Origin of the sequence: Daejeonella sp. JGW-45 (assembly GCF_029360805.1) — a bacterium.
GTDB lineage: Bacteria > Bacteroidota > Bacteroidia > Sphingobacteriales > Sphingobacteriaceae > Daejeonella.
Genome location: NZ_JARKNC010000010.1, coordinates 299,287 through 356,957 on the forward strand (window position 1 = coordinate 299,287; position 57,671 = coordinate 356,957).

Sequence of the window (57,671 nt, forward strand, 5' to 3'; positions counted from 1 at the left end):
ACATATGCTGCGCATGCCCATGAGGAGACCCCTGATCAAGTCAGGGGAGAATACCCCCGCCACCTACGATTAAACGTTGTGAGTGCAGCGCGGTGAGGCTCTTCCCCGATTTAGTCGGGGATCTCGTCAACGACACGCGGCTGCCGCCGCAGTGTTGGCTGGGACATTAAGCTCTACAAACAAAAATTACAGCTATGCCGGAGCTTTGATTCCGGATACATTGAAATACCTCGGCGGGCATATGCTGCGCATGCCCATGAGGAGACCCCTGATCAAGTCAGGGGAGAATACCACGATTAGACTTATAAATATTACTTAAAACTCAAAAAAATGGCACACTTACACTCAGGAATTATGGGACCCGTTTCCGGTAAGATCGGAAACCTGGTCTACTATACTTATCGCGGAAAATGTTATGTCCGCCAGGCGCCGAAGAAAACGAAGAAGCGCCCTACATTAAAGCAAAAGATCCAGCGGGTCAAATTCGGGATAGCGGCCCGGTTCGTTTCGCCGGTAGCGAAGCTGGTGAACTACAGCTACAAACAGTTCAACCGTCGCAAGACAGGGGTAAATGTCCTTATTCGCGATATACTTAACGACGCGCTCATAGGAAAATACCCCAACTTCGGAATTGATTATTCCCGCGTGGAGTTATTACGGGGCAGCCTGCCCTGGTCTAAAGGCGTCTTATTTCACACAGAGGGCTCCCGCGATCTCGATATCAGCTGGGAGCTATGGGCCGACGGGGCGCACCTGGAAGACGAACTGATCGTTATGACCTACTGGTGCAATGCCCGCAAATGGCTGTTCGCTGAAGGCGTCGCACAGAGACTTCAAGGATCCTGCACTCTGCACATTGAAGCGCCTATAGACGAAGGTCCTGTCCAGGTCTGGATGGCTTTCCGGTCGCCCGATCGCAGGACTTTCTCGAACAGCGAATTTTTAGGAGAAGTGATCATGCACAAATCGCCATCCTATGAAAACTGATCGTTTGCAAAATGGGGCCGTATGGTTTTACGGTCCCATATTTTTAATTGTCTTTACAGCTACGGTGTATTTGTCACTCGTTACGGAGGCGGCTGGTCTCCAGGAGTCTCCGGCCAGATTTAAAATCAGGGTAAAGGCGAAAGAGGTGCAGCGGATTTACACTTCCCAGCTGGGAGTACGGGAAAAGGCTTCTAATTCGGGTCCGGCAGTTGAGCAATACCTGCGCTATGTTAATCTCCCGAAAGGAAATCCATGGTGCGCAGCCTTTGTATGCTGGGTGCTGGGGAAGGCGGGGGTTGATAACCCGCGGACGGGGTGGTCGCCGGCGTTGTTCCCGGCTAAGAGGGTGATTTGGGAGAGGGCGAAAAGGGAGTTGAAACCCGATAGCTATCGGGAGGGCGATGGTACCCGGGGTATGGCGGGGCCACGAATGGGTGACGTGTTCGGGATCTATTTCCCTGAAAAGGGGCGTATTGCCCATGTAGGCTTCGTGGATGAATGGGATGGCACCTGGGTGCTTACCGTGGAAGGGAATACGAATGGGGAGGGGGAAGGATCCCTCGCTTCGCCCGGGATGACGACGGACGGAGTGTACAGGAAGAGGCGGTTGGTGAGGTCAGTTTTTAGGGTGGCGAGGTACGTCGAGTAGTATCATGTAGCAAGACATTACTCAGCACCGTTACGGGGGCCGCCATCAAAAGGTGAAAACTGAAAACTGAAAGTGGCTGGGCGGAGATTTGACGTCAAACTTTTGCTTCCTCTGCGCTTAAGGAGCCTTTGCAACCTCCACGTTTACCCGCCGCACCATGTTAATCAAAAACACTATGAAAAAATTAAAGATCGTTATCAGAACAGTATCTTTTAGCCTCGTTATGCTAAGCTTTGGTTCCTGTCGTATCAAAAATCTCGACAAGCAATCCCTCCGGGTTATAGACCGCCAATCAACAGATCTCAGCATCCGGCACATGCAAGATGAAAATTACGAAGGCCAGAGGTTCGTTTCCATTAGGGATTCCGGAGATTATCAATATCGCGTAAACATCTTTCCTGCCAGTACATTTAGCTTTTCCATACAAGATGGTTTTAAAGGAAATGCTTCCCGGATAGAGGTTCTTGGAAGGAACCGGCAGACAAAGATTGTGTCTGACAGCAACTCATTTTACATAGGGCGGCAAACTGAAATGCTATACGACCGGGAAAGTGAAAGCAAGACGACGGCGGTATCGCGGGCGAAGAATTTGGAAAAGAGGAAGAGTAGTATACTGCCTTATCTTTTAGGTCTTGTCCTAGGGGTTGTGGCAGTATGGTTGGGCTGGAGGGTGTGGAAGAGGGACTTCCAAGAGTAGAACGCAGATTTCTAAAAAGGAAGGAATGTAGCTATACGATGGAAACCATTTATCTCAAATTCCATACCTTTACTTCTCAAACAGCCCAATGAAAGGAATTATCCTCGCCGGCGGATCCGGCACACGTTTGCACCCGTTAACCCTGGCCGTTAGTAAGCAATTGATGCCGGTTTACGATAAGCCGATGATCTATTACCCCTTGTCTACTTTCATGCAAGCAGGCATCAATGAGGTATTGATCATTTCCACGCCGCATGATCTTCCTCATTTTGAGAAACTCCTGGGAGACGGCAGCCGGATCGGCTGTAAATTCTCCTATGCAGAGCAGGCGGTACCTAACGGACTTGCCCAGGCTTTCGTTATAGGCGAAGAATTTATCGGTGATGATGATGTCGCCCTGATCCTGGGTGACAACATCTTTCACGGCGATTCTATAAGTAACCTTCTGCCCACCATTAAGAACCCCGAAGGAGGGGTGGTATTTGCTTACCAGGTTTCCGACCCGGAGCGGTATGGGGTGGTTGAGTTTGATAACGATTTTAACGCCCTTTCCATAGAAGAGAAGCCGGCTAAACCGAAATCTAATTACGCAGTGCCAGGATTATATTTTTATAATAACTCGGTGGTTGAGGTGGCAAAAAACATCCAGCCATCGGCAAGGGGCGAATATGAGATAACCGATGTAAACAAGCATTACCTGGAACAGGGTAAGCTGAAAGTCGGCGTTTTGAGCCGCGGAACCGCCTGGCTGGATACCGGAACTTTTAATTCATTGATGCAGGCCGGTCAGTTTGTGCAGGTTATTGAGGAGAGGCAGGGTCTGAAGATCGGGTGTATCGAGGAGGTGGCGTATGAGATGGGGTTTATTGATGCACAAGAGTTGAGGAAATTGGCGGAGCCACTGAGAAAGAGTGGGTATGGGGAGTATTTGGTGGGGTTGATAGATGGAAATCATTGAGTCATGGTCAGTGATAAGTATTTAGTGACCGGGATTCAGGGATCAGCTTCCGCGGTCTTTAACGGGACGAAGGTACTAAGCTTAAATCAGGACTTTTATGTTCTTTATCCTTTCTAAAGTTCTCGATTTTTTATTGTCCCCGCTAGTGTGGATCATGCTTCTTTTCCTGGGAAGCTTCATAATTCGAAAATCTGTTCTTAAAGATCGATTGGTCTATTCCGGGATTGCTCTTCTAATACTATTTAGCAATCCTTTCCTGGCTGGAGAAGCTTTCCGGGCATGGGAAGGAGAACCGCAGCCTTTAAAGAATATTGGCAGTTACGACACTGGGATAGTATTGACCGGTGTGGCCTTCAATAGATCTTCCGCACCGGATAGAGTGTTCTTTTCGAAAGGTGCGGACCGCGTTTTACACGCCATACAATTATATAAGATTGGGAAAATCACGCGAATCCTGATTACCGGAGGTTCGAGCTCGCTCACAAAGAAAAATATCCCTGAATCGGTTAGATTGAAAGAGGTGATGTTATATAGCGGAGTGCCCGACTCGGTCATTTATATTGAAAGTAAGTCTCGTAATACACGTGAGAGTGCCGCATATACTAAGCAGTTAGTCGATAGCATACAAATCGCATCGAAATCACTGTTGATCACTTCTGCTTTTCATATACCTCGCTCGCTTGGCTGCTTCAGGAAAGTTGGCTTGAAAGTGGATGGTTATGGTGTAGATTATTATACAAGAGATCGGTCTTTTAATCTAATTCCCAGTGTAAATGCGTTACACTTATGGACGGTATTGATTCATGAATTGGTGGGGTATGGAACTTACAAAGCTGTAGGTTATCTCTGAGGGGGTAAAATGGGAATAAATTTCACCCTGCCACAGCCTAATTTATTTTTGAGACATTCGTATATCCCAAATAATGTATATTAATCAAAGAACCGAAAGACACTTTAACCTTTTTTTGATATTATTGCCCTGCTAAAACCCTTTTAAGTAGAACGCCGTGAACGTTGATGAACGATAGTCTGAGCATTTTTATGCCATTTTATAATGATGCCGGCACGGTGAAGAAAATGATCAGCGAAGCCTATTATTATGGTGGTAAGCTTACTAATGATCTCGAAGTGGTTGCTGTCAATGATGGCAGCACGGATCATACATTAAAAGAGCTTAAGCAAATGCGAAAACAGTTCCCGGCTCTCAAGATTGTCTTTCATAAAAAAAACCGGGGATATGGGGGGGCATTGAGATCGGGCATCTCCAATACCACAAAAAAATGGGTCTTTTATACAGATGGCGATGCCCAGTATCACTTTGATGAGCTTGAAAAGCTTTGGTTAATGCGGAATGACTGCGATGTCGTGAACGGATATAAACTGCACCGTTCTGATAACCTTGTGCGAAAGGTTGTCGGCTCTTTATATAGCCGGGTAGTTAAAAGTATCTTCAAAACCCCGATCACAGATGTCGACTGTGATTTCCGGTTAATAAACGGCAGCGTTCTCCGATCGCTTGACCTTAAATGCAGCAGCGGCGCTATTACCGTAGAGCTGGTCAAAAAGCTTTACTCGAAAACAAAGAAATTCAAGGAAATTGGGGTCAATCATTATTCACGCGAGTATGGCCGTTCAACATTTTTTACACCGGTTAATATTTTCAGCACGGTGAAAGAGGAGATTAGTTTGTTGAAGGAATTTCGGAGAAAGGGGTGATGCAGCAATGAGAACCATATTGACGATAAATAGAAGTCATTTTTTTCAGATCTGCCTTGTTTTTGTTATTACGAGATTGCTTATTATGATTATGGGAGCCCTCAGTTATTCGATGTTTCCGGAGAACGGGGAAGTCCACAAAAAAAAGACAATTACCGAAGCACTGGATATCCGAAATACCTGGGACCGGTTTGATTCAGGCTGGTATGAAAAATTAGCCCGGGAAGGTTACCCGCAACGGCAGTTTACCGATAAGGACCAGGAGACCTGGGGGTTTATGCCCCTGTATCCGGCGGTAATGAGTATAGTTTCAGGGATTACTGGCCTGAGTTTATTCACAAGTGGCCTGCTTATATCGAACTTTTGCACCTTTCTTGCGATGCTTTTTCTTTATAAACTCTCTGAGGAGAAATTTGGAAAAGGTATTCGAACGGTCACCTTGCTCATGATATCGGCGGGAGGCTTTTACCTGAATATTGTGTATCCATCGGGCCTGTTCGTGCTGCTTACAACAATAGTATTTTATTTTTCGTACAAAGAAAAGTTTGCCTGGGCTCTGATCATTGCTGGTTTGGCTTCGGTTACCAGGATCCAGGGCTGTCTGCTGCTCATAATTCCTGGTATAGAAATTTTGTTGAAATACCGTCAAAGCAGTTACAAGTTCCTTCCGGCCGTTCTGTTGGGCTTGCTGCCCATGATTTCTCTAATGTTCTACCTCTACCTTACATCCGGCGAGCCACTCGCTTTTATAAAGATACAGCATGCCTGGGGAAGTTCAGACCTTTTTCCATTACAGGGATTTTTGAGTGTCTTTAGCGGTGTACGGCCCGGCGGTTCGTTAACCAATGCTTGCTTCTGGGTTATTATACTCGGCTCAGTACTTTATTGTTATAAACGGCTACCTCTCTCTTATATTATTTTTACCGTATTGTATGTCCTGATATCAACCAGTAACGAATTGCTGTATGGTTCTGCACGGTATATGTTAGGAATGTTGCCGGTGTTTATCGCGATTAGTATAAGTCCTTATTATATAAGGCAGATATTTATTCTGATCAATATACTTTTCCTCTCCCTCATGATCAGCGCCTTCGTCACTAATACCATGACCTTCCTATGAGCAGCCTGATGCACTCCTCAGAGTATAGCCTGATGCACCGTTCAGAAGAGAAGCTATGGTGGTATATCGGAATGAGGGATGTTTTAAAGCATTACATCAAAAGATACTCATTTCAGCAGGCTCGGATCCTTGATGCGGGTTGCGGTACCGGGAAAAATATGGAATTTCTGATCTCGCTTGGTTATGATAATATCGTGGGGATTGACTATTCAGAAGAGGCGATTGACTTTTGCCATAAAAGGAACCTGCAACAGGCACAGTATGGTTCCATTACCGAAATAGCTTTTTCCGGCGACTCTTTTGATGTGGTTTATTGCATGGATGTATTAGGCAGCCTTGATGAGGATGAAAGGATGATCGCGGTAACCGAAATGCTGAGGGTGTTAAAGCCTGGAGGGCTATTGATAGCTAACTCCGCTTCACTGGAAATTTTCCGTTCGCAGCATGATGAGGTTGCAAATATTAAAAAGCGTTTCAAAAAAGCGGAGTTTCGGAGTTTGTTTAAGCAATACGACTCAGGCTTGAAAAAACTTACTTACAGGGTATTCCTGCTTTCTCCTTTGGTCTTGTTATTCAAAGCCGGAAAAAATCTTTTAAGGACATTAGGGCCGGCCACAGGGCCACAGTCCGATCAGGTGATATTTCCATTGGGGATTAATTGGTGTTTGACACAGATCCAGTTATTAGAAAATCGCCTCTTGAAATATTTTAATTTTCCATTCGGCTCGTCAGTATTCATTGTTCTCATTAAATCTGAGGGTTCACGTGAATCCTGACGATATTTTTCTCAGCCCTCTGATCTATAACTATTCAGAGCTTCAGCTATATATTCTGCATCCCTTTTTGTATGAATAATCGAAACAGGTAAACTTAAGGTGGTCCGGTGGATCTCGTCCGCTATCGGGAAGTGCAAGCCCCCGAATAATCCGTTGCAGGCAGTTTGCCTGTGAGGAGCCAGTGGATAATGAACCTCTGTCTTTATACCGTTTGCCAGTAGATATTGCCTGAGACCATCTCTTTTGTCATGCCTGATATTGAATATATGCCAAACATCGGCTATGTTTTTCTGAACTATAGGCAGGATAATGGATTTATTACTGATGGTGCTAAGATAAATGTTAGCGAGGCTCACTTTGTGGCTGTTAAGATCGTCGAGGTGACGGAGTTTAATCCGGAGGAATGCGGCTTGTAGTTCGTCCAGTCTTGAATTAATACCAGTATATTTGTTATAATATTTCTTATCAGAGCCATAATTGCGAAGGGCTCTGAGCTTCTCTGCCAATTCTTCATTATCGGTGATAATAGCGCCGGCGTCACCAAGTGCTCCAAGGTTTTTAGTCGGATAAAAGCTAAATGCTCCCATGATACCGAACGTCCCAACCTTCTTGCCTTGAAAGGTTGCCCCGTGAGCCTGGGCGCAGTCTTCGATCAGATGAAGATCATGTAGATCGGTTATAGCTTTGATAGCATCCATTTCACAAGGCTTACCATACAGATGCACGACTATTATTGCTTTAGTTGCAGAACTTAAGTGTCGTTTAATCTGATGGGGATCTATGTTGTATGTAGTGATCCGCGGCTCTACCAAGACCGGTTTTAGACCTGCTTGTAATATGCTGAATATTGTAGCGATATAGGTATTTGAGGGTACCAATACTTCTGATCCTTTAGGCAAGTCCAGCGCTATGAGGGAGAGATATAAGGCATCCAAACCCGAAGCTACTCCAATGCAAAATTTGCTCCCGCAGTATTTCGCAAATTCATTTTCAAAATGTTCTACTTCACTGTCAAGTATGTACCGGCCCTTTTTGATAAATTCTTTAAAGACCTCGCCGAAGCTTTCCTCAAAACGTGAATTTACCTTATTTAGATTTTCGTACTCGATCATTTATCGGGAATATGGCGTAAAGATATAGTCTTCCGGATCGTATTCGGTAGAAGCCAGTACCATAAGGATGGCATCTTCTGAAAATTGATCCATGGTGTGCCAGTCTTCGGGTTTAAGAATTAGACATTTAGATGGCTTGTCAAGAATATATTCTTCTACCGACAATCCATTGTCATTGGTGATGCGGCAAGAGCCCTTAATGCAGATGGCAGCCTGAATGCTTGTTTTATGCCTGTGACCGCCACGTGTTGAATCGTCGACTCCATAGATATAGAAAATGCGATTGATATTAAATGGGATTACCTTTTCGATCACTGTCAGATTGCCCTTTTTGTCCGTGAAAGTAATAAGGTCGATTATTTGAGCCATGTAATTTTGAAGAGCATGTATATACTAAAGAATATTGTTTGGAAAAATACAGATTTGGATCTTATGTCAACCACTAATATTGAAAAGAAGAGTTCTTTGCCAACAGAATGAGTCCTTAAAATTGGCTAGAACGCTTAACATGTTGTTTGGCCATCCATATAGGATTTGCAGAAAAGATAACTCCTTTGAGATGGGCTGGAAACAATTAAAATGATGTACCACTAACGGCCTAGACGATCAATAAAAAACAGGTTTCGGAAAGAAAAAATAAGGCGCCTTTCCGGTCAATTTAATGAGATAGAGACTTCATAATTTTATCATTGCAGTTCCAACGCTGATTGACAATAAGCAACTGAATCTCTAAGTAATTATCGTGATTTACGAATCGATTTTTTATCCCGGTGTACGAAGAAAAGTTCCAAATTTAGAAGGTGGGATAGTTTCTAGTCTTCAAAAAAAATGTTTTGAAAATGAAAAATATCAGTATGTTTGATCTAGAATGAGTACTAATTATACTCAAAGTATGCTAGAAAGCCTTATCACTTCTAAAACCAGAATCAAGCTACTGCTTAAGTTCTTCTTGAACATTAATAATCAAGGGTATTTACGAAGCCTCGAGTCGGAGTTTAACGAAAGTACTAACGGTATCAGGCAGGAACTTAACCGTTTTGAAAGTGCCGGCCTTCTTCTAGCCGAAAATGAGGGTAATAAAAAGCTCTATCGTGCAAATACCAGTCACCCCCTCTTTAAAGACCTCAATAGTATCATACGAAAATTTATAGGCGTCGAGGAGCTGCTTGAAAAAGTAATTGACAGGGTGGGGAATGTTCAACAAGTTTACCTGGAAGGGCGGATTGCGCAGGGGTTGGATTCGGATGTAATTGATCTGCTGATCATCGGGAATGAAATTAACCGGGCCTACCTAAGTAACCTGGTTGAGAAGGCAGAGCCTTTAATAAAAAAGCATATCCGTTATGTAGTATGTGAAGAAGGCAAAGGAAAACAGTACGTAGAGAAGCATGATAAGGAACTGGTATTAATTTTTGACTATACGGCATGAATTGGTATGTATTATATACCAAATCACGCTGCGAAAAGGCAGTAGCTGCGAAGCTGGCCTCCTCGGGAATCGAAGTTTATTGTCCGCTGTTAAAACGGAAGAAGCTTTGGAGCGACCGCTGGAAGTGGGTTGAAGAGCCTTTGTTTCGATCGTACTGTTTTGTGCGTTTAGAGGATAATGAAAGGGACAGGGTTTTTACAGCGAACGGGGTAGTGCGTTATTTATATCATTGCGGTAAACCGGCCGTGGTTCGTGATGAGGAGTTGGAGCTTTTAAAGAATTGGCTGAATGAGTATAGTCACGACAGCATCCAAAGCTCAGCGTTCCGGGTGCATGATAAAGTGCTTCTTAAGTCGGGTGCTTTAATGGATCAAAAGGCTGAAGTTTTAAGCAAAAGCGGAAATTACCTGACGCTGTTCCTTGAAACGCTTGGAATGCAGATCAAAGTGGATCTGCGAAAGAATATTATAGAAAAAATACCTTCCTGCTAGGAAAAAACAATGAAGATCAGCCCGCCTGGTCAGTCATGAAATGTGACTGAAGGGGCGAAGCCATATCCGGACTGAATCAAAAATTGATTTACTTTAGCCGTTTTGTATTACGTATCTTACAGAATCATTGATGAAAGCAGCATTTTTCAGGTTTAGCGGATCCTGTCTCAATACTCAATACTCAATACTCAATACTAACTACTCAATACTTTCTTCATGAAAACAGCACTAATTACCGGGATAACGGGCCAGGATGGGGCTTATCTGGCGGAATTTCTTCTTAAGAGGGGATATTTTGTGCATGGGATAAAGCGGAGGAGCTCTTTGTTTAACACCGACCGGATCGATCATCTTTACCAGGACCCTCATGAAAGTAATTTGAGACTGAAACTTCATTACGGGGACCTTACCGACTCTACCAACCTGATTCGCATCATCCAGGAGGTTCAGCCTGATGAAATATATAATCTTGCGGCGATGAGTCATGTCCAGGTAAGCTTTGAAACCCCGGAATATACCGCTAACGCAGACGGACTGGGTACCTTAAGGCTCCTGGAAGCTATCCGTATCCTGGGCCTGGAGAAAAAAACAAAAATATACCAGGCTTCCACTTCTGAGCTTTATGGACTGGTGCAGGAAGTTCCTCAATCAGAAAAGACACCTTTTTACCCGCGGTCGCCCTATGCTGTGGCGAAGATGTATGCCTACTGGATCACGGTGAATTACCGGGAGGCCTACAATATGTTTGCATGTAACGGGATCCTGTTCAATCATGAGAGCCCGGTAAGGGGTGAAACATTTGTGACGAGAAAAATTACCCGCGCTGCTGCAAAAATATCATTGGGCCTGCAGAGCTGCTTGTACCTGGGAAATTTGTCTGCGCAGCGCGACTGGGGCCACGCAAAAGACTATGTTGAAGCTATGTGGCTGATGCTGCAGCAAGAAAAGCCCGAAGATTTCGTTATTGCAACTGGTGTGACTACCTCGGTGCGGGATTTTGTAAGAATGAGTTTTGCTGAATTAGGCATCGAAGTGGAATTCAGCGGAAAAGATGAGCAGGAAAAAGGGGTCGTTATTGACGTGGACGTCGAACGCTGTGGTTCATTAGGTATAGATCCATCCACAATAAAGTTTGGTCAGACAGTGGTTAAAGTCGATCCTAAATATTTCAGGCCAACGGAAGTTGATCTGCTCGTCGGGGATCCGGGGAAAGCAAAAACGCAGTTGGGATGGGCACCGAAATACGATCTGCCGGCACTTATTAAAGAGATGGTACTATCAGACCTTCAATTGATGAAAAAGGACGAATACCTTAGAGTTGGCGGTTTTGATACCCTTAATTATTTCGAGTAAGTTGCTATCTTCAACTGTTTTCAATATTGAATAACTGGTTAAAATACCCTGAAACAGGTAAACATATAAGCAGAAGATTATTTAGCTTTGCGCAATTACATAGTATGAAGATTAAAAAAATATGCAGCCTGCTTGCTATATTATTTCTGGTGGGTCTGACGATACCAGTTATGGCACAGGTGAACCCGCAAAACCTGGGTAATATACGTGTCGATGAATTAAACGACGATCAGATCAGGGCGATGATGCGGCAGGCGGAAGCCTCGGGCCTGGGCGACACCCAAATGGAGCAGATGGCAAAAGCGAGAGGGATGCGCGACGAAGAGGCTGTGAAACTGAGGGCCAGGGTCGAAGAAATAAAAAAAGCCGACAAAAAGCAGAAAAATCAGGCCGATCCCAATAAGGTCCAACCTAAAAAACCCACAGGCGAACGGGAGCTCAATTTTGAAACGGACACTCTTGAAAAGCAAAAAGACCCTGAGACAGAAGCGGAAAAAGCTTTCCTGGAACTTCGTTCAAAGATCTTCGGCGCCGATCTTTTCAAAAACTCCAACCTGACCTTTGAGCCAAATCTCAATATGGCCACTCCCAGGAACTATGTTATCGGGCCTGGTGATGAACTGCTGATTGACATTTACGGGAATTCTGAGGCTTCTTATAATTTAAAGGTGAGCCCGGAAGGGAATATTAACATCGAGTATGTCGGGATTGTTCCTGTAGGCGGACTGACCATTGAGGCAGCGACGTCCAGGATCAGGTCGAGGATGTCATCTGTTTATTCCGGCCTTCGTAATGGCAGCGTTAATTTAAATATAGCAGTTGGAAATATCCGTAGTATCAAGGTCATTCTTACCGGCGAGGTTGTTAAGCCGGGAACTTATACCTTGCCTTCCCTCGCTAATGTTTTCAATGCACTCTATTCTTCGGGCGGCCCCAATGAAAATGGCTCCTTCAGGGCTATCGAACTGATTCGTGGTGGTAAAAAAATTGCTACGCTGGATATTTACGATTTCCTGATGCGCGGCGAAATGGCAAATAACCTGAGGCTCCAGGATCAGGACATTATCCGCATACCGGTATACCGGTCGCGCATCGAGATCGTCGGAGAAGTAAAACGCCCCGGCATTTTCGAATTATTGGAAAATGAATCATTCGCCGATCTCTTACGTTTTTCTGGTGATTTTACCGAAAGTGCATTTAAGGCGAGGGTTAAGGTGTTAAAGAATACCGACACCGAGCGTAAAATTGCTGATATTACGAGCGGGCAATTCGAAATCTATAAGCCCTCAAGCGGAGATAAATATTTTGTCGACCGGGTTTTGGAACGCTTCGCGAACCGCGTTACCATTGAGGGAGCTGTATTCAGGCCCGGGCAGTTTGAACTCGAACCGGGTATGAAACTTTCACAGCTGATCCGTAAAGCGGAGGGAGTGAAGGAAGACGCTTTTATGGAACGGGGTTATATTACGAGATTGAAGCCCGATAACCAGACCGAGGTAATCTCTTTCAATGTATCTGGTATTTTAAAGGGAACCTCCGCGGACATTAGCTTGCTTAGGGAGGATATCATATCCATAGCGTCCATATTTGACCTGAAAGAGGAGTTCAAGGTTTCGATCGATGGCGAGGTTCGTGAGCCCGGTGTATTTGATTACGCTGAGAATATGACCCTCGAGGAACTTATCCTGAAAGCTGGCGGTTTTACTCAGGCAGCTACCGCGCAGCGTGTAGAGGTTTCCAGGCGGGTAAAAAACAGTAATATAACTTCTGCTTCTGCAGTTATTGCAGAAGTATTTCAAATTAATATAGATCCCAATCTGAATTTTTCTTCTCCTAAGTTTGTATTACAGCCTTTTGATATTGTTTCGGTAAGGAGCTCCATGGGTTACGAGGTGCAAAGGCAGGTGAAAGTGGAGGGCGAAGTATTGTATCCGGGCATGTATACCATTGCTAACAAAGACGAACGTGTATCGGATCTGCTTAAGCGTGCGGGAGGCTTGACAGCTCTTGCCTATACTAAGGGTGCGTCTTTGAAACGGGAAGGCAAGGATAAAGATGCGGATTTGCTCGGCGGGGCCAGGAACAAAAAGAATGAGATCAATGAGGAAGATCTGGAGAATGACCGCTTAGCTAAACTTTCCAGGCTTCAGGGCAATGTCAAGGATTCTGCGGATGTTTTGAAACAGGAGGAAATACTTAAGAATGTTTATGTAGGTATCGAATTGGATAAGATTCTTCAGAATCCTCACACAAATGTTGATTTGATCCTGGAAGAAGGTGATGTTTTGCGCGTTCCCAAGCAGCTGCAGACTGTAAAAGTAAACGGGGAGATATTGTATCCGGTTACGACGATATATAATCTAGGTCGAGGGTTCAAGTATTATATATCCCAGGGCGGCGGGTTTTCCAACAAATCTTTAAAAAGACGGTCATATGTGATTTATGCAAATGGTGCTGTTAAGAGCACGTCCAAGATACTATTCTTTAACAATTATCCTTCGGTCGAGCCTGGCGCGGAATTGTTTGTGCCTAAAAAGGATGCCAATCAAAAAATATCTGCGCAAGAGTTACTTGGTATAACCACTGGTATCGCGTCTCTTGGAGCTATTATTTTGGGTATTATGAACCTCAGTAAATAGAAGCAAAAAGCCTTAATTGATTAACGAAACCAGAAAGATGATGGAGGAACCAATTTCTTTGAGAGAGGTATTGCTTAAGTTAAAACTCATTGCATTCAAGGTAGGGAAAAAATGGGTTCTGATTTTAATTTTTAGCTTATTTGGGGCTGGCATAGGCTATTTTTATTCAAGAACGCAAAAGCCAGTCTATCGCGCTGTGACTAGCTTTGTTTTGGAGGAGAACACAGAGGGCGCCGGAGGTATGGCTCAATACGCTGGCATGGCCTCAATGATGGGATTGAATCTAGGAGGTGGAGTAGGTGGTATTTTTCAAGGCGATAATCTTCTCGAGCTGTATAAATCTAATGCCATATTACGGAAAGCTTTACTTTCTAAAGTAGAATTTCGGGATAGTGAGCAGCTTCTTATTGATTCATATTTGAAAGTCACTAACTTAAGAGATAGTTGGAAGGGCTCACATCTAGAAAATATTAAGTTTTATTTGAGTGAGGATTCTCTTCGGGATCGTACTAGAGACAGTTTATTAATAAGTGCAGTAGAAGACATTCGAGAAAATTTTATCATTGTTGATAAAATGGATAAAAAGCTCAGCATAATTCAAGTTACAACTTTAAGTTCAGATGAAGAGTTCGCAAAATTGCTGAATGAACAGATTGTTGAAACCGTTAATAAATTTTATATAAGTACCAAGTCAAAAAAAGCGCTGGACAACATAATTATATTACAACGCCAAACAGACTCCGTGAGGAACGTTCTTAACGGTGCCATTTACGCAACTGCTGTATCTGCTGACGCGACGCCCAATTTGAATCCAACCAGACAAGTCCTTAGAACGTCTGGTCAGCGATCTCAATTTACTGCTGAAGCTAATAAGGCAATTCTTACTCAGCTAGTTCAGAATCTGGAGTTGGCGAAAATTTCCCTAAGACGAGAAACTCCATTAATCCAAATTATTGATGCACCAATATACCCATTGACCAAACAGCAGTTAGGGCCTAGGAAAGCAGCAGCTGTCGGATTCATATTATGTGCATTTTTAATAACCAGTTTCTTTATTATAAAATATATTCTAAAAGATATCTTAAAAAGTGAATAGAACAAAAATTTGTGTATTAGGTCTTGGCTACGTGGGCCTTCCACTTGCGGTGGAATTTGGGAAAAAATATCATTGTGTTGGCTTTGATATAAATGGTAAGCGTATTGATGAGCTCAGATCAGGGGTTGATTTTACATTAGAGGTAAATAATTCGGATCTTAACTCCGTTCTCAAACAAGACTTGAACAAAGAACGTAATGGGTTATTTGTTTCGAAGGACATCGCAGACATTCAGGACTGCAATGTGTATATTATCACTGTCCCTACTCCCACAGATAAAAATAATAGGCCCGTGTTAACCCCGCTCTACAAAGCCAGCGAATCGGTGGCTAAAGTTATAAAGAAGGGTGACGTTGTCATTTATGAATCGACTGTTTATCCAGGGGTGACAGAAGACGAGTGTATTCCTGTTATTGAAAGGATTTCCGGATTAAAATTTAATGTTGATTTTTATGCAGGTTATTCTCCCGAAAGGATTAACCCAGGAGATAAAGAGCATACAGTAAGTAAAATATTGAAAGTTACCTCTGGCTCGACGGAAGAGACTGCTGAATTTGTTGATCAACTGTATAAAAGTATCATAACAGCCGGAACACATAAAGCTCCTAGCATTCGTGTAGCAGAAGCAGCTAAAGTTATCGAGAACTCCCAAAGAGATATTAATATAGCTTTTGTGAATGAACTTGCAAAGATTTTTAATCTTTTAGGTATAAATACAAACGACGTTCTGGAAGCAGCAGGTACGAAATGGAACTTCCTGAAGTTTAAACCCGGGCTGGTTGGCGGTCATTGTATCGGAGTAGATCCATATTACCTTGCACAGAAAGCTCAGGAAGTAGGTTACCATCCTGAGATTATTCTTGCCGGACGAAGGTTAAATGATGGGATGGGCGAGTACATTGCACATGAGTTCATTAAATTGATGGTAAAAAAAGATGTGCCGGTAAAGTCTGCGAATATCCTGGTTATGGGAATCACATTTAAAGAAAATTGCCCGGATGTCAGAAATACAAAAGTGGTAGATATCGTACGGGTACTTAAGGAGTACAGCTTGAATTTGACAATACTGGATCCCTGGGCTAATTGCGATGAAGTACGACATGAATATGGACTTGTTTCTATTAAAGAGCTTCCTTCCGACAAGAAATTCGATGGTGCTATATTGGCTGTATCCCATGATGAATTTCTTGAGCTTGATCTTCCCAGTCTCCTAAAACCCAATTCCGTAGTCTTTGATGTAAAAGGAATTTTGCCTAATGATAAAGTAGATGGGAGATTATAATTTCAATAAAGATATGGTTCAACAGAAAGACTTATCTGAGCACTCTTTCCTTGTAACCGGTGGTGCAGGTTTTATAGGTTCTAATATAGTTGAGTACTTGCTTAATCAGAATGCTAAGCTCGTGCGGGTATTAGACAACTTTGCTACGGGAAGAAGATCCAATATAGAAAATTTCCTAGGGAGAGATAATTTCGAGTTAATTGAAGGAGATATCCGTGATCTTGAAACATGTAAACAAGCTGTTGTCAATATTGATTATGTTTCACATCAGGCAGCTCTGGGATCTGTCCCCCGATCGATTAATGATCCCATAGCTACAAATCAGGTGAATGTAGATGGCTTTATGAATATGCTGATAGCATCAAGGGATGAAAGAGTAAAAAAGGTGGTGTATGCGGCCTCTTCGTCAACTTACGGCGACAGTAAATCCATGCCGAAAGTCGAAGCAGTTATTGGCCGACCTCTGTCTCCTTATGCTGTTACGAAGTTTGTTAATGAACTATACGCCGAAGTTTTTGCAGACTTATATAAGATTGATATCATCGGACTTAGATATTTTAATGTCTTCGGACCAAAGCAAGATCCTCACGGTGCATATGCGGCGGTGATACCACTGTTCATGAAATCTGCAATTGATAATGTCCCGCCATTTATCAATGGAGATGGTGAACAAACACGGGACTTTACTTATGTAACAAACGCTGTTGAGGCAAATATCAAATCATTGTTTTCAGATGTATCCGGCCACGAGGTTATTAATATTGCCTTTGGTCAAAAAACATCATTAAATGAACTGTGGAATTATATTAAAGAACTAGCAAATTCTTCAGTGGAACCCAATCATCGTGAGAATCGTGCCGGAGATGTACGAGACAGCTTGGCTGATATTTCTAAAGCCCAGAAATTGATCGGGTATGATCCCACTTATTCGGTTAAGGATGGTTTGGATCTTGCATTTAAGTGGTATAAGGAAAATGAATAGATCTTTACAAATGGTAGATTTAAGATCGCAGTATCTTAAAATAAAGCCGGAGGTAGATGAAGCCATTCAAAGGGTAATTGATGAATCCTCATTTATAAATGGACCAGCTGTCGAGGTATTCGCCACAAATCTAGCGGAGTATTTAGGGGCGAAATATGTAATCCCATGTGCTAACGGCACAGACGCTTTGCAAATCGCATTGATGGCATTGGGACTTCAGCCTGGAGATGAAGTTATTGTTCCATGCTTTACATATGTGGCCACTGCAGAAGTCATAGCTCTTTTACAACTTAAACCCGTTCTTACTGACGTAGATCCTAAGACATTTAATATTACGGCAGAGCTAATTGAAAAAGTTATAACTTCTAAAACGCGTGCTATCGTACCCGTGCATCTGTTTGGACAAAGCGCAGATATAGAGCCTATCATGGCCCTTGCTAAAAAGTATAATCTTTACGTTGTAGAAGATACTGCTCAAGCTATTGGTGCAGACTACTCATTTTCAACTGGAGAGGTCAGGAAGTGTGGTACCATAGGGCACATTGGAACTACCTCCTTTTTTCCTTCTAAAAATTTAGGTTGCTATGGGGACGGTGGAGCATTAGTCACAGATGATGCTGATTTCGCAGGAAAAATCAAAATGATTGCTAACCACGGTCAGTCCCGAAAATATTATCACGAAGTTATTGGGGTCAATTCCAGATTAGATACTATCCAGGCGGCAATTTTAAATGTGAAGCTTCGTGAACTGGATAAGTATGCCGCAAGCCGTAGTGACGTTGCAGCCTTTTATGATACACAGTTGGGTGGTATAGATTGGCTGGAGATTCCAGAACGGGAGAAAAAATCCACACATGTTTTTCACCAATATACTCTTAAGTTAAAGCAACAGACTGATCGCAATCAACTTAAAAATTATCTTGAATCAAAGGGCATTCCTAGTATGGTCTACTACCCGGTGCCACTTCATTTGCAGGAAGCATTTAAAACACCAGCAAAAGGTGTCGGAGATTATCCGATCACTGAATCATTATGCACTAGAGTTCTCTCTCTACCAATTCATACCGAAATGGGTGAGGAAGAAAAGGAATACATTACATCCTCAATAAAATCCTTTAAATAATATGGATGAATTTTTTGTTCATGAGACCGCTATCGTAGATGATGGTTGTGAAATAGGGCGAGGCACTAAGATCTGGCATTTCTCACATATTATGAGTGGTTGTAAGGTCGGCAGCAACTGTAATTTAGGGCAAAATGTGGTAGTCTCTCCCGAAGTTATTTTGGGGAATAATGTAAAAGTCCAGAACAATGTTTCCATCTATACCGGGGTTATTTGTGAAGATGATGTATTTTTGGGCCCATCTATGGTGTTTACGAATGTTATAAACCCCAGGAGCTTTATAAACAGACGTGACCAATACGCTAAAACAAATGTGGGAAGAGGGGCGTCGATTGGGGCAAATGCTACAATTGTTTGCGGTCACGATATTGGGCGATATGCATTTATTGGTGCGGGGGCGGTAGTAACGAAGAATGTCCCTCCCTACGCTTTAATGGTCGGCAATCCTGCGAGACAAATGGGATGGGTGAGTAAGTATGGTCATCGATTAGTTTTCGATAGACAGGGATTCTCGACTTGTTTTGAAAGTAAGCAACGATATCAATTGGTTAACGGTACAGTTACAGAAATTTCTGAGGTATGAATACGGGACAGGGGTGCGAAATAAAAGCAATTGAATTTGTTTTTCCACAGAAAGTGGTTACCAACTCAGACCTTTCAAAGGAATTTCCTGACTATAACTTTAGTCTTTTTGAAGCCAAGGTTGGTATAAAGAACAGATATGTTGTGAGTGGTGGAGAAACAGCGTTGGATTTAGCGAAACAAGCTTGTGATCAGTTATTCAAAAATATAGACCAGAGTAATATTGATTACATTATTTACTGCACTCAGAGCCCTGAATATATTTTACCGACGTCTGCTTGTATACTACAGGATTTATTATCTCTGAAAACCAATATTGGTGCATTAGATATTAATCTTGGATGTTCTGGATATACTTATGGCTTAACGGTTGCGAAAGGGCTTATTTTAAGCGGTCAGGCAACAAATGTTCTATTAGTTACTGCAGAGACTTATTCAAAATATTTGCATCCAGGCGACCGGTCGAATAGAGCCATTTTCGGTGATGCTGCGTCAGCAACTTTAGTGGGAGAATGTAGTAATGAGGGGATAGGAAAATTCGTTTTTGGAACTGATGGGTCAGGATATAACAAATTGATCATTAAAAATGGAGGGGGCAGGAATTCTTACCAAACGAACGCGGACCTTTTAAGTTATGGAACTGACAATTTGTATACTGACAATCACCTATACATGGACGGTCCTGAAATTTTTAACTTTACTTCGGAGAAAGTACCTCGGATTGTAAATGATCTGGCGGAAATTAACAATCTTAAAATGCCGCAGATTAATCAGACCATCTGTCATCAAGCAAACGCTGTAATGTTGGAACTTATTAGAAAAAAATGCAAGATTTCTAAAGATTCATTTTATATAGACCTAGCGGATGGTGGAAATACAGTGTCTAACACGATACCAATTGCTTTAAAAAGATATTCTCAGGGTCTCGACCAAAGCGAGACAGTCGCTTTGGTCGGATTTGGTGTCGGATTGTCTTGGTGTGGAGGCATTATTAATCTTAAACATAAATTATAATAAATGGATCGATCAGCATTTCTTACAAAGTTTACAGAAACATTGGAACTCGAGGACGGGCTTATGGAGGATACCAATTTAAAGAATTTAGATGACTGGGATTCAATGACAGAGATGATCACAATAGCATTTGTGAATGAACACTTTAAAACGAATCTTAAAGTAACTGATCTCTCTGTCGTAACTACGGTTGGGTCGCTAATGGAGTTAATAGGAATTGAAAATTTCGACAATTAGTTATAACTGAAATGTCGTTTATAGCTGCGGGATCTAGATATCTAGTAACAGGTGCGACCTCGGGCATAGGTAAAGCAGTTGTAGAAGCACTGCTCGAAAATGGTGCGACCGTCCTGGGAATTGGAAGGGAAGCTGATAAAGTAGCCGCCATTACCGAATCTTATCATCAAACTTTTGAATTTCATAGTTTAGATTTGTGCCAACTACACCTTATCGAAGACGCAATTTCAAAATATATCGGAACTGGCAAATTTGACGGGTTTATTCATTGTGCTGGTAGAGATGAAACAACTCCATTACCCATGTGCAACGAGGAAAACATATCAAACCTTTTTAAAATCAATGTTTTTAGTGGAATAGAACTATTAAGGGTTTTCTCAAAGAAGCGATTTAGCAATGATGGTTCTAGTATAGTATTCATTTCATCGGTTATGGCTGAGTTAGGACATCAGGGAAAAATAGGTTATTGCGCAACTAAGGCAGCCATTACGGGTGTTGTTAGAGCTGCGGCACTGGAATTGAGCAAGCGGAGGATTCGAGTAAACGCCATTTCACCAGCAATAGTTGTAAGTCCCATGTCGGATATGCTCTTAGCTGGGACCTCACATGATGAATATAAGGAGATAAACAAAATGCATCCAACCGGATTTGGTACCACCATGGACGTTGTGCCAATGATTTTGTTTTTGCTGTCGGCAAACTCGAAATGGATTACAGGTCAAAATATTAAAATAGATGGAGGTTACTCTATTAAGTAAATATGGGGGAAATTAAGTTTGCCGTGATCGGCTATGGACATATCGGTAGAAGACATGCTGAGATGATTGAACGCACTCCTGAAGCCGAGCTTGTTGCGATCGTTGATGTTAAGCCGCTCAAGGAGCTCGGAGCTATACCTGACGGAATCCCGGTGCTTTCGTCTCTTAACGAATTGCTGAGCTCCGGTTTAGAAGTAGATGTTGTTAATATTTGTACTCCAAACGGATTCCATGCTGAACAGTCGCTAAAAGTTCTTGAAGCGCGAAAGCATTTAGTTGTCGAAAAGCCGATGGCATTGACGAAATCAGATGCGGAAAAGGTAATCTTTAAGGCACTGCATGTCCATAAGCACCTGTTTGCAGTGATGCAGAATCGTTATTCTCCTCCCTCTGTTTGGATAAAAGAACTTATCTCATCCGGCAAATTAGGGAAAATATTTATGGTACAGTTGAACTGCTACTGGAACAGAGATGATAGATATTATAAAGCAGGGGGGTGGCATGGAACCGCGGATTTAGACGGGGGTACATTATACACTCAATTCAGTCACTTTATTGACATCCTATACTGGCTTTTTGGGGATATACAGAACATCCAGGGTAAATTCAATGATTTTAGCCATCAGCATCTAACCGCCTTCGAAGACTCTGGGTTTGTTAGTTTTGATTTTGTCAATGGCGGAATGGGTTGTTTGAACTACTCAACTTCCATATGGGACCAAAATCTCGAAAGTAGTATGACTATAATTGGAGAGAATGGAGCCGTAAAGATAGGTGGTCAATATATGGATAAAGTCGAATACTGTCATATCAAAGATTATGAGATGCCCGACTTAGCACCTACAAATCCAGGAAATGATTATGGAGCATATAAAGGTTCTGCCCAAAATCATAATTATGTTATTAACAATGTTGTGGACGTGTTGAAAGGCAGGGCTGCCATTACAACTAATGCTTTGGAAGGGTTAAAAGTTGTAGACATTATTGAACGTATTTATAGTTGTAAAATATGAAGTTTATTCCGCTGAGCTCTCCTGACATACGCCAGGCCGATATTGATGCAGTAACGGAAGTGTTGATGAGTGGAATGTTGGTCCAGGGCATAAACGTAAATAAGTTTGAGGATTCATTCTGCAGGGTAACTGGGTCGAAAAGCGCTATTGCGGTTTCAAATGGAACCGCGACTATGCATTTAGCTTTGATAGCACTAGGAATTGGTAAGGGGGATGAAGTTATCGTACCCGCTTTCTCATATATTGCAACTGCTAACGTTGTTGAATTGGTTGGAGCTACACCAGTATTTGTAGATATCGATTTGGCAACTTTCAATATCGATGTGAGTAAGATTGAGCATAATATAAGCAAAAAAACAAAAGCAATTATCCCTGTTCACGAATTTGGCCTAGCGTGTGATATCGAGAAAGTAATGCATATTGCCAACAAATATAATTTGCATGTGATAGAAGATGCTGCATGTGCTCTCGGGGCAACTCAGAATAATAAAAGTGTTGGAACATTCGGAACATTTGGATCTTTTTCCTTTCATCCCAGAAAGGCGATCTCTTCTGGAGAGGGTGGAATAGTTTCTGTGCAGGATTCTATATTGGATAGAAAGATAAGAATTCTTCGAAATCACGGTATAGAGTATGTTGACGGTTCTATGGAATTCGTCGAAGCCGGCTTTAATTATAGGATGACTGATTTTCAAGCGGCATTAGTGGCTAGTCAAATGACGCGGTTCAACGAGATTTTAACTACTAAGCGTTCTTTGGTTGACGGATATTATTCATTAATCAATTGTAATAGAGTCTCTTTACCGACGGTGCCCTATGATCGTCCACATACTTGGCAAACATTTCACGTATTGATTAATGAATCGATAAATAGAGATAAACTGATTCAAGCAATGAAGGATAATGGCATAGGTACAAATTATGGTGCGCAGTGTATTCCGGCCCAAAAGTATTACTATAAAAAGTATCGTTTAAATTCTGGTGAAGACTATCCAAATGCTTGGAAGGCATACAAAACCGGCCTCGCTCTTCCAATATATGAAAAGTTAAACTCTGGCCAAATTGAATACATTTCTGAGATTATTAATAAACTTACTAAATAAACTAACATGTTGACAAATAAAACAATCTTCATAACAGGCGGTGCCGGCTTTATTGCTAACACACTCATTAAGCACTACGTAGAAAATAATACAATTGTTGTATACGACAATTTCCATCGAGACACATTGACTGGTAGTGGCCTAAGCAATCATCCTAATGTCAAGATCATAAAAGGAGATGTGCTTGATTATGAATTGCTTGAATCGAGCATGAAAGGTGTGGATATTGTTGTTCATGCGGCCGGTATTGCTGGAATTGATACTGTTGTTAAAAACCCGGTGACTACAATGCGGGTGAATATGATAGGAACAGCAAACGCTCTAGAAGCCGCAAGAGTGAATGGCATTTCAGATAGGTTTGTTGATTTTTCCACTTCAGAGGTTTTTGGATCAATGGCATTTAGATCGACCGAGGCTGATGCTACAGTATCAGGCTCAGCAGGCGAGGCGCGATGGACTTACGCTGTATCTAAGCTAGCTGGGGAACATCTAGCGCATGCGTATTATAGCCAGTTCAAGCTACCAGTTGTTACTGTCAGGCCATTTAATGTATATGGACCAGGTCAGACAGGAGAAGGTGCGATCCAGATTTTTATTAAAAGAGCGCTAAGTAATGAAGATATTAAGATAGATGGAGATGGTAATCAGATCAGAGCGTGGTGTTATGTGGATGATTTTGTAGATTGTTTAATACGTTGCATCGAAGATCCGAAAGCAATTGGGGAAAGTTTCAATCTTGGTAATGCACGCGCAGTAATAACAATACTTGGTTTAGCCCAAACCGTTTGTCGCGTACTGAATTCAAAGTCAAGAATTTTATTTGAGGCCCCCTTGTCTGCGGATATTGCCATAAGGATTCCTAGTGTGGAAAAAACATTCGAAATCCTGGGCTTCAAAGCAAAAGTTGATCTGGAGGAGGGTATTTTAAACACTGCTGAATGGATCAAGAAACTGGATAAATGATAACCCATTCGAGGCCAACTATTACAGATGAAGACCGGTTGGCTGTCGACAGACAACTTTCATCTGGTAATATTGCGAAGGGAACCTTAGTTAATGACTTTCAGAATGTTTTTGAGCAATATACGTCTGTACAAAAATGTCGATTTGTCGATAGTGGTTCAAAAGCCATTTTTATGGCGCTGCAAATCCTGAAGATCGGTAACGGAGATGAAGTCATTTTACCAACTTATTTGTGTCATAATGTTCTTGATGCCGTAATTGAATCAGGAGCGGTTCCTGTATTATGTGACATATCAGATGGATGGAACGCAGATGTGAATGATGTTGAAAAGGTATTCACAGGTAGAACCAAGTGTATTATTTTAGTACACACAATGGGGATAGCAGTCGATGTAAATAACTTTAAAAAGTTTAATGTACCTATTATTGAAGACTGTTGCCAAGCTTTAGGCTCAAAAAACAGCAAAGGAGAAATGGTAGGTGGAATAGGCGATTTTTCGGTTTTTTCTTTCCATGCAATTAAATGTCTAACAACAGGTGAGGGGGGAATGTTATGCACGAACAATGAAAAATTCCTTGATTTTGTGAATAACAAAAACCAAATAAAAGCCATAGGAAGTTCGATGACAGATATTCAAGCCGCACTTGGAATTTCTCAATTGAATCAATACCAAAGGTTTTTGGAGAGGAGAGCAAAGATTGCAAACGACTATATAGATAGGATCGAATTGCAGAGCTTAATCGCTGATTTTAAAAGAGTCTCACCGACAACCAATTTTTACAGATTTTTAATTGTCTCTGATGGTGCATTTGACGATATAAGAAGTTATTTCTCTAATAAAGGAATTGCCGTTCGAAAGGGGGTAGATGAATTACTTCATTTATCTTACCCGCAATTCTCCAGGTCAGAATATAGCAACGCGGAGTACATCCTTAAAAGAACCATTTCTATACCAATTTATCCATCATTGACTTCTATTCAGCAAAATAAAATTGTTGACGCAATAAACACTTATGAAAAGTTCAGATAAAGAAAGAATTATTCGCCGTTATGATGAAAGGCTTGAAAAATTTGGTGCGACTATAGAAGCTTTGGCTTCGGGAAATATTGAAAGGCATAATTTAAGATTTAAGATCTCTACTGAAGTCGGAATACAGAATGGGGACACCATTCTTGATTTGGGATGCGGGTTTGCTGACTATTATCAATATTTGGCTGAACAGGGCTTCAATATTACATATTCTGGCTATGATATAAATCCATCTTTGATTGAAAAAGCCATAGAAAAATTTCCTCAATTGGATCTTCAAACCAAAGATATACTTCAGGACGATTTCCCAACTTTCGATTATATTGTTTCGTCATCATGCTTCAATCTACCATTGACGGAACAGGATAATTATGAATTTATTGCAGAGATTCTTCAGAAATGTTACGAACACGCAGAAAAAGGCGTTGCAATTGATTTTAATAGCTCATATGTAGATTTCAAAAGTGCGGATGGATTTCATTACGAACCGGAACGGGTATTTAGTATTGCAAAAAAAATCACCAAGAGAGTCTCATTAAGGCATGATTACCCACTATTTGAGTTTGCGATTTATATGTATAAGGATTTTAAAGGTTGGCGTTAATGAAGAAGTTTTGTGTCACTTTCGATGTTGATTTAACAGACTACCTTTCTGGAAATAATAGTGATGAGATGGATGAATGCTTTGATACTATCAAAGAGAAACTATCAGAATATCCCGAGGTAAAAACCACATGGTTTATTAGAATTGATAAGCAAATCGAAAGTATTTATGGCACCGGAGATTATATATTTACAAGACACAGAGAAAAACTCCGGTGGCTAACGGACAACGGTCATGAACTTGGCTGGCATTATCATGGATATAAGCTTGAAGGAGGAAGCTGGGTCCAAAATGTGGATGAGGATGAAATCGCCATAGAACTAGAAAAATATGCCGGGGTTGCAATAGGTTATAATCTTAGGATATCGAGGATGGGGTGGGGATTCCATACGGGCAAAACGTTAAAAAGAATATATTCTTTGGGATTCGAAACAGATAGCAGTGCCATTCCTCGACCAGTGTATAGCTGGGAAAAAAATATAAGAGATTGGTCTATAACACCTAATAGCCCCTACTATCCTGGGGAGAATGATTATCGAACAGAAATGGGAAAAAAAATTGGAATTCTTGAGGTACCGATTAATACGGCCTACCTGAAACTTGATACAGATACGGAAAACGTGAAGAGATACATCAATGTTGGTTATAAACACAAACATTTTAAGAAAGCCATTGAAACACTGAGTCATTTGCCGTTAATAGTTTCCGTAACCCATCCATATGAACTAGTAGTTAACGAAATATCTCATCCACTGCTGTCTTTTGATATCTCCGAGTTCGGTTTAAATCTACAGTTTCTTTTGGAGAGCCAATTTGCATTTATAACAATGTCAAATATTAATAATGAAAACTTTAACTAATATGGAAATCTTAGATACCACTTTAAGAGATGGAAGCTATGTGATAGATTTTAAGTTCAATAGCATACAAACCTATGAAATCGCAAAGCGACTAGATAATGCCGGATTTCCATATATAGAGATAGGACACGGCTTGGGACTAGGTGCCACTAAGCGCCCTGGAATGATAGGGGGTAGTAGTGATGAGGGATGGTTAGAATCCGCATCTTCTGCAGTTCAAAAAGGAAAGTGGGGAATGTTCTTTATACCGGGTATAGGAGATTTTAATGATATCGATATTGCCTGTAAGTATAAAATGAACTTTATCAGAATTGGCGCAAATGTCGATTCCTTTGAAAAAGCGGAACCTTATATTAGATATGCCAAAGAAAAAGGCTTGTTTGTATGCGCCAATTTTATGAAAACGTATGCATTAGGATATGAGGAAGTCGGCAGGGTTGCAGCAAGGGCTAGTTCATATGGCGCAGATTTAAATTGTATTGTTGATTCTGCGGGGGCAATGCTGCCATCTGATGTGGAGGGATATATTACTGCCATCCGAAATGAAACAGATAAGAAAATTGGTTTTCATGGCCACAATAATTTAGGGATGGCTAATATTAACAGTATCCGGGCTTATGAAATGGGTTTGGATATCCTGGATACGAGTCTCAGGGGGATGGCCAGAAGTGCAGGAAATACGGTTACAGAAATATTTTTGTTGACTATGAAGCGAATGGGAGTCGACTTTGGTTATGATATTTTTAGTATAATGGATATAGCAGAGCAATTTATTGATCCATTAATGGCTGGTTACAGACAAGTGGACTCCGAAAGTATTCTATCTGGCTTCGCGAAATTCCATTCGTCATTTGCGCCTATTATTCACCGAATTAGTGAATTGTATGAAGTAGATCCACGGGCGGTGATAGTGGAACTTTGTAAAGTTGATTGTATTAATGCCGAAGAAAAATTGGTTGAACAAATTGCAAAGGGATTAATTAAGTAGTTGAAAAAGAAGGTAATTATTCTTGGTGCGTCCCGCTTTCAGACGAAAGGGATAATAGAGGCAAAAAGGGCAGGTTTCTATATTGTGGCCTTAGATAGAAATCCGAAATCGCCAGGCTTTGATTGGGCTGATGAAGGAATTGTATGTGATATTGCTGATAAAGAGAAGGTCTTGCAAATTGCTGTGGAAAAGAACATAGATGGAATCGTTGCAATAAATGATACTGGGGTTCCTGTTGCTGCTTATGTTTCCTCAGTTCTTGGATTACCAGGAATCTCAGAGGAAGTTGCCGAGCTGGCGTCAAATAAGGAACTGATGCGCAAAGTATGGATTGAGAAGGGTGTGCCATGCCCCAAGGTCTTTGTTGCTACGACTATGAACGAATTTAAAACCGGATTTGAGTATATTGGTTTTCCTTGTATTCTTAAACCCGCACATGGACTGGGTGGAGCAAGCAGAGGAGTAATCGTAGTTAACAATATTGAGGAGGCTCCTTTGGCTATTGAATTTTCACAAAGTTTTTACCCAGATAAGTCAACTCTAATTGAAACATTTATTGATGCAGAATATGAGCATAGTGCTGAGGTGCTTATTTATCAAGGTGAAGCTCACGTGATTGCAATATCAGATAAAATTAAGACACCTCTTCCTTACAGGGTAGATAAGAATGTTCTATATCCGTCAATTGTTAAAGGGCGTAAATTAGCAGAACTTAAAAAGGTAATAATTGAATCTGTATTGAGTTTAAATATTACCAACGGTGCTGCTCATGTCGAGATTGCTAGTACGAAGAAAGGATTTGTATTATTTGAACTTGGAGCGAGATGTGGGGGAGGAGGTACGGCAGAACCGATAGTACATTATTCGACAGGAATTAACTTGTTTGTCGAGATTTTACGAATTGCGGTAGGCAATCCTCCCAGTCAGGTTGCGCCATTTAAAAGTAAAGGAGCGAATTATCATTTTTTAACCCCTGAGCCGGGAACTATAGAAGATGTGATTGGTCTTGATACTATTTTGCAATTGGATGGCATTTTGGATGCCGAGTTTTTCAAAGGCCCTGGTGACGTAATCACGCGGGTTAAAGACGGCACCGAAAGATCGGGATTCATTATTGCTGTCGGCGAAACACGCGAAGAGGCATTTATAAAGGGAGAAAAAGCGGAGAACCTACTACAGGTTACATTTAGGAAATAATCTGCATTGGAAAATGAATATTGATTACATTAAACCTACTGCCGCGGTTGCACTCGCAGACGAAGCTAGAAAGCTGGAAGGGATAGGGATACCGATTATTAAATTGCAGACAGGAGATCCTGATTTTAGCACACACCATAAAATATGTGATTCCGCAAACGCAGCGTTGAAGAGCGGGATGACCCACTATAGTTTGTCACAAGGGCTACCTGTTTTAAGACAGAAGATATCTGAAGAGCTTAATAAGGAGTTGTCAAGTAATTTTTTGGATCAAAATTGGATTTTGATTACAAATGGGGCTGCTGAGGGAATCTATTCTGTTATGGCCTCTTTATTGGAACAAGCAGACGAGATAATTATTCTTGAACCCAACTGGCCAACAGTTGATTCTTTAGGTACTCTACTAGGTGGAAAAACATTGAAAATTAATACGCTGAATAGCGTAGAAAGCATATTGAACCAGCTGGAAAAGTCATATACAGACAAAACTAAAATGCTATGTTTTAACTCCCCTAATAATCCAACGGGCTTAGTCTATGACCAGTTTACAATTGACTCCATTTGCAATTGGGCAATAGAAAAGGATTTGTACATTTTAGCAGATGAAGTATACAGGTATCTTCAATTTTCGTCATTAGAAAGTACGTCGCTATCAAATTTACTCAATTACAATAAATATATCTTTGTAGATAGCTTTTCTAAAAAGTTTGCTATGACGGGATGGAGAATAGGTTATGTAGCTGCACATCCGTCCACCTTAAATAAGATTTCCAAAGCATCGCAACTCACGATTACTCATGTTGCACCTTTCGTTCAAATGGCTGCATTAACGGCAATGGTCGACGATGATTCACTTGAATATTGTGTTGAGATGAAAAGCATCTATAATCAGAGACGTTTGGCATTAATTAATATTTGCCGGGAACTGGGCTTGGATTTATTAACTCCGACTGGTGGATTTTATTTATTCATTCGTCTTGGAAAGGGAATCGATGATGTAGCGTTTTGTCAACGGATGTTGAAAGAAAAGCAAACTTGCATTGTACCTGGGTCCGCATTTGGAGCTTCAGGGAGAAATTGCATCAGAATCTCTTTCGCAACTGAGTTAGAAACAACGATAGAAGGAGTAAATCGTATTGCCGAAATGATATCAACACAAAATTATGAGTAAGGAATTGAAAATTTGTAGTCGTTGTATCTACGACAGCTTAATAAAAGGGATAACCTTCGACAATGAGGGTGTATGTAATTACTGTCATCAAGTAGAAAAGCTTAAATTGGAGTACAAGACGGGAAGTCCTCAAGGTGCACAAGATCTTGAAATAATAATTGAGGAGATCAAAAGAGCAGGGAAAGGAAAAAAATATGACTGTGTAGTAGGGGTAAGCGGAGGTACCGACAGTAGTTTTCTTTTAGCGAAAGCCGTTGAATGGGGTCTACGGCCATTGGCAGCTCACTATGACAATACTTGGAATACATCGATTTCAACGGAGAACATAAGAAAAGTAACGAGTAAATTAGGTGTAGATTTGTTTACTATTGTTGTTGATAATAAGGAATCGGATGACATTTTTCGCTCCTTTTTACATGCCGGAGTACCAGAATTCGATTGTCCTACAGATATTGCCTTGGCTGAAACGTTATATCGTGCGGCTTCCAAGCATAAAATATCATACTTGCTGGAAGGTCATAGTTTTATTACTGAAGGGGTTTCACCTATGAGCAATAATTATTTTGATGGAAAATATATAGAAGACATTCACAATAAGTACGGCAAGCTTACGATGAAGACTTTTCCGAATATGACATTTTTTAACTTTTTAAAATGGACTCTTTTCAAAAGAATTAGAAAAATTCGGCCATTGTGGTATATAGATTATAATAAGGAAGCGGCTAGGAAATATCTGGAGGAAACATTCGATTGGAAATATTACGGCGGCCATCACATGGAGAATAGATCCTCTGCTTTCGGGCTAAGTGTGTATTTACCGACAAAATTTAAAATTGATAATAGAAAATGGGCGTTGGCTGCCTCAGCCCGGGGAGGGTTTTTAAGTCGTGAAGAAGCTCTTGCAATTTATAATTCTCCTATAGAAGAGAACCCTGAGCTTATCGAGTATGTAAAAAAACGCTTATCGTTGTCTGATGAGGAATATGATCAAATCATAACAGGCCAAAAAAGAAGTTTTCGAGATTTTAAAACATATAAAAAGAGGTTTGAGCTTCTAAGACCATTGTTTCATATTCTTGCGAAAGCTAATCTAGTACCTATGAGCTTTTATATAAAATATTGTTTTCCACTTGACGAAAGATGATAGCAATAATTGACTACGGAATGGGGAATCTAGGCTCTGTTTTGAATATGTTTAAGTATATAGGAGTTAACGCGAAGGTGACTAGTGATTTCAATGAAATCAAAAAAGCGCAAAAAATTCTCTTGCCTGGGGTAGGCTCATTTGACAAAGCGATGGAACGAATCAATAACTATGGGCTTCGTGAAATTTTAGATGAACAAGCTCTCCTTCAAAAAAAGCCAGTGTTGGGAATTTGTTTAGGAATGCAGCTCTTAACGCGAGGCAGTGAAGAAGGTTCGCTTCCAGGATTGGGATGGATTGATGCTTCGGCATCACGTTTCCCACTTATTCCGAAATTGAGAATTCCTCATATGGGCTGGAATTCCGTTACGCCACTAACTCCTAGCCCTCTCACCGAAAATCTTCCGTACGACAGCCGATTTTACTTTGTACATTCGTTTAGCGTTCACGTGGATAAGGCTGAGAACAGCATTTTAAAATGTTCGTATGGGATCGACTTCGATGCAGCAATTCAAAAAGAAAATATCTATGGTGCTCAATTTCACCCGGAAAAAAGCCACAAATATGGAATGCAGTTGCTGAAAAACTTTGCTCACCTAACATGATCAAGGCAAGAGTAATTCCCGCCCTTCTATTGAAAGATGAAGGATTGGTCAAAACACGAAAATTTAACAGACCACAATATATTGGAGATCCAATAAACACGGTCAGAATATTTAACGAGTTAGAAGTTGATGAATTAATCTTCCTTGATATCGGTGCAAGCCCTCAGGCTAGATCGCCAGATTTAAAAATCCTGAGAGAAATAGCTAACGAATGTTTTATGCCCCTAGGTTATGGAGGTGGTTTGTTCAATTTTGAAGTTGTAAAGTCAATTTTCGACATTGGGTTCGAAAAAGTCGTTCTAAATACGGTTTTACATACAAATCCTCATTTCATATCTGAGATCGCAGAGCATTATGGCAACCAGGCTATCGTTGCAGCTATTGATGTGAAAAAGAATTTTTGGGGACATTATGAAGTTTGGACTCTGAGTGGAAAAAACAACACAAAAAAAAACCCGGTGGAATGGGCTGCGGAATTAGAGCAAAACGGAGCCGGTGAAATATTATTGACTTCTATTGACAGGGAAGGAACGTGGGAGGGATTTGATATAAATTTGACACGAAAAATATCCGACGCAGTAAACGTTCCCGTGATCGCTCATGGCGGCTGCGGCAAAATAAGCCATATTAAACAAGTAGTCGAGGACGGGCATGCGGCGGCTGTCGCATTGGGAAGTATGGTTGTGTACCAGCAGAGAAATATGGGAGTTCTTGTAAATTTCCCGGACAAACAACACTTAGAATCAATTTTGAAATAATGACAACCTCATTTACATTCACATATTTAGAGAAGGAATTGAAAAGCCTTATTGAAAGTGGTTACACATTTACCAATTGTATTGGGTACTATAAATTGAAGGAGCACAATAAATTACCTAAGAATCTAATTGTTTTAAGGGTTGATGTTGATCTTTCCGTGAAAAAAGCTGAAAAGCTCCTAAATATTTTCAATCGTTTGGATATCGTATCAACTTTTTTTATCCGGCTCCATGCCCGGGAATATAATCCATTTTCATTTGAAAATTATAGAATAATTAAGTCAATGGTTAACACCGGACATGAAATTGGCTATCATTCTGAGGTTGTGGACGAGGCTGTAATTTGGGGTGAAGATGAAACTTCATGTCTTATTAGAGATATCGATGTTTTTAATATGATGTATGGTGTGAAAATTAAGGGAGTAGCGAGTCACGGGGGTGGAACCGGGTATAATAATTTGGATTATTGGAAAAACAGAAGGCCTCAAGATTTAAATTTATTATACGAAGGGTATGATTTTGAACCCACTTATAATATTTTTCAAGAAGCATTTTACATTTCTGACTCGGAATGGATTAGGTGGAAATGTTATGATAAAGGTGTTAAAGTGACCGACGATTACCGATCGCCATCCGAACACGTAAAGGATCATCATTCGTTAATACATTTGTTAATTCACCCGGATACTTATTACGAAAATCATATCTACGATAATGAAAGATGATAAATTATCTATTGATGTTATAATTAAGAACAGTGGCTTTAAATGCGAGGTTGTAAATTATAACCAAGAATTATTTGTTTCGTGCATTTGTGCCACGTCTCCGGGGGATGAATCGGGTTTAACGTTTATTGATAAAGGGAGAGCGGACAAGGAACACTTGTTAAAACAAACAAGATCAAAACTTGTCCTATGCGACAAGTCTTTGAGCAATTTTGAAACGGAGAAATGCTTATTAATTGTCGAAGAACCGAAATTGGCCTTCTCGCTATTCGCAAATAAGTTTTTTAACAATGACCCGAAACCTTCTATTCATCCATCTGCAGTCATACATAAGGACGCAACAATTGGGAAAAATGTATTCATAGGTCCTAACTGTACTATTGGCAACGGTACAATTGGTGATAATAGCATTCTGTTTGGCAATGTCTTTATTTATGATAACGTTAATATTGGATCGAAAGTAAAAATTGGAGCCGGTACAGTCATTGGCGCTGAAGGTTTCGGATATAATAGGGACGAGAGCGGAATACCTATACAGTTCCCCCATGTGGGAGGAGTCACGATCGAAGACGAAGTTGAAATTGGCACCAATACGTCGATAGACAGAGGAGCTTTATCAAATACCATATTAAGAAGGGGAGCTAAAATTGACAACCTTGTCCATATTGCCCATAATGTAGAAATTGGTGAATATACTTTTATCGTCGCAAACTCTATGATTGCCGGAAGTACCAAAATTGGTAATTATTCATATGTAGCTCCCTCGGCGTCAGTTAAAGATCAATTAATTATCGGCAATAAATCTTTTTTAGGAATGGCGGCATCTTTAACTAAAAATATTTCTGACAAGGAGGTATGGGCAGGTAACCCTGCCAGAGAGATAAATGAATTAAAGAAATTGCAAAAGGTGCTTAATTCTATGTTGTCGGAGGAAAAGAAATGAAGTTGATAATTACATTAGTTTTTGTGGTAATTTCATGAAAATTGCCTTAGTTGGCAATATGAACAATACATTCAGTTCATTAGCCAGATATTTTCTCGATATTGGTTTTGACGTAAAATTATATAGGTTTTCTAACGAACCCGAGCACTTTTCCGTACAGGCCGATTCTTTCGACCCCCGTCTTATAAATCAGGTAGAAATACTTCCGTTTGTATCAACTTCAAACGTTTTCTCCAAAGCAGTTAAATGCAAATTCAAAGAGATTAGGAGTAATTGCGATTATGTATTTGCGTGCGGCTATGCACCCGCCTGGTTTCATAAAGCAAATTGCAAGATAGATTTTTTGCTGCCATACGGGTCAGATATTTATGATCTGCCCTTCTTTAGGTTTTCTTTGAATCCTAAATTCTTTTTTAGCAATTGGGTGTTTAGTAAATTTCAGCAAGCAGGAATCAAAAATGCTGAATTGTTAATAATGGAGAAACAATCAGTAGAGACTGAAGTGAAAGTACAAAGACTACGCGGACTAGCTGGACGCAGGAGTTACAATGCAATTCCGATGCTCCATCTGCCGACATACGAAAACCTCGACACAGGGTTAGGGGAAATAACTTCGGAGTTTCATGATTCTGTCCGGCGTTTAAGAGCAAAGTTTGATTTTCTGTTATTCCACCATTCCCGTCATTCTTGGCTAAACCCGCCAGCTGGGATAGAGCAAAAGGGGAATAATTTATTATTTGAAGGGCTGAGAGATTTTTTATTGGCCAACCCCTTAGTAAGTGCTGCAGTAGTTACGTTAGACTATGGTGTTGATGTGCAGAACAGCAAAAACTTGATTTTTAAACTTGGCCTTCAAGATAACGTGTTTTGGTTCCCTAAACAAAAGCGTATTGACTTAATGATGGGTATATCCGTATGCGATGTAGTTGTAGCCGAACTTACTGGAGGATATAATTTATATGGTACAGTAATGGAAGCATTATGTAAAGGTAAACCTATAATCCAAAGTCGGGAAAGAGATAAGTATGAAAATATTTATAAAGATGGGCTGCATAACGCTTTATCCGTGGAAAATTACAATAGTGTAGGCGATTTACTCACTGATTATTGGGCGAACCGTAGTTTTTACAACGAATCTGCAAAGAAAGGCTCAAAATGGTATAACGACAATATTGTCTCGCCATTTATGAATGAAATTAGTCGAATAATAGAAAGCAAGCGTGAATAATCGGATAGATTATTTAAAGTCATTAAATACTTTTAGTAAATTCAAATTACTGTTGAAAGACTCGGTAGTGTTTGGCGGATTGAATGCTCTATCGAAATTTTTTTCTCTATTTCTTACACCATTATTTACCTCGTTATTAAGTAAAGCTGATTACGGCATCATGGATCTATTAAATCCGTTAATGTCCATTTCCGGAACCATAATAATTTTAGGTATGGATAGTGCGGTAGCGAGATTTTACTATCAAACAGATAATGTAAAAGAAAGAAAACAGGTAGTTAGTAATGGGTTTTGGGCCCAGATAATATCGTCGATTTTTGTGGTAGGTTTTATTTTATGCTTCAAGACGATTATATTAACTTTTTATCTTAAACATAATTATAATGCTTCTCAGGATCTGTATTTACAAGTTATGGCGGGGATAATATTACTATCGACTCCAATAAGATTTGTGCAAAATTTATTAATCTGGACATATGAGAAAAAGAAGTATGCAGTTTTAACAGGTGGATTTGTGATACTAAATTTTCTGTCAATTGTAGGAAGTATGTATGTGTTCCGTGATAAATTGCTAGCCGTATTTATCGGTCAATTATTTCCAGGAATCATATTCGCTATTATGTCTTTAGTTTATATCCGAGGTTATTTACTGCCAAAGATAAATTGGATTTTATTAAAGGACATGATGAAATTTGGACTGCCCTTAGTTCTATTAGCCTTAATACCAGCCCTAATTCCAGCTTTAGACAGATCATTTATTAATAAATTTAGCGGACTGGAAGAAGTTGCTAACTATGGTATTGGATATCGTATCGCAACACTAATTGCCCTGCCTATAAGTAGTATAAGTACTGCCTTGGGTCCTTTTATCTTAGGCTTGCACAAAGAGGAGAATGCAGAGCGGTTATTCAATATCATAAGCTATGCAATTATTCTGTTAGTAAGTACTCTCATCATTTTTTTAGTAACACTATCACCACTTATTATAAAGATACTTGCCTCGCGGCATTATATGCCAGGGATAGTGGTAGTAGCGCCATTGAGCTTTTATTTTCTTTTGGATATGCTTAAAGGAATTTGCGCTTCCGGAATCGACTTATCAATGAAGACGTACTGGAACTTGATGTTATATCCGGTCGGACTTTTGTTTTTATATATGGCCCTGGCTACATTAACTCCTTTGTATGGTATAATTGGGGCGGCGATTGCATTGTTCCTGTCAGCATTGATCAACTTTAATTTATTTACGTTAGTAGGAAGACGATTATACCCTTTTAAATATAATCAACTTAAGATGTCCTTTTTGGTTCTGTTCGCATTTTTCATGTCTTTTGCATTAAGTCTAAATTTTGAAAATAGCTATTATTATGCGTATGGTGCCATTTTGCTAGTGATATTCCCCATTTGCGGCTTTATGGTGTTTATTAGTCGTGATCAACGTGAGTCGCTTAAAATCATCGTGAAACAGCAAATTTTAAAAAGAAACATCAAGTGACAGGGAGTTAGAATTATGAAGAAGGTAATATTAAATATATACAGCCTTAGAAATGGAGGAGCGGAGCGTGTTATGGCAAACCTGGCCAATCACCTGACCGTACGGGGTTATGAAGTATATATAATTACGATCGGCAATGCCGAATCTGGTTATGAGCTCTCGTCTGATATAAAAATCATAGAACTGGGCTTTGATAGCCTAAATTCAGGATTAGTAGCATCTATAAAGAAATTTTTAAAAACAGTTAAAGCTATTCACAAAAATTTCGTCATTATTAAACCTGATCTTTGCATTAGCTTTATGACTGAAACTAATATTATAAGTCTGATAGCAGGAAAGCTATGTCACGTGCCTGTGATTGTTTCGGAAAGGACAAATCCACTGAAGCATTCGATCTCCAGTGTTTATTCGTTTTTAAGAAAGTCACTCTATAAATATGCAACTGAAGTGGTCTTACAGACCGAAGGTGTTTTAGCTTTTTATCGAAAGAATCTTAAGATAAAAAATTTGCAAGTAATTCCGAATCCGATACTAATTCGAGATTTTATGCCTTGTGAAGAGATAAAAAAAAAAACTATATTAAGTGTAGGTCGATTGTCTCAAGAAAAAGGTCATTTATTGTTGATAAATGCATTCGCGAAATCAGATGCAGTTAAATTAGGCTGGAAACTTATAATAGTAGGTTCGGGTCCTATGCAGAACTTTTTATTTGAACAAGTAGTGCATTTGAAATTAACTGATTACATAGAATTTAAAGGTCGATCTCTAAATGTTTATGAATATCTCAAGGAAGCGGGTATTTTTGTTTTGCCGTCAAGTTATGAGGGGTTTCCAAATGCGTTGATGGAAGCATTGTCGGTTGGAGTACCTTCTATTAGTACAAATTGCGATTTTGGGCCATCTGACCTTATTCATGACGGAATAAACGGCTTGCTAGTAGAGACCGATAATGTGACTGATCTAAAAGAAAAAATCAATACTCTTTTACATAGTGATTCAAAAAGAGCAGATTTTCGAGCCGAGGGGCCGAGGTCAATGAAACGATTTAATTATGAAATTATAATGCATAAATGGGAAAGTTTAATCAACAAAACAATTAAAAATTAGTATGACTGAATCAAGTGAACTGAGTTCGACGGATGTACGAGGCGATCGTTTCTCTTTTGGCGCCAATTGGGCTAATTACCTCAAATCTATTGACGATGAAAAGATTAACAATGCTGCGACTTCAATGAAAAGAATGTTGGGAAATGATTCCCTCTCGGGCCTCAGGTTTCTCGACATAGGCTCCGGTAGCGGTATTCATAGCTTAGTAGCAAGAAGATTGGGCGCAACTGTTTATTCCCTAGATTACGATACGCAAAGTGTAGAATGCACGAAATATTTAAAGGAGAAATTTTATCCAAATGACGAAACCTGGACAGTAGTACAAGGGTCGGCTTTGGATGACGAGTTCATCCGGTCTCTTGGTGAATTTGACATAGTATATAGTTGGGGAGTTCTGCACCATACGGGTAATATGTTTAAAGCACTAGCTAATGCGGATATCCCGGTAAAGAAGAATGGGGTTTTATTTATCTCTATTTATAACGATCAGGGGCCATGGTCAAAGTATTGGACTTTTGTTAAAAGAACCTATAATAAAAATAGGTTTAACAGATTCTTATGGACTTATTTTTACATCGCGCTGTTTACGACGAAGGGCGCGGTAAAGGATCTTTTTCTTTTTAAGAATCCATTTAGGAGATACTCTGAATATAAACGTAAGAGAGGGATGACGATTCACTACGATCTGATAGACTGGATTGGTGGATTTCCATTTGAAGTTGCAAAGCCTGAGGTTATTCTGGACTTTTATTCTGAGAAGGGATATACCTTAAAAAAGTTAAAGACCTGCGGAGGTGGGTTCGGCTGCAATGAGTTTGTGTTTGTAAGAACATAATAAGTCGAACTGGCCCTCATTAAATTATAGAATGTGCTTCTTAAATACCATTGGCTTTTTCGAATTATAACCGGCATTTTAGCCAGTTTGTTTTTAACGTATTTTGCTTATTACTTTAATGAACCTAGCCTCTTATTTACAGGTTTGCTATTTTACTTAATCGGCTCATTATTTACATTATGTAAGCGTGAATACCGTATTTTTCAAGTATCATATTGTTGGTTAGTAATATTTTGTGTAGCTCAGGCTTTATTTTTTCAATCGGCTTATCTTCAAATATTTGACAAAGGTGGCGATGATAGATATTTTTTTGAAGATTGGATTCTGTTAGGATACTACGATATCGATGCCGTCTTAACGGAATACAACCCTTATAAGACCTTTGTTCTACCAGCGGTTTATTATTTAAAGTTCATTAATTTTTTGGGTTTCGGGTCTACCTTTTCGTTTCATGTTAATCTGATCAATGTCTTCGTCGGCTCGATGATACCGGTGTTTGTTTACAAAACAGCCATATTTTTTACTACTTCCAGACTAGCTCAATTTGCTACGGTTTTTGTTTCTTTTTATCCATTCCTGAATTATCAGAGCGTTAAGATAATGCGGGATGTGGATGTTTATTTATTGTTCACTATCTTAATTTATCTGTTGACCACTAACCTAAGGTTGTTAGCGAAAGGGCTTTGGATTCTGTTAATTGTTTTCCTAATGTGGAATGTCAGAAAAGAGGCGTTGATTTATATATTTATTTTGGTGGGCTCATTTAGTTTTCTTCAAAATAAGAGCATTTTAACTCGTGTAACGTTAGTTGTTCTTATTTTTCTTTCGTTTGGGGTCGTATACATGTATGTAAGTACAGTGTATGGATTAGACCTAAATTCGGTTATTAAGTTTTCTCAACTTTATGACGATTTAAGGCAAGAAACCGCTGGTGACAGCTCTATAGCTACCATGCTTAAGAATGCAGGGTTCCTGGGAAAAGTGATTTCAGTTCCTTACGTTTGGTTATCACCCTTACCACCACCTATATTATTTTCAGTAAATTTTATGAGTTTGCTTATAAGTATAGGTTGTTTGTTATGGTATTATTTGATGCCGAGGGGAGTCATTAACTTATATAATAACACAATCAATTCATCTGGTATTGAACAGCGTAATTTATCACTATCAATATGTGTAACGATTCTTATAGGTAGCTTGTTTATAGCATATACTTCAGGTGATCCTCGGCATACTCTGATTTTCTTTCCAACCTTCTCAATTTTTTGTTTTGGATATTTTCAGAATAGTAGACAAAAGTTCGAATTAAACCTAATTTATGTTACAATATTTACTCTTATTGTAGCAATACTATCGTATTTATATTTAAAGTTTTTAATATAGTTTGTATGTGTGGCATATTTGGGACTACTAGCAAGTATGAAGAAGCGGTTATAAAAGCGAAACTTCAAACAATGGATCACCGTGGACCTGACTATTGTAGTTTCAAGAGTATAGACTCGAGGTTGATTTTTGGCCATAACAGGCTGGCTATTATCGATCTGGATTCCAGATCTAATCAACCGTTTATTTATGAAAACATCGAGATTGTTTTTAATGGTGAGATATATAATTTTTTGGATCTGAAAGAAACTTTGCGTGCAGAGGGCCATGTTTTTAATACATCATCGGATACGGAGGTAGTGTGTGCGTCTTATCTGGAGTTTGGAACTAAATGTCTAGATTATTTAAACGGGATGTTCGCCTTTGTAATTTACGATAGAGCTAAGAATATTCTATTTGGAGCCAGGGATAGATTGGGTAAAAAGCCGTTTTATTATATGTTTGATGATGGTGAATTTGAGTTTGCTAGTTCTCTTTCTGCAATAGAATGTGGTAAGCAACTGGAGCTTAATAGGGAATCATTAACAAAATATCTATATTGGAATTATATACCAGAGCCTCACACTCCTTTTCAAAATGTCTTTAAATTACCCGCTGGCCATAGTTTCGTTTACGATCTTGGGAGTACAGAGTTAAAAATAAGTAAATATTGGGATCTCCCTGTAAAAAACTTTGTAGGAAATGTCAGTTATGAGGATGCTGTAAAAGAATTAGATGAGCTTCTTACGGATGCTGTTAAAATCAGGATGATCGCTGACGTACCGCTAGGTGTGTTTTTGTCTGGAGGAGTGGATTCGTCTGTAGTTGCTGCTATAGCTCAGAAGGTAAGTGCGGTTCCGGTTAAAACTTTTTCAATAAAGTTTAATGAATCCGGGTTTGACGAAAGTGCATATGCTAGGCAAGTAGCGAATCTTCTTAAAGCAGATCATACTGAAATTGAGTGTACATATGAAGAAGGTATAAACTTTATAAAGAACTTTTCCGACTTTTATGATGAGCCTTTTGCTGACAGTTCCGCCATTCCGTCATTGTTGTTATCAAAATACACAAGTCAAAATGTAACAGTAGCACTTTCTGGTGATGGGGGAGATGAAACTTTCCTGGGTTACAATATTTATGATATAGTACAGGATCGAAGGAAGACTTTTTACATTCCGCTCTTTGTCAGAAAGCTAATAAGTAAAGTTGTTAAGTCAATTGCTAAAGGCGACACTCGTTTAAACCTGATTGCAAGAGGAATGTTACTTAAAGACATTAAAGCCTATTATATTTCATATTTCAAGGGCTTAAATAATGATTGGATTGAAGGCAAAGAAGGAGATGTTGAATACGTGGAATATTTAATGAGTAGGAAAAAGCCACTACTGGAAGCTATTTCAGATTTTGATACCAAGAAATATATGAATGGTGATTGTATTACAAAGGTTGAGAGAGCGAGTATGGCTTTTTCATTAGAGGTCAGGTCACCCTTAATGGATTACAGAATAATAGAATTTGCCCGCAAAATTCCAACAGACTTTAAATATAATAATGGTATCAAGAAGAGAATTTTAAAGGATGTCCTTTATAATTATTTACCTGAAAAAATTTTTGACAGAAGGAAGGCAGGTTTTGGTATGCCTTTGGGTGTTTGGTTTCGAACTATTTTAAAAGATTATGTTTTGGAAATGGTCAGTTCTGAAAACTTAAAATGTATAGATAGCTTGATTGTAAAAGACGAGTTTCTCAGGATCGTTGACGAGCATATGGAAGGTAAATGGGATCACACTCCTAAGATTTGGAAGGTTATTGTTCTAATAAACTGGTTAAAAAAACGAGGTCTTAAAGTAAATTAATTGAACGCCATGTTTTTGAAGATATTCCATTTATTTATTTTTTTTTTCAAAGGTGGTACCGCCTACGCTAAAGCAATAGGAGTCAATATTGGTAAAGACTGTAGAATTATAACCAGGCATTTTGGAACTGAACCGTTTTTGATTACCATTGGTAACAGAGTAACTGTGACCGATGGGGTGAGATTTTTAACTCATGACGGTTCTCTGTGGCTCTTTCGCGATCAACGAGGTAGGCGATATAAATATCAAAAGATTAGCATTGGGGATAATGTGTTCATTGGCGTAAATTCTATTATTATGCCAGGAGTCCTAATCGATAATAATGTGATTGTAGCAGCAGGTTCCATAGTTACAAAGTCAATACCAGCAGGTGTTATTGTTGCGGGTTGCCCCGCCCGGATTATAGGAAAATACGACGATTTTGAAGCACGCTGTTTAAGCGATAGTTATGCCGAAGCAGATTTGAAAGAGCATTTAAATTTCAAAGACAACGTACTGCAGCTGATAGATCATAAAATAAAGCCCTTTTTGGAACAAACAAGATTATGAAAATTGGTTTTTTCTTACCCTCGGGTATTAAGGGTGGGGCGGAGCAACTAATTTTTCAGCTAATAGCGGAATACCAAACGCTTGGTCATGAAATAGTTGTGTTCTTTCTAACAAATTTAGAAGCTGACTCCTTTATCAAGGATCTTAGGAAGGAGAACATTAGTGTTTATGTTTGTCCTGTTAAAAGGGAATTTATTGGATATTTGATTTTGCCATTCATGTGTTTATGGCAGACCTTGTTCAATAGGCGATTCTCATTAATATTCAGTTCTCATGTTCATCTAAACAGCCTGGTAGCTGTTTATCGAAAATTATTTTTTTTAAAGACCGAAACCCATCTCGCTAGAGAATCAACGTTGATTTTTAGTAGATTTAAGGGGAGGAGACTTAAAGCGTTCAGATTTTTCTATAATTTAGGCTACAAATTTATTCCCAACATAATATGTCAAACTGATCTTATGAGGACTGAGTTGATTAGGAACCTTCCCTGGCTTCAAAATACCTCGAGAGTCATTGTTTTACCCAATCCCATCAATCGAAAAGATATCGAGAATAAGTTGCTAGAAGCTTTTGATCAACCAAGTTTTGAATACATAGTAGCAGCGGGCTCGTTAACAACGGTCAAGGGGTTCGATATTCTTATAGAAGCATTCAGTTTGACATCTGCTAGTTTTCCGGGTTTGAAGCTGTTAATTCTAGGTGAAGGACCGCAACGGGTCAGTTTAGAAAATTTAATTGCTAAATATAATCTATCTGATAGGGTATCACTTATCGGATGGACACAAAATGTTTATCCGTATTTTAAATACGCTAGAACTTGTGTTGTTTCGTCACGAATAGAAGGATTTCCGAACGTATTACTTCAAGCGATGGCTTGTAGTAATACGGTCGTTTCAACTTTATGTGCTGGGGGAATTGAGGCTATTCCCGGTATTTACACTTGTCAAACCGAGAGTGCATCTGCATTATCCGAAGCTTTAAATGTTGCTCTGGCTAATGATAATTTTGAAAATAGAAATGTTTATGATTCATATCTAAACAATAATTTGATCGAACAATATGTTATAACTCTCAATGGCATAAAGGAATGAGGTATCAGGCTAAAGTTTTATTGGTTTTCTGCTTGCTTGTCTCAATGGTTGTCGGAGTATGTCCCTCATCGTTTGGACTACCTACGGTCAGCGTAAAGACTTTTGGCGCACTAGGTGACGACAATATAGACGATACAGAAGCCATTCAGAAGGCTATTGACTATACGGCATCGATTTCGGGGATTTTATACTTCCCTAACGGACATTATATTGTTTCAAAGCTATCGATAAAATGTTCCTTGCTTGGTTCTGACAAGTCTGTAATAGTAAAGAGTCTCAATGCATTTGATCAAGAATATGAATTTTGCCGGGTGGATCGACAAAGTTATATTTCTATTTCTAAGATAACCTTTAACGGTTCGGGGGGGATCTCTAATTCAAAGGTAACAGGGTCAATACCACTATTCATTAGTTATAGCCGTAATATACACGTATCAGAATGCAAGTTTGAAAATTCCCCGATGAGTGGGATCAGAGTAGAATCGTCACAGAATATCAACATACATCGCTCGGTTGCGTCCAATTCGATCGGAAATTTTGGCGATGGGTTTTATATAGAGGATTGTGTACAGGTTAATGTATCAGATTGCAGGGCAAACGAATATACGCGGATAGGCTTTGTAGTAGAGAGAAATTCCTATGATATTCAGTTTGAAAATTGTACCGCGTCAAACGGTCGGAATGCTTCATCACTAAGGGGTGGGGGCGAATATAATGCTGGCTTCTGGTTCGAGGGTTCTGGCGATATCACAGTAAAAAATTGTAAAGCGATTAACAATACACACTTTGGATTCGTAGCTACCTCGGGAATAGACAAAAAGTTGAAACCCGGAACAGTTAATTTTACTTACAAAAACTGCAGTTCTACTAATTCCGCTATCGGTTTTAGAGTTTCATCATCTGGAAATCCGGTTAAGATCACACTTAACGAATGTAAATCGGAAAAGGTAAATCAGGGATTCATAGCATTAGCCAGAGATGAGAGCGATATCTTTGAATTTCTAAGATGCACAGTTGGATTGATTACCTCGAACAGTACGGGTCTAAATGATATGGGATTTATGTGGGAAAGCTCTATTAATGAGAAAGGGACAGCAGGTTCTCTTCCTGTGTTTAAATTTATTAAATCCAGGGTCAATTATGTTCTTCCCATAGCAATATCAAAACTATACAGCAGAGACATAAATAATAGCGATATAGGAACTTACGGAGGAGGTGCTGCTAATATCTTCATAGAAGATTTTAGCAATTCGCTGGGTAAAACAGGTGTGATAATAAAGGCAATCCGCGGGCAGCCTAGTTTCTATATCAAAAACACTAAAGCAAACCTCAATTATCTGGTTAAAAAAGAGAATGTTAAAATCTTATGACCCAGAATATTTTATTTTTTTTTTCTAGCACAACGGTCGGAGGTGCCGAGACTAACATTATTAAAATTTCCCGAGAGCTATCGCATCGAGGCCACTCAATTTATTGGTGCTTCCTGGTAGATAATGGACCGATGCTACAACTGGCTGACTTCAATTTGAAAGTTCTGGAGACCGGATTATATTACAAGGACTTTTTCAGATTCAGGAAAAAATATGTCGATTTTATAAAAGCGAATCAGATTGAATGCGTGTTGAATTTTGGGCTGCGTGTGGAGATAATTTCAAGGCTGTTATCTAAAGCAGCGGGAGCGCGGAAAATAATTTCAAATATAAGAAGCACGGACGACTGGAGAAAGTTCCATCATACGTTGTTAGACAGGATGACAAGTTTTTCTGTAGACCACTGGGTATCTAATAGTAACGCCGGTAAATTAATTTTCCATAGACGCGAAAGGATTCCTTTGCATCGCATTGAAGTAATTTACAATTTCATAGATTTACAAAGGAAAGGAATTTCAATAGTCCCCTCAGCCAATAAGAAAATCCACATTGGAGTCTTGGCTAATATTACAGCGGAGAAGGGCTATCTTGACTTGATCCCGCTTTCTAAACTTCTTATCCAAAATGGTATCGATCATGTCTTTGTTTGTGGGGGGAAGGACATGTTGAACAAAAGATTTCATCAAGCTCTTGTGGACAATAATATTGAACATCATTTCGATCTTCGTGGCTATATTAGCGATAAAAGCAGCTTCTTCAGTTCATTAAATTTGTTCTTACTTCCCTCATATTTGGAGGGAATGCCGACAGTAATATTAGAGGCTATGTCCATGGGGATCCCTGTGATTTCGACAAAAGTAGGTGGTATTCCCGAATTAATAGAAGATGGGGTGAATGGATATTTATTTCAACCAGGCGATATCCAGGCTGCTTTGGATTCTATTATTTTAATGTTGCAGCGTGGTCAAAATAAGAAGATAAGTGAGAACGCATTTAAACGATTGGACCAATTTTCTAAATCTTTTATAATTGATAAGTGGGAAAAAGTAATTCAACGGTAACCCGACCTAAGTTGATCCGGATAACTACGATTCCATTAAGCTTGAATCTCCTGCTCAAGAATCAGTTAAAGATGTTAAACCAACAATTTGAAGTTGTTGCTTTATCTGCCCCTGGTGATGATCTTAAATTTGTCGGAATGCGTGAAGGGGTAAGAACGATCGAGGTGCCAATGAAACGCGAAATCAGTTTGATAGATGATTTGGTTTCTTTATATGAACTTGTCAAGGTTTTTCGTAGAGAAAGGCCAACGATTGTGCACGCCAACACTCCTAAAGGTAGTTTGCTGTCAATGATAGCTTCCTTTATATGTGGCGTACCATTCCGTATTTACACAGTAACTGGCCTGAGGTATGAAACTGAGTACGGGAAAAAAAGAAGCCTGTTAATTTGGATGGAGAGATTGACGTGTAAATGTGCCTCACACGTCATTGCTGAAAGTGGTGGCGTCAAAGCTATGATCGTAAAGGATAAAATTTGCTCAAAAAAGGTGAATATTATAGGTAACGGAAATATTAATGGGATTGATAACGATTTCTGGAACCCAGGAAAGGTCGATCCGATTTCGTTGATGGCACTAAGGCACGAGTATGGAATATCTAGTGTAGATTTTGTATACATTTTTATTGGGAGACTGGTTACAGATAAAGGTGTAAATGAGCTAGTCAGGGCATTTAAATTGCTTGATGTTAAAAATTCTAAGTTGTTGTTGGTGGGTCCTCTGGAATCTGATTTGGACAGTTTAGACAAGGATGTACTTTCAGATATTCAATCTAATCCAAATATTTTGACTTCAGGATATCAATCAGACATACGTTCGTTCTTAGGCGTATCTAATATACTGGTGTTGCCGAGTTATCGGGAAGGATTTCCTAATGTATTGCTGCAAGCTGGGGCTATGGGCCTGCCGGTCATTTCGACCGCCGTTAACGGTGCATTGGATGTTATAGTCGATGGTAAAAATGGTAAGATAGTAGAGAAGCGTAATGTCGTTGCTTTGAAAGAAGCCATGCAATTCATGCGCTGTAATTATAAAGATTTCGATTCGACATATTGTAGGCAGCAAGTAATAAGCAGGTTTTCCCAAAACAACTACTATCCTCTGTTAATGAATTTTTATAAGGAATTATTTGGATGTATTTAAAATACTTTAAACGGATTATTGATATTTCTGCATCGTTGCTTGGTATAATTTTACTTATGCCAGTACTCTTGGTCGTAGCCTTATTATTAATGTTTGTGAATAAGGGTAATCCATTGTTCCTGCAAAAGCGAGTTGGCAAGAATCATAGTTTATTTCAAATAATCAAATTCAAGACTATGTCAGATAAAAGAGATCAGTTCGGCGACCCTCTTCCTGACCATGAAAGAATGACGAAGTTAGGTCAATGGATTCGTCGTTATTCATTGGACGAAATTCCACAGCTTTTTAACGTTTTCTGGGGCGATATGAGCCTAATAGGACCGCGGCCGCTACTAGAAGAGTATTTGCCACTTTACAATGAGTACCAGAAACGCAGGCATCTTGTGCGTCCGGGAATTACAGGATGGGCTCAGGTGAATGGGCGGAATGCACTTTTATGGACGCAGAAATTCCAGTTAGATGTTTGGTATGTGGATCATATTTCCCTAGGTTTGGATTTTAAAATTCTGATGATGACATTCATCAAAGTGTTTAAAAGCGAGGGAGTAAGTCATAATGGCCACATTACTATGAGTAAATTTGAGGGAAACGATATATGATCTATTTGATAGGCGCTGGAGGGCATGCAAAAGTGATTATCGAATTATTGGAAGATCGGGGGGTGGAAATCGGCGGATTAATTGCGAATAGTTCCGACCGCACTGTTTTATTTAACTATCCGATCATAAATTCGTTTCCTCCTCATTTCGATAGAGGTGCGGTATCAACAATTATTGCTGTAGGAAACAACACACTAAGAAAGAGAATAAGTTTTGAATACGAGGATTTTCAGCTTTCACCGGCTGTCTTTCATTCTCGATGTAATATGTCACCTCGCGCTGATATAGGACATGGCTCAGTATTGATGGCGGGCGTAACGGTTAATTGCGATGTTGTGATAGGCAAACATTGTATCATCAATACGAACTCATCAATAGACCACGATTGCTCACTTTCAGATTTTGTTCATATTTCGCCTAATGGCGCACTCGCAGGGAATGTTACAGTAGGCGAGGGTAGCCATATTGGAATTGGGGCCTCTGTGCTACAAGGAGTTAACATCGGCAAATGGGCGACAATAGGTGCGGGTGCCGTAATAACCCGAGATGTTCCTGATTACGCTGTCGTTGTCGGAGTTCCCGGTAAAATTATTAAGTATAATACACAACATGAAGGATAAAATTTGGCTTTCGTCGCCCCATATGGGGGGGGCAGAACAAAAATACGTCAATGAGGCTTTTATCACCAATTGGATAGCTCCTCTGGGGCCCAATGTTACCGGTTTTGAGAACGATCTCGAAGATTATTTAAAAGAAGATACTCACATTGCGGCTCTAAGCTCAGGAACGGCTGCATTACACCTAGCTTTGATATTGTTAGGTGTTGGACCGGGAGACGAAGTAATCTGTCAGAGCTTGACATTTTCTGCTTCTGCAAATCCAATTGTTTATCTTGGAGCAACTCCAATATTCGTCGATTCAGAACAAGATACCTGGAATATGTCTCCGGAGTTTTTGGAAGAAGCTATAATTGAAAGAATTAAGAAAGGTAAAAAGCCAAAAGCAATAATTCCGGTTCATTTATACGGAATGCCGGCGAGGATGCCTGAGATTCTCTCCATGGCTGAACAATATGATATACCCGTTTTAGAGGACGCTGCTGAAGCTTTGGGATCATCGATTAATGGTCGACGTTGCGGCACTTTCGGTGCGATGGCTTGCCTTTCATTTAATGGTAATAAGATCATTACAACCTCGGGAGGTGGAGCTTTGGCCTCAAAAACATTTCAAAATAAAGCGGATGCCGTTTTCTTAGCTACGCAAGCTCGCGATCAGGCACCGCATTACGAACATACCCAAATTGGATATAATTACCGAATGAGCAATATTTGTGCTGGGATCGGGCGAGGCCAAATGGAAGTGTTGGACGAGCACATTGCTTTGAGACGTAGGAATTATGATTTTTACAGGAGCGCTCTATCATCTGCTGGGTGTTTTTCTTTTTTACAAGAGCCCCCTGGCTATTTTTCGAATCGATGGTTGTCATGTATGCTAATTAAGCCAGACAGCGGATTGAAATCGGAAGATATTAGGACTCATTTAGAGGAATTGAATATAGAGGCCAGGCCGATATGGAAACCTATGCATTTGCAACCCGTTTTTAAGCATGCGCCCTACTACGGTTCTCAGGTCTCTGAAGATTTATTTGAAAATGGAATATGCCTTCCTTCGGGCTCGAACCTTGAAAATGAACAACTCGAACGTGTTGTAGAGCATATTTTGAAATTCTAAGTTATTGCAATCTTAAGACTTAACCGTAATTATTCCGAATAGACAAATAACTAACAGGTTTAATGAGATATAAATTAAATGTTTCAAAATTTCATTTAGAATAATACTATATTTGTCATTAGACCAATACTATTGTTTTGTTCAACCTGATCAATATTGTACCGCGCTGGATCATTTTTTGTCTGGATCTTCTCGTCTGTATATTTTCACTCTGTTTTGCTTACTTCCTGAAATTTAATTTCAATATTGCTGAGATCGATATGAATGAGCTCAGTCGTAATATTTTAATTTTCACTGTTTTAAACAGCTTCGTGTTTCTTAGTATCAAGACTTATGCCGGCATCATACGTTATACAAGTGCGCAGGATTCATTTCGAATCCTTTTTTCTATTATAATAAGTAATGGATTGTTTTTCCTCGTTAATCTCTTTCTCGTTAGTTTTAATAAAGACACTTATATATCTAACGTAATTCTGATCATAAATGGTCTTACTGGGTTTTTGCTGCTTATTACTTATCGTGTCATGGTTAAGTACTTTTTTATGTATGTGAAGAATTTCCGGATGGACAAGCGGAAAGTAATCATTTACGGCGCAGGGGAGGCAGGTATAGCAGCTAAACGGACTCTGGACCACGATAATAAGGTTAATATGTTGCTGGCTGCCTTTATTGATGACGATGAGCGAAAAGCCGGAAAGGCGATTGATGGCATAAAGATCTTTCATACCCGCGAGTTTTCTTCATTGCTCAAACAGGAAAAAATTGATAACTTGATTATCGCCACGCAAAATGTCCCGCCTGAGCTTAAAAATCGAATTGTAGACATTTGTTTAGAAAATAATATTAAAGTACTGACATTACCACCGGTACGATACTGGATTAACGGTCAGCCAACGGCTAAGCAGCTTCAGAATATCAAAATTGAAGATCTTTTAGAACGCGAGCCGATAGAAATTCATAATGATATTATCGGAGATCAGTTAAAGGGGAAACGAGTTTTGGTTACCGGAGCAGCCGGATCAATAGGATCGGAGATTGTGCGCCAAATTGCTCTATTCAGTCCTCAGATGATCATTCTTAATGACCAAAGCGAAACTCCTCTTCATGAACTTCAATTAGAGCTCCAGGAAAACAACCTTAATAATAACTTCCATTCCTTTATCGGAGATGTTCGGGATAACCGTAGAATGGAGTTGCTTTTCCAGACTTTTAAACCGCATTACGTCTATCATGCGGCCGCTTACAAGCATGTGCCTTTAATGGAACACAATCCAGGGGAAGCGGTGCGCACCAATGTCATGGGAACTAAAGTTGTGGCGGATCTCGCGGTGAAATATGGTGTGCATAAATTTGTCATGATCTCCACCGATAAGGCTGTGAACCCTACCAATGTGATGGGGGCTTCTAAGCGTATAGCGGAGATCTATGTCCAGTCATTATTTAATTCTTTTAAATACAACGAACCCACGATTTATACCAATGGTCTAAGTCACCTAAATGAAGATCCTTCGAAGGCAAAGACGAGTTTTATCACCACCCGATTTGGGAATGTATTGGGTTCTAACGGGTCAGTTATTCCGCGGTTTCAGGCACAGATCCAAAAGGGCGGGCCGATCACAGTTACCCACCCCGATATTACCCGTTATTTTATGACCATCCCGGAAGCTTGCAGGCTGGTACTTGAAGCCGGATCTATGGGAGAAGGGGGAGAGATATTCATATTTGATATGGGTAAGTCGGTTAAGATCGTGGAGCTTGCTAAAAAGATGATCCGTTTGTCGGGTTTAGTCCCAAATCAAGACGTCGTCATTGAATATTCAGGTTTGCGGCCCGGAGAAAAGTTATATGAAGAATTGCTTAACGATAACGAAAACACTAAACCGACGCACCATGAAAAAATTATGGTTGCTCAGGTCAGAGAATATAATTTTCATACTATAAGTAAGCATATAAAGGAGCTTATCCAGTTAAGCTGCGAATACAAAGACCGCCAGGTTGTAATTAAAATGAAGGAAATAGTTCCTGAATTCAAAAGCAATAATTCTATTTATGAAGAGTTAGATATTCATACAGAGGAGCCTTTAAAATCATTCTCTGATTTTTAATGCCCTGACCTCCTGCTAATGTCTAACGTGCAAAGAACTAAGTATGAAGAATTTAATGGGCCTAAGCAGATAGCTAAGCAAATTCTTTATTGTATCATCCTGAGCTTTAGCATGCTTGAGGCGGGGGCACAAAGCCTTGGTGTCGGTACAATGGCTTTTGAGGATTACTACCGTAGAAGTCAGCTGGCAGGCGGCCTGGATTCTGCAATTTCTTTTACCTTGCGCCCCCTGTCACTTTCTTTCAGCGACAGTATTTCCAGCCGGCAGGGATTGTCTGTTTACGGATCCTCTGCCACAAAAAACAATGTTCAGGTTTTGCCGGTTATGTGGCAGCATCAGTACTATGCAAATCCTACGGACATCCGGAATGACGGGCTTATGATACCCGCAAAAGGATACCAGACCATGCTCAGCGCGGGCGCTTTCGCGAAGCTTGGGCCGCTCCGGATTCAGCTGCGGCCGGAATTTGTTTTTGCTGCAAATAATGACCATGAGGTACGTGCGTATCATTATGGCGCTATGGACCTGCCCTCGCGCTTCGGAGATAGATCCTATTCTCAGCTATCGTGGGGGCAGAGCAGTATAAGCTTAAACTTTGACCCGGTATCAGTCGGTCTTTCGAACGAGAATTTATGGTGGGGGCCGGGTATGCAGAATTCCCTGCTGATGTCTAATACGTCTCCTGGATTTAAACATCTGACCTTAAATACCAGCCGGCCGGTGCGGACCCCAGCCGGTTCCTTCGAGGCACAGATCGTGGCGGGCAGGCTGGAAGGTTCAGGAGTTGGAAATAGTCTTCCTGAAGACTGGAGGTATTTATCCGGCCTGGCGTTTTCATACCAGCCTAAGTGGGTCCCCGGCTTATTCCTGGGATTAACCAGGAGCTTCCAGATCTACCATGAGGATATGGATGACAGCTTCGGCGATATCTTCCCGATTTTCCAGGCTTTCCAGAAGGTTAAAACAAATGAGGATACCAAACCAAGGGATCAGCTTACCTCTCTTTTTGCCCGCTGGTTAATCCCGGCAGCCCGGGCCGAAGTTTATTTTGAATATGGGTTGAACGATCATTCCTATAATACCCGGGATTTCCTGATGGCGCCCGAGCATTCACGCGCATATATACTGGGTATGAATAAGCTCATTCCCTATAAGCAAAGACCGGGGGAATTTATACAATTCTCTGCGGAGATCACCCGGATGGAACAGTCTATTGATCGCGTGGTCAGGGATGCGTGGGAGTGGTATACCCACTCCCAGCTTTTACACGGATATACCCACAAAGGGCAGGTATTAGGAGCCGGCATTGGCCCGGGGGGTAACCTGCAGTCACTGCAGATTGGCTGGGTAAGAGGGCTTGATCGGCTTGGGGTTCAGCTGGAGCGTTATGAGCATAACGGCGATCTGGCATATGTCTTTGGTTTCAGCCCCTGGATAGATATCAGCATGTCTACCATCGCTGACTGGACATTTAAGAGGTTCCTGCTGAGCGGAAAGCTGCAGGGGATGCAGTCGATTAATTATCAATGGAAGGATGGGATCGATGGCCGGGCCAAAAGGAATGTTTTTAATATTAATGCCCGGCTCGGGATAATGTATAGCTTTTGATCAAGGAGGTACGAGAAACATGAATACCAACATGCCTAAATATTGCTTCTTCCTCCTGTGCCTGGCGATGCTCGGGGCCTGCAAAGGCGTTCCCAGGGAGACCGTCGTTTTTAAAAGCGACTTCGAGCATGGGGTTCCGGTGAATGTGGTCAACGGTAAGATCGAGCAATACAATGGTACCGGGGTGCTGGGGCGCTACTCTGATGGTGGATTTAACGTCCAGGTTAAAGGGATGCCGCCTCACGATATGATCAAGATCACCTTCGATCTGTATATTCATGACACCTGGGACGGGAATCAGTCTGCGCCGGGTGGTAAGGATATATGGATGATGAACGTTGACGGGGGAAGCGTGATCTATGCGACATTCGCTAACGGTGGCTGTACGGACTGTACCCAGTCCTACCCGGACCAGCAGCCTGTCTTTTTTAACAATACCTTTAATTTTGCTTTGAACAAGCTCAACAGCAATGCGATTAAAACCGATCTGCCGGGGGCCTGTAAGCTAAAGGATATTAATGGCGGGACGTCTATGTACCGGATACAGCGGACCTTCCACCATACGGCAAGCACCATTGAGCTGGGTTGCTTCGGGCAGCTTGAAGACCCTGATACAGCGAATAAGAACTGTAATGAAAGCTGGTCTGTAGACAATATGCGTATAACTGCCATTGAAAACCGCTAAGATGCAAAGTAAATTTTTATACTGTCAGCTCGTTTTTATCCTGTTGTTTGCATCAGCGGCTTTTTCGCAGTCCCTTCCTGCCGGCATGCATGTCCTTGAAGATGTATACAGGAGGGAACAGCTGCTGGGAAATGCTGACTCAACAGTTTCGTTCACGATACGCCCCTTATTTACTGGCCCGGAACGTGGCGCGCGGGGGATTTCCTCGGATACGATCGATGGGGAAGGCTTTACCAGGCTGGCCAGTACTGTAGATATCGGGAACAGTAAAGGATACCTGCAGCTGCTTCCGGTCAGCTGGCTGCAGCAATACAATTCCCGGGTGCCTTACGGCTGGAATGATGGTTCTATGATCGCCGCCGCAGGTTACCAGACGCAGCTTAGCCTGGGCGTGTACGCGAAATATGGCCCCTTAAGCATCCAACTAAAGCCGGAGTTAATATCCGCTCAGAACAAGGAGTTCGAAGGGCTTCCAACGGATTACCACGAAATTGTTTGGGCGAAATACTATGACAATTATTTTAATGTTATTGACATCCCTGAGCGATTCGGTGAGAAGCCGTATTCTAAAGCTTTCTGGGGACAAAGCAGCATCCGGTTGAATTTTGATCCTGTTTCCCTGGGGGTTTCGACCGAGAACTTATACTGGGGCCCGGGTAATCGCAGCTCTCTTATTATGAGCAATAATGCTCCGGGCTTTAAACATATTACCGTGAATACTACACGTCCTGTTATGACGCCTGTAGGCTCGTTCGAAGCGCAAATGGTTTTGGGAAGCCTGGAAAATTCAGGATACCTGCCCCCGGAAGTGAACAGACTTTACCTGGGAAGGACTTTATATGTTCCGAAGAGTGGTGATCAGAGGAACCTTTCGGGGTTCGTCCTTACTTACAATCCTAAGGGAGTTCCGGGACTTTTTATCGGGGCCAGCCGCACTTCTCAAATGTACGCTAAGGATTTTGGGTCTAAGATCGGCGATTTCATTCCTCTCCTGCAGCCTTTTGAAAAGAAGGATGATGCTGAGGCCAGGGAGTATATGTCGTCCCTGTTTTTCCGCTGGGTATGGAAGGAAGCGAATGCCGAGATCTATGGCGAGTACGGGCATAACTCGCCAAGGGGGTTCAAAGAGTTCTTATATGAGCCGGATTACGGCGCAGCCTGGATCATCGGCCTGCGCAAGCTGGTTCCGCTGAACCGGCGTGCCGGGGAGTACCTGCAGGCTGGGATAGAGCTTACCGAACTACAGCAGACTACCCTTCCGGCTTTGGGAGGCTGGTACACCAGTAATAAGATTCGCCAGGGTTATACGCACCAGGGTCAGGTACTTGGTGCCGGGATCGGGCCTGGAAGTAACCTGCAGTCCCTCAACATCGGATGGGTTAAGGGCATTAAGCGTTTCGGACTCCAGGTGGAGAGGTATCTGCACAATAATGACCTGTATTACCAGATCCACATACCTTCCGGCGAATATGCCAAACATTGGGTGGATATGAGCTATTCTTTATATGCCGACTGGGATTATAAAAACCTGCTGGTGAGTGTCAATGGAGGTATGATAAGGACACTTAACTATAATTACGTCTTATATTATCCGCCTGAGGGAGGGTATTATAAACCGGGGATGGATTTTTTGAATTATCAGGTTAGGGTGGGGGTGACGTATAGGTTTTGAGGGGGAGGTGAAAACTGAAAGTGGAAAACTGAAAACTGAAAACGGAAAACTGAAAAGGTGAGAGTTGAAAGTGGAAAACTGAAAACTGAAAACTGAAAAGGTGAGAGTTGAAACCCGATAGCTATCGGGTGGAAAGTTGAAAACGGAAAGCATAGCACAGCGTTTAGTTCACTTTCAGTTTTCAGCTTTCAGTTTTTTTAATCAAACCCCTCTATTCTCTATTCCCTATTCTCCATTCTCTATTCCCCATTCTCTATCCTCCATTCCCCCTCTCCCCTCTCAAATAATATATACTCGCAGCAATAAGTATAAGGATCTCGCAGATAATTGTGGCTATTGCGGCTCCGAGGGCGCCGTGCGCGGGGATCAGGAAGAAGTTTATGCCGATATTTAGCGCTATCATTACGGTATTAAGCCAAACAAGAAACCTGACCTTGTTCAGCGCAACGAGGTTATTGCTGATCGAGCCATAGATAAATACAATGGCCAGGTACCAGACCAGGACTTTGAATACCGGGATTGAGGCGTCATATTTACCGTCAAAGAAGATGCTGAAGATCAGGTCTGCGCTTAAAAAAAGTCCCCCGCTCAAAATAACTCCGATGCCTCCCAGGTAATAAAGAGCCAGATACCGGATCTTCCGGAAATTTTCGCCGTCGTTAACGTGCTTTGCCAGGCTGGGGAAAACCGCGGTCATGAAAGCCGTGGAAATGAACATGAAAGGATAAATAAACCGGGTAGCCCCCGAATAATAGCCGACCTCGGTGCTGCCCAGCATTTTCTCCAGCATGATCACATCAATTTTATTATAGATCACGTTCGCGGTCATGAGCGCGGTAAACAGGAGTCCCTGTTTCATGAAAGGAATACTTGCCCGCAGGTCGGTCCGGTTCCTGAAAAAATAATTGAATTCCGCCTTCCATTTAATAAAGAGATAGAGAACAAAAAGCACGATACAGTTGAGGAATCCAAGGAAAATAAAATAGATAATGGGCTGTTTAAGCGCAATTCCGGCTATCATAAAGACGAGCTTCGCGACACTTAGCGACACATCTTTATAAAAAATAAGATCCTTTCTTCCCGAAGCGACCAGGATCGCCAGCATCGGGGAAAAGAAGGCGGAGACCACTACGCTTAAGCCATAGATCAGGAGCAGGAAGAAGTCTTCCCTGGAATTTAAAGGGTAGGAGACTAATACGATAAGCACTATCATGAGGAGACTGATCAGCACCTGTGCCGATTGTGCGCGGGCGTAGATAGCTCTTACATCACTGGCATGCTGGCTCGTCTCCCGCACGATAAGCTGGGTAAATCCGCCGTCGGCAAAGAAGGCGAATATGGAGATGAATTCGATGACATAGATATATTTGCCGTATTGGGCGACAGGCAAAAAATTCATCAGCAATAACATCCCGGTAAAACCGAGAACCTGCACGATGACGCTTCCGCTGATGTAGATTGCGGAATCCCTAAGCAGCTGTCTTTGCATGTTTGTCGAAATAGCTGATGATCCGGCGGACTATTTTTTGCCAGGTCAGGTTAAGGCCGGCGAAATTCTTTATCTCCAGGTGCAGATCCGCGTCTAAGAAGCCCTCCGATATGGCCTTGCTGATTGCGGCGGATACGGCCTCCGGGCGGGCTTCAGCCACAGTCCCCAGGCGGCCATTGCCGGTAACATAGGATGCACTTGATACCGGGGTGCTGATAATATAGTTGCCGAAATAGGAGGCTTCAGCAAAGGCAATCGGGAAGCCTTCAAACCTGGAAGTCATGCAAAATACCTTGGCGCGGTTATATAATTCATAGAGTTCCTTCCGGTCGCTGATCTCGCCGGTGAAAAAGATCTTATCCTTTAATCGTGGATGCCTGGCAAAAAAGCTCTCCCGGAAAGGCTTAAAACTATCTTCGATATTTCCGGCGATATAAACGCTCCAGTTCCCGAGGTCTGTTAGCAGGAGCGATTCCAGGAAAAGCTCTGTGTTTTTCTGGGCGGTTCCGATCCGCCCCACGGAAATAATAATGTTTTCTTTTTGTTCGAAGCTTTTTAGCGATATATTACTGTTAATATA

55 protein-coding genes (1 of these 55 running past the window's edge) are annotated in these 57,671 nt (G+C 40.7%); 51 read left to right on the forward strand and 4 right to left on the reverse strand.

Annotated elements, in window-relative coordinates; genetic code table 11:
* Nucleotides 1–330: 330 nt before the first annotated feature.
* The 8 genes from P2W76_RS14885 (at nucleotide 331) to P2W76_RS14920 (ending at nucleotide 6,903) form a co-directional block, all read left to right on the forward strand.
* Nucleotides 331–987 (forward strand): DUF6266 family protein, encoded by a 657-nt coding sequence (locus P2W76_RS14885; RefSeq protein WP_276348685.1) that lies wholly within the window; start codon nucleotides 331–333, stop codon nucleotides 985–987.
* The gene (locus tag P2W76_RS14890) at nucleotides 977–1,636 is read left to right on the forward strand and encodes a CHAP domain-containing protein (RefSeq protein ID WP_276348687.1); all 660 of its coding nucleotides are present in this window, start codon (nucleotides 977–979) and stop codon (nucleotides 1,634–1,636) included. Before P2W76_RS14885 ends, P2W76_RS14890 begins: the two co-directional genes overlap by 11 nt.
* Nucleotides 1,637–1,811: 175 nt before the next feature.
* Complete coding sequence (locus P2W76_RS14895) at nucleotides 1,812–2,333, forward strand: hypothetical protein (protein WP_276348689.1); 522 nt, start codon at nucleotides 1,812–1,814, stop codon at nucleotides 2,331–2,333.
* A gap of 88 nt (nucleotides 2,334–2,421) precedes the next feature.
* Nucleotides 2,422–3,291, forward strand: a complete 870-nt coding sequence (gene rfbA / locus P2W76_RS14900) for a glucose-1-phosphate thymidylyltransferase RfbA (RefSeq protein WP_276348690.1) — start codon at nucleotides 2,422–2,424, stop codon at nucleotides 3,289–3,291.
* Between the two features lie 97 nt (nucleotides 3,292–3,388).
* Nucleotides 3,389–4,141 (forward strand): YdcF family protein, encoded by a 753-nt coding sequence (locus tag P2W76_RS14905; protein ID WP_276348692.1) that lies wholly within the window; start codon nucleotides 3,389–3,391, stop codon nucleotides 4,139–4,141.
* A gap of 167 nt (nucleotides 4,142–4,308) precedes the next feature.
* A complete protein-coding gene (locus P2W76_RS14910) occupies nucleotides 4,309–5,007 on the forward strand; it encodes a glycosyltransferase family 2 protein (protein WP_276348693.1) in 699 nt (232 codons plus the stop codon).
* Nucleotides 5,008–5,098: 91 nt separating this feature from the next.
* Complete coding sequence (locus tag P2W76_RS14915; protein WP_276348694.1) at nucleotides 5,099–6,127, forward strand: hypothetical protein; 1,029 nt, start codon at nucleotides 5,099–5,101, stop codon at nucleotides 6,125–6,127.
* Nucleotides 6,124–6,903, forward strand: coding sequence for a class I SAM-dependent methyltransferase (locus P2W76_RS14920; RefSeq protein WP_276348695.1), 780 nt, complete (start codon nucleotides 6,124–6,126; stop codon nucleotides 6,901–6,903). Before P2W76_RS14915 ends, P2W76_RS14920 begins: the two co-directional genes overlap by 4 nt.
* Before the next feature lie 11 nt (nucleotides 6,904–6,914).
* Here P2W76_RS14920 and P2W76_RS14925 read toward each other — a convergent pair whose 3' ends face one another.
* Nucleotides 6,915–8,015 carry a DegT/DnrJ/EryC1/StrS family aminotransferase gene (locus tag P2W76_RS14925; RefSeq protein WP_276348696.1) on the reverse strand — a complete coding sequence of 367 codons (1,101 nt, stop codon included), beginning with the start codon at nucleotides 8,013–8,015 and terminating at the stop codon, nucleotides 6,915–6,917.
* A complete protein-coding gene (locus P2W76_RS14930) occupies nucleotides 8,016–8,384 on the reverse strand; it encodes an FdtA/QdtA family cupin domain-containing protein (RefSeq protein ID WP_276348697.1) in 369 nt (122 codons plus the stop codon).
* A gap of 523 nt (nucleotides 8,385–8,907) precedes the next feature.
* On the opposite strand from P2W76_RS14930, the gene P2W76_RS14935 reads away from it, so the two are divergent.
* The 43 genes from P2W76_RS14935 (at nucleotide 8,908) to P2W76_RS15145 (ending at nucleotide 55,602) form a co-directional block, all read left to right on the forward strand.
* Nucleotides 8,908–9,444: an ArsR family transcriptional regulator gene (locus P2W76_RS14935; RefSeq protein WP_276348698.1), complete on the forward strand. Its 537-nt coding sequence runs from the start codon at nucleotides 8,908–8,910 to the stop codon at nucleotides 9,442–9,444.
* Nucleotides 9,441–9,935, forward strand: coding sequence for a UpxY family transcription antiterminator (locus P2W76_RS14940; protein WP_276348699.1), 495 nt, complete (start codon nucleotides 9,441–9,443; stop codon nucleotides 9,933–9,935). Before P2W76_RS14935 ends, P2W76_RS14940 begins: the two co-directional genes overlap by 4 nt.
* Nucleotides 9,936–10,151: 216 nt before the next feature.
* On the forward strand, nucleotides 10,152–11,288 hold the full coding sequence (gene gmd, locus P2W76_RS14945; RefSeq protein ID WP_276348700.1) for a GDP-mannose 4,6-dehydratase: 1,137 nt from the start codon (nucleotides 10,152–10,154) through the stop codon (nucleotides 11,286–11,288).
* A gap of 104 nt (nucleotides 11,289–11,392) precedes the next feature.
* A complete protein-coding gene (locus P2W76_RS14950; protein ID WP_276348701.1) occupies nucleotides 11,393–13,927 on the forward strand; it encodes an SLBB domain-containing protein in 2,535 nt (844 codons plus the stop codon).
* Nucleotides 13,928–13,964: 37 nt separating this feature from the next.
* Complete coding sequence (locus P2W76_RS14955; RefSeq protein ID WP_276348702.1) at nucleotides 13,965–15,023, forward strand: lipopolysaccharide biosynthesis protein; 1,059 nt, start codon at nucleotides 13,965–13,967, stop codon at nucleotides 15,021–15,023.
* On the forward strand, nucleotides 15,016–16,305 hold the full coding sequence (locus tag P2W76_RS14960; protein ID WP_276348703.1) for a nucleotide sugar dehydrogenase: 1,290 nt from the start codon (nucleotides 15,016–15,018) through the stop codon (nucleotides 16,303–16,305). The genes P2W76_RS14955 and P2W76_RS14960 overlap by 8 nt, the downstream gene beginning before the upstream one ends.
* Entirely contained in the window at nucleotides 16,292–17,287 is a 996-nt protein-coding gene (locus P2W76_RS14965) for an SDR family oxidoreductase (RefSeq protein WP_276348704.1), read from the forward strand. Before P2W76_RS14960 ends, P2W76_RS14965 begins: the two co-directional genes overlap by 14 nt.
* Nucleotides 17,280–18,410, forward strand: a complete 1,131-nt coding sequence (locus P2W76_RS14970; RefSeq protein ID WP_276348705.1) for a DegT/DnrJ/EryC1/StrS family aminotransferase — start codon at nucleotides 17,280–17,282, stop codon at nucleotides 18,408–18,410. Before P2W76_RS14965 ends, P2W76_RS14970 begins: the two co-directional genes overlap by 8 nt.
* Before the next feature lies 1 nt (nucleotide 18,411).
* On the forward strand, nucleotides 18,412–18,993 hold the full coding sequence (locus tag P2W76_RS14975; protein ID WP_276348706.1) for an acyltransferase: 582 nt from the start codon (nucleotides 18,412–18,414) through the stop codon (nucleotides 18,991–18,993).
* The gene (locus P2W76_RS14980; RefSeq protein WP_276348707.1) at nucleotides 18,990–20,006 is read left to right on the forward strand and encodes a ketoacyl-ACP synthase III; all 1,017 of its coding nucleotides are present in this window, start codon (nucleotides 18,990–18,992) and stop codon (nucleotides 20,004–20,006) included. The genes P2W76_RS14975 and P2W76_RS14980 overlap by 4 nt, the downstream gene beginning before the upstream one ends.
* A gap of 3 nt (nucleotides 20,007–20,009) precedes the next feature.
* Nucleotides 20,010–20,243 (forward strand): hypothetical protein, encoded by a 234-nt coding sequence (locus P2W76_RS14985; RefSeq protein ID WP_276348708.1) that lies wholly within the window; start codon nucleotides 20,010–20,012, stop codon nucleotides 20,241–20,243.
* An 11-nt stretch (nucleotides 20,244–20,254) separates the two neighbouring features.
* Complete coding sequence (locus tag P2W76_RS14990) at nucleotides 20,255–21,001, forward strand: SDR family oxidoreductase (RefSeq protein WP_276348709.1); 747 nt, start codon at nucleotides 20,255–20,257, stop codon at nucleotides 20,999–21,001.
* Between the two features lie 2 nt (nucleotides 21,002–21,003).
* Complete coding sequence (locus P2W76_RS14995) at nucleotides 21,004–22,014, forward strand: Gfo/Idh/MocA family oxidoreductase (protein ID WP_276348710.1); 1,011 nt, start codon at nucleotides 21,004–21,006, stop codon at nucleotides 22,012–22,014.
* Nucleotides 22,011–23,117, forward strand: coding sequence for a DegT/DnrJ/EryC1/StrS family aminotransferase (locus P2W76_RS15000; RefSeq protein ID WP_276348711.1), 1,107 nt, complete (start codon nucleotides 22,011–22,013; stop codon nucleotides 23,115–23,117). The genes P2W76_RS14995 and P2W76_RS15000 overlap by 4 nt, the downstream gene beginning before the upstream one ends.
* A 6-nt stretch (nucleotides 23,118–23,123) precedes the next feature.
* Nucleotides 23,124–24,080 carry an NAD-dependent epimerase/dehydratase family protein gene (locus P2W76_RS15005; RefSeq protein ID WP_276348712.1) on the forward strand — a complete coding sequence of 319 codons (957 nt, stop codon included), beginning with the start codon at nucleotides 23,124–23,126 and terminating at the stop codon, nucleotides 24,078–24,080.
* Nucleotides 24,077–25,111: a DegT/DnrJ/EryC1/StrS aminotransferase family protein gene (locus P2W76_RS15010; RefSeq protein ID WP_276348713.1), complete on the forward strand. Its 1,035-nt coding sequence runs from the start codon at nucleotides 24,077–24,079 to the stop codon at nucleotides 25,109–25,111. Before P2W76_RS15005 ends, P2W76_RS15010 begins: the two co-directional genes overlap by 4 nt.
* Nucleotides 25,095–25,715 carry a class I SAM-dependent methyltransferase gene (locus tag P2W76_RS15015; protein WP_276348714.1) on the forward strand — a complete coding sequence of 207 codons (621 nt, stop codon included), beginning with the start codon at nucleotides 25,095–25,097 and terminating at the stop codon, nucleotides 25,713–25,715. Before P2W76_RS15010 ends, P2W76_RS15015 begins: the two co-directional genes overlap by 17 nt.
* Nucleotides 25,715–26,575: a hypothetical protein gene (locus P2W76_RS15020; protein WP_276348715.1), complete on the forward strand. Its 861-nt coding sequence runs from the start codon at nucleotides 25,715–25,717 to the stop codon at nucleotides 26,573–26,575. The genes P2W76_RS15015 and P2W76_RS15020 overlap by 1 nt, the downstream gene beginning before the upstream one ends.
* Complete coding sequence (locus tag P2W76_RS15025; RefSeq protein ID WP_276348716.1) at nucleotides 26,559–27,563, forward strand: hypothetical protein; 1,005 nt, start codon at nucleotides 26,559–26,561, stop codon at nucleotides 27,561–27,563. Before P2W76_RS15020 ends, P2W76_RS15025 begins: the two co-directional genes overlap by 17 nt.
* Nucleotides 27,564–28,760, forward strand: coding sequence for an ATP-grasp domain-containing protein (locus tag P2W76_RS15030; protein WP_276348717.1), 1,197 nt, complete (start codon nucleotides 27,564–27,566; stop codon nucleotides 28,758–28,760).
* Nucleotides 28,761–28,773: 13 nt separating this feature from the next.
* Nucleotides 28,774–29,931 carry an aminotransferase class I/II-fold pyridoxal phosphate-dependent enzyme gene (locus P2W76_RS15035; protein ID WP_276348718.1) on the forward strand — a complete coding sequence of 386 codons (1,158 nt, stop codon included), beginning with the start codon at nucleotides 28,774–28,776 and terminating at the stop codon, nucleotides 29,929–29,931.
* Nucleotides 29,924–31,075, forward strand: coding sequence for an N-acetyl sugar amidotransferase (locus P2W76_RS15040; RefSeq protein WP_276348719.1), 1,152 nt, complete (start codon nucleotides 29,924–29,926; stop codon nucleotides 31,073–31,075). Before P2W76_RS15035 ends, P2W76_RS15040 begins: the two co-directional genes overlap by 8 nt.
* Nucleotides 31,072–31,680 (forward strand): imidazole glycerol phosphate synthase subunit HisH, encoded by a 609-nt coding sequence (hisH, locus tag P2W76_RS15045; protein WP_276348720.1) that lies wholly within the window; start codon nucleotides 31,072–31,074, stop codon nucleotides 31,678–31,680. The genes P2W76_RS15040 and hisH overlap by 4 nt, the downstream gene beginning before the upstream one ends.
* On the forward strand, nucleotides 31,677–32,438 hold the full coding sequence (locus P2W76_RS15050) for an AglZ/HisF2 family acetamidino modification protein (RefSeq protein ID WP_276348721.1): 762 nt from the start codon (nucleotides 31,677–31,679) through the stop codon (nucleotides 32,436–32,438). Before hisH ends, P2W76_RS15050 begins: the two co-directional genes overlap by 4 nt.
* Nucleotides 32,438–33,163, forward strand: coding sequence for a hypothetical protein (locus P2W76_RS15055; RefSeq protein WP_276348722.1), 726 nt, complete (start codon nucleotides 32,438–32,440; stop codon nucleotides 33,161–33,163). Before P2W76_RS15050 ends, P2W76_RS15055 begins: the two co-directional genes overlap by 1 nt.
* The gene (gene lpxD, locus P2W76_RS15060; RefSeq protein WP_276348723.1) at nucleotides 33,153–34,106 is read left to right on the forward strand and encodes a UDP-3-O-(3-hydroxymyristoyl)glucosamine N-acyltransferase; all 954 of its coding nucleotides are present in this window, start codon (nucleotides 33,153–33,155) and stop codon (nucleotides 34,104–34,106) included. Before P2W76_RS15055 ends, lpxD begins: the two co-directional genes overlap by 11 nt.
* Before the next feature lie 34 nt (nucleotides 34,107–34,140).
* A complete protein-coding gene (locus P2W76_RS15065; RefSeq protein WP_276348724.1) occupies nucleotides 34,141–35,334 on the forward strand; it encodes a hypothetical protein in 1,194 nt (397 codons plus the stop codon).
* A gap of 52 nt (nucleotides 35,335–35,386) precedes the next feature.
* Nucleotides 35,387–36,829 carry an oligosaccharide flippase family protein gene (locus P2W76_RS15070; RefSeq protein WP_276348725.1) on the forward strand — a complete coding sequence of 481 codons (1,443 nt, stop codon included), beginning with the start codon at nucleotides 35,387–35,389 and terminating at the stop codon, nucleotides 36,827–36,829.
* A gap of 15 nt (nucleotides 36,830–36,844) precedes the next feature.
* Nucleotides 36,845–37,936, forward strand: a complete 1,092-nt coding sequence (locus tag P2W76_RS15075; RefSeq protein ID WP_276348726.1) for a glycosyltransferase family 4 protein — start codon at nucleotides 36,845–36,847, stop codon at nucleotides 37,934–37,936.
* Between the two features lies 1 nt (nucleotide 37,937).
* Nucleotides 37,938–38,771 carry a class I SAM-dependent methyltransferase gene (locus tag P2W76_RS15080; protein ID WP_276348727.1) on the forward strand — a complete coding sequence of 278 codons (834 nt, stop codon included), beginning with the start codon at nucleotides 37,938–37,940 and terminating at the stop codon, nucleotides 38,769–38,771.
* Nucleotides 38,772–40,159: 1,388 nt separating this feature from the next.
* A complete protein-coding gene (gene asnB, locus P2W76_RS15085; RefSeq protein WP_276348728.1) occupies nucleotides 40,160–41,989 on the forward strand; it encodes an asparagine synthase (glutamine-hydrolyzing) in 1,830 nt (609 codons plus the stop codon).
* A gap of 9 nt (nucleotides 41,990–41,998) precedes the next feature.
* Nucleotides 41,999–42,538 (forward strand): acyltransferase, encoded by a 540-nt coding sequence (locus P2W76_RS15090; protein WP_276348729.1) that lies wholly within the window; start codon nucleotides 41,999–42,001, stop codon nucleotides 42,536–42,538.
* Nucleotides 42,535–43,629, forward strand: coding sequence for a glycosyltransferase (locus P2W76_RS15095; protein ID WP_276348730.1), 1,095 nt, complete (start codon nucleotides 42,535–42,537; stop codon nucleotides 43,627–43,629). Before P2W76_RS15090 ends, P2W76_RS15095 begins: the two co-directional genes overlap by 4 nt.
* A 44-nt stretch (nucleotides 43,630–43,673) precedes the next feature.
* Entirely contained in the window at nucleotides 43,674–44,999 is a 1,326-nt protein-coding gene (locus P2W76_RS15100; RefSeq protein ID WP_276348731.1) for a glycosyl hydrolase family 28-related protein, read from the forward strand.
* Nucleotides 44,996–46,060 (forward strand): glycosyltransferase family 4 protein, encoded by a 1,065-nt coding sequence (locus P2W76_RS15105; RefSeq protein WP_276348732.1) that lies wholly within the window; start codon nucleotides 44,996–44,998, stop codon nucleotides 46,058–46,060. The genes P2W76_RS15100 and P2W76_RS15105 overlap by 4 nt, the downstream gene beginning before the upstream one ends.
* A complete protein-coding gene (locus P2W76_RS15110; protein ID WP_346429837.1) occupies nucleotides 46,036–47,202 on the forward strand; it encodes a glycosyltransferase in 1,167 nt (388 codons plus the stop codon). The genes P2W76_RS15105 and P2W76_RS15110 overlap by 25 nt, the downstream gene beginning before the upstream one ends.
* Nucleotides 47,193–47,801, forward strand: a complete 609-nt coding sequence (locus P2W76_RS15115) for a sugar transferase (RefSeq protein ID WP_276348734.1) — start codon at nucleotides 47,193–47,195, stop codon at nucleotides 47,799–47,801. The genes P2W76_RS15110 and P2W76_RS15115 overlap by 10 nt, the downstream gene beginning before the upstream one ends.
* The gene (locus P2W76_RS15120) at nucleotides 47,798–48,421 is read left to right on the forward strand and encodes an acetyltransferase (RefSeq protein WP_276348735.1); all 624 of its coding nucleotides are present in this window, start codon (nucleotides 47,798–47,800) and stop codon (nucleotides 48,419–48,421) included. The genes P2W76_RS15115 and P2W76_RS15120 overlap by 4 nt, the downstream gene beginning before the upstream one ends.
* Complete coding sequence (locus tag P2W76_RS15125) at nucleotides 48,411–49,532, forward strand: aminotransferase class I/II-fold pyridoxal phosphate-dependent enzyme (RefSeq protein ID WP_276348736.1); 1,122 nt, start codon at nucleotides 48,411–48,413, stop codon at nucleotides 49,530–49,532. Before P2W76_RS15120 ends, P2W76_RS15125 begins: the two co-directional genes overlap by 11 nt.
* Before the next feature lie 137 nt (nucleotides 49,533–49,669).
* A complete protein-coding gene (locus P2W76_RS15130; RefSeq protein WP_276348737.1) occupies nucleotides 49,670–51,637 on the forward strand; it encodes a nucleoside-diphosphate sugar epimerase/dehydratase in 1,968 nt (655 codons plus the stop codon).
* A 27-nt stretch (nucleotides 51,638–51,664) separates the two neighbouring features.
* The gene (locus tag P2W76_RS15135; RefSeq protein ID WP_276348738.1) at nucleotides 51,665–53,245 is read left to right on the forward strand and encodes a capsule assembly Wzi family protein; all 1,581 of its coding nucleotides are present in this window, start codon (nucleotides 51,665–51,667) and stop codon (nucleotides 53,243–53,245) included.
* A 19-nt stretch (nucleotides 53,246–53,264) separates the two neighbouring features.
* Nucleotides 53,265–53,930 carry a hypothetical protein gene (locus tag P2W76_RS15140; protein ID WP_276348739.1) on the forward strand — a complete coding sequence of 222 codons (666 nt, stop codon included), beginning with the start codon at nucleotides 53,265–53,267 and terminating at the stop codon, nucleotides 53,928–53,930.
* A gap of 1 nt (nucleotide 53,931) precedes the next feature.
* Nucleotides 53,932–55,602 (forward strand): capsule assembly Wzi family protein, encoded by a 1,671-nt coding sequence (locus P2W76_RS15145; protein ID WP_276348740.1) that lies wholly within the window; start codon nucleotides 53,932–53,934, stop codon nucleotides 55,600–55,602.
* 253 nt (nucleotides 55,603–55,855) lie between these two features.
* Here the strand turns inward: P2W76_RS15145 and P2W76_RS15150 are convergent, their stop codons facing one another.
* Both P2W76_RS15150 and P2W76_RS15155 read right to left on the reverse strand, forming a co-directional pair.
* Nucleotides 55,856–57,091, reverse strand: coding sequence for a flippase (locus P2W76_RS15150; protein ID WP_276348741.1), 1,236 nt, complete (start codon nucleotides 57,089–57,091; stop codon nucleotides 55,856–55,858).
* Nucleotides 57,072–57,671 carry the 3' portion of a glycosyltransferase gene (locus P2W76_RS15155; RefSeq protein WP_276348742.1) on the reverse strand. 573 nt of this gene lie beyond the right edge of the window, so only the last 600 of its 1,173 coding nucleotides appear in the window; its start codon lies off the right edge, out of view; its stop codon occupies nucleotides 57,072–57,074. The genes P2W76_RS15150 and P2W76_RS15155 overlap by 20 nt, the downstream gene beginning before the upstream one ends.

Bases quoted from the DNA above. Each gene is read 5' to 3' on its own strand.
- P2W76_RS14885 (WP_276348685.1), top strand. From the start codon at position 331: ATGGCACACTTACACTCAGGAATTATGGGACCCGTTTCCGGTAAGATC.
- P2W76_RS14890 (WP_276348687.1), top strand. From the start codon at position 977: ATGAAAACTGATCGTTTGCAAAATGGGGCCGTATGGTTTTACGGTCCC.
- P2W76_RS14895 (WP_276348689.1), top strand. From the start codon at position 1,812: ATGAAAAAATTAAAGATCGTTATCAGAACAGTATCTTTTAGCCTCGTT.
- rfbA (WP_276348690.1), top strand. From the start codon at position 2,422: ATGAAAGGAATTATCCTCGCCGGCGGATCCGGCACACGTTTGCACCCG.
- P2W76_RS14905 (WP_276348692.1), top strand. From the start codon at position 3,389: ATGTTCTTTATCCTTTCTAAAGTTCTCGATTTTTTATTGTCCCCGCTA.
- P2W76_RS14910 (WP_276348693.1), top strand. From the start codon at position 4,309: ATGAACGATAGTCTGAGCATTTTTATGCCATTTTATAATGATGCCGGC.
- P2W76_RS14915 (WP_276348694.1), top strand. From the start codon at position 5,099: ATGGGAGCCCTCAGTTATTCGATGTTTCCGGAGAACGGGGAAGTCCAC.
- P2W76_RS14920 (WP_276348695.1), top strand. From the start codon at position 6,124: ATGAGCAGCCTGATGCACTCCTCAGAGTATAGCCTGATGCACCGTTCA.
- P2W76_RS14925 (WP_276348696.1), bottom strand. From the start codon at position 8,015: ATGATCGAGTACGAAAATCTAAATAAGGTAAATTCACGTTTTGAGGAA.
- P2W76_RS14930 (WP_276348697.1), bottom strand. From the start codon at position 8,384: ATGGCTCAAATAATCGACCTTATTACTTTCACGGACAAAAAGGGCAAT.
- P2W76_RS14935 (WP_276348698.1), top strand. From the start codon at position 8,908: ATGCTAGAAAGCCTTATCACTTCTAAAACCAGAATCAAGCTACTGCTT.
- P2W76_RS14940 (WP_276348699.1), top strand. From the start codon at position 9,441: ATGAATTGGTATGTATTATATACCAAATCACGCTGCGAAAAGGCAGTA.
- gmd (WP_276348700.1), top strand. From the start codon at position 10,152: ATGAAAACAGCACTAATTACCGGGATAACGGGCCAGGATGGGGCTTAT.
- P2W76_RS14950 (WP_276348701.1), top strand. From the start codon at position 11,393: ATGAAGATTAAAAAAATATGCAGCCTGCTTGCTATATTATTTCTGGTG.
- P2W76_RS14955 (WP_276348702.1), top strand. From the start codon at position 13,965: ATGATGGAGGAACCAATTTCTTTGAGAGAGGTATTGCTTAAGTTAAAA.
- P2W76_RS14965 (WP_276348704.1), top strand. From the start codon at position 16,292: ATGGGAGATTATAATTTCAATAAAGATATGGTTCAACAGAAAGACTTA.
- P2W76_RS14970 (WP_276348705.1), top strand. From the start codon at position 17,280: ATGAATAGATCTTTACAAATGGTAGATTTAAGATCGCAGTATCTTAAA.
- P2W76_RS14975 (WP_276348706.1), top strand. From the start codon at position 18,412: ATGGATGAATTTTTTGTTCATGAGACCGCTATCGTAGATGATGGTTGT.
- P2W76_RS14980 (WP_276348707.1), top strand. From the start codon at position 18,990: ATGAATACGGGACAGGGGTGCGAAATAAAAGCAATTGAATTTGTTTTT.
- P2W76_RS14985 (WP_276348708.1), top strand. From the start codon at position 20,010: ATGGATCGATCAGCATTTCTTACAAAGTTTACAGAAACATTGGAACTC.
- P2W76_RS14990 (WP_276348709.1), top strand. From the start codon at position 20,255: ATGTCGTTTATAGCTGCGGGATCTAGATATCTAGTAACAGGTGCGACC.
- P2W76_RS14995 (WP_276348710.1), top strand. From the start codon at position 21,004: ATGGGGGAAATTAAGTTTGCCGTGATCGGCTATGGACATATCGGTAGA.
- P2W76_RS15000 (WP_276348711.1), top strand. From the start codon at position 22,011: ATGAAGTTTATTCCGCTGAGCTCTCCTGACATACGCCAGGCCGATATT.
- P2W76_RS15005 (WP_276348712.1), top strand. From the start codon at position 23,124: ATGTTGACAAATAAAACAATCTTCATAACAGGCGGTGCCGGCTTTATT.
- P2W76_RS15010 (WP_276348713.1), top strand. From the start codon at position 24,077: ATGATAACCCATTCGAGGCCAACTATTACAGATGAAGACCGGTTGGCT.
- P2W76_RS15015 (WP_276348714.1), top strand. From the start codon at position 25,095: ATGAAAAGTTCAGATAAAGAAAGAATTATTCGCCGTTATGATGAAAGG.
- P2W76_RS15020 (WP_276348715.1), top strand. From the start codon at position 25,715: ATGAAGAAGTTTTGTGTCACTTTCGATGTTGATTTAACAGACTACCTT.
- P2W76_RS15025 (WP_276348716.1), top strand. From the start codon at position 26,559: ATGAAAACTTTAACTAATATGGAAATCTTAGATACCACTTTAAGAGAT.
- P2W76_RS15035 (WP_276348718.1), top strand. From the start codon at position 28,774: ATGAATATTGATTACATTAAACCTACTGCCGCGGTTGCACTCGCAGAC.
- P2W76_RS15040 (WP_276348719.1), top strand. From the start codon at position 29,924: ATGAGTAAGGAATTGAAAATTTGTAGTCGTTGTATCTACGACAGCTTA.
- hisH (WP_276348720.1), top strand. From the start codon at position 31,072: ATGATAGCAATAATTGACTACGGAATGGGGAATCTAGGCTCTGTTTTG.
- P2W76_RS15050 (WP_276348721.1), top strand. From the start codon at position 31,677: ATGATCAAGGCAAGAGTAATTCCCGCCCTTCTATTGAAAGATGAAGGA.
- P2W76_RS15055 (WP_276348722.1), top strand. From the start codon at position 32,438: ATGACAACCTCATTTACATTCACATATTTAGAGAAGGAATTGAAAAGC.
- lpxD (WP_276348723.1), top strand. From the start codon at position 33,153: ATGAAAGATGATAAATTATCTATTGATGTTATAATTAAGAACAGTGGC.
- P2W76_RS15065 (WP_276348724.1), top strand. From the start codon at position 34,141: ATGAAAATTGCCTTAGTTGGCAATATGAACAATACATTCAGTTCATTA.
- P2W76_RS15075 (WP_276348726.1), top strand. From the start codon at position 36,845: ATGAAGAAGGTAATATTAAATATATACAGCCTTAGAAATGGAGGAGCG.
- P2W76_RS15080 (WP_276348727.1), top strand. From the start codon at position 37,938: ATGACTGAATCAAGTGAACTGAGTTCGACGGATGTACGAGGCGATCGT.
- asnB (WP_276348728.1), top strand. From the start codon at position 40,160: ATGTGTGGCATATTTGGGACTACTAGCAAGTATGAAGAAGCGGTTATA.
- P2W76_RS15090 (WP_276348729.1), top strand. From the start codon at position 41,999: ATGTTTTTGAAGATATTCCATTTATTTATTTTTTTTTTCAAAGGTGGT.
- P2W76_RS15095 (WP_276348730.1), top strand. From the start codon at position 42,535: ATGAAAATTGGTTTTTTCTTACCCTCGGGTATTAAGGGTGGGGCGGAG.
- P2W76_RS15100 (WP_276348731.1), top strand. From the start codon at position 43,674: ATGGTTGTCGGAGTATGTCCCTCATCGTTTGGACTACCTACGGTCAGC.
- P2W76_RS15105 (WP_276348732.1), top strand. From the start codon at position 44,996: ATGACCCAGAATATTTTATTTTTTTTTTCTAGCACAACGGTCGGAGGT.
- P2W76_RS15115 (WP_276348734.1), top strand. From the start codon at position 47,193: ATGTATTTAAAATACTTTAAACGGATTATTGATATTTCTGCATCGTTG.
- P2W76_RS15120 (WP_276348735.1), top strand. From the start codon at position 47,798: ATGATCTATTTGATAGGCGCTGGAGGGCATGCAAAAGTGATTATCGAA.
- P2W76_RS15125 (WP_276348736.1), top strand. From the start codon at position 48,411: ATGAAGGATAAAATTTGGCTTTCGTCGCCCCATATGGGGGGGGCAGAA.
- P2W76_RS15140 (WP_276348739.1), top strand. From the start codon at position 53,265: ATGAATACCAACATGCCTAAATATTGCTTCTTCCTCCTGTGCCTGGCG.
- P2W76_RS15145 (WP_276348740.1), top strand. From the start codon at position 53,932: ATGCAAAGTAAATTTTTATACTGTCAGCTCGTTTTTATCCTGTTGTTT.
- P2W76_RS15150 (WP_276348741.1), bottom strand. From the start codon at position 57,091: ATGCAAAGACAGCTGCTTAGGGATTCCGCAATCTACATCAGCGGAAGC.